Below are 45313 nucleotides of genomic sequence, written 5' to 3' on the forward strand. Positions count from 1 at the left end.
TGACGAACAGTGAGGACGCCGCCCGGCTGGTCCGGGAGGTTGTCGAGCAGTTCGGCGGACTGGACGTCGCCGTCAACAACGCCGGGGTCTTCGGCGCGGCCGGTCCGGTCGCCGACATCGACGAGGACCAGTTCCGCTGGGTCTTCGACGTCAACGTGACCGGCACCCTGCTGGCGATGAAGCACCAGATCGGCCACATGCGCGCCCACGGCGGCGGGGCCATCGTCAACGTCTCGTCCAACCTGGGCGTCCACAAGCGGATCGAGGGCGCGGGCGCCTACAACGCCAGCAAGGCCGCCGTCACCGCGCTGACCCGCTCCGCCGCCCGTGACCACATCGGCGAGGGCGTGCGGATCAACACCGTCAGCCCGGGCCCGGTGGACACCCCGATGTCGACCCGGCCCGGCGAGAGCGACGCCGACAAGAGCGACCGGATGAGGGTCGAGGTGCCGGTCGGCCGGGCCGGCGCGGTCGCGGAGATCGCCGCCGCCGTGCTGTACCTGGCCTCGGACGAAGCGGGCTACACCGTCGGTGCCGACCTGGTGCTGGACGGCGGCGTCACCGCCTGAGCCTGCCCGTCGAACGGCTCCGACGCCCCCTTCACCAAGGGGGCGTCGGAGCCGTTCGAAAGTTCTAGAGCGCGTCCAGCGCCGCCTCGGTACGAGCTCGGGCGACCATGAAGTCCTCCTCGATCCGCAGCAGCAGCACGTCCGGCCCCGCGTACCACCGGTAGTGGCAGCCGAGCGCGGGCAACTCCTCCAGTCCGTCGGGCAGTTCGTCGCCGGGCGCGAAGAAGACGCTCAACTCCGCGTCCTCCAGCAGCTTCTCGCTCATCGCCATCACCGCCGCCGCCGTCGAGAAGCGCTCCTCCCAGGGCTCCCAGCGCTCCTGCGACTTGTCCGCGAGGTCCGGCCGGCCCACCGTCGGCGGGTCCTCCAGTGCCAGATCGGCCAGCAGCACGCCCCAGTGCGCGCAGCCCTGGTTCTCGGCCCGGTACACCAGCGCGCCGTCCAGCACATGGAGCTCGTCGGGCGTCAGCAGCACGTCCTGGGAGCTGGTGAGGTCGGCCCGGCGCCCGAACAGCCGGTACGCCTCGCGCAGGGCAACCGGCAGCCGCAGCCCCAGCCGCTGCTCGGCCGCGTCCAGTTCGGCCTCGGTGAAACCGTCCCGCAGCCCCAGCGGCTCGCCCCAGTACGCGGCGAAGCCCCGGACCAGCGCCCAGGCGCCCGCCCGGCCGTCCGGAGCCCCGGCCATCGCGGCCCGCATGTCGAAATCCGTCTCGTTCACCCGCGCACCGTACGGCACCCCGCTGACAGCCCGGTGCCGGCCGCCGACAGCCGCCCACGCCCAGGTGCCGGCCGAGGACGCCCGGTCGGCCGCCGTGCCGGGGACGGCTGTTGCGCGCACGACCGGCCGAAATCTGACGCGAACGCGTAATCCCGGGGACACCGGTTGATCACCGTGGGGTTCCCGCGCCGTCGTTCGGGCAGGACACGGTTTCGGCCGGAACCAACACACGAAAGGCGGACGTGCCACCGATGCCGACCGCACCCCACCCCGTGCCCCTCGCGGGCCGTCGAAGCCGCTGGGGCGAGCACGGGCTCGCCTGGGCCTTCCTGCTGCCCTCCCTGGTGGTCTTCGTCCTGTTCATCGGCTATCCGCTGGGACGGACGATCTACCTCAGCGGGCACGCCAACGACCTCTTCGGCGCGCCCTCCCGCTACGTCGGGTTCAAGCACTACACCGAGCTGCTGGCCTCCGCCGACTTCGGCCGGACGCTGGTCACCACCGCGCTGTTCACCCTGCTCACCGTGGTGCCCGGGGTGCTCGGCGCGCTGGTGCTGGTGCTGCTGCTGGAGAACCGGATCCGCGGCGTACGGCTGCTGCGCTCCGCCTTCGCGCTGCCCTTCGCCTTCTCGGTGGCCAGCGCCTCGGTGGTCTTCGCGGTGTTCTACAACCCGGCCAGCGGGGTGCTGAACGGCCTGCTGTCGCACCTCGGCCTGGGCCCGGTCGGCTGGCTGACCGACTCCCGGTACGCGCTGTTCTCGGTGGCCCTGACCACGGTCTGGATGAACCTCGGCTACAACGTGCTGGTGCTCTCGGCGGGCATCGGGTCGATCCCCGGCGAGGTCGTCGAGGCGGCCCGGATCGACGGCGCCGCCGGCCTGCGGCTGGCCCGCTCGATCACCGTCCCGATGCTCGGCCCGAACCTGTTCTTCCTGACGGTGGTCTCCACCGTCCACGCACTGCAGAGTTTCGGCCAGATCCACATCCTCACCAAGGGCGGGCCCGACGGCTCCACCCGGACCCTGGTCTACTCCGTCTACGAGAAGGCCTTCGCCTACGGCTCCAGCGACTTCGGCACGGCGAGCGCCCAGGCCGTGGTGCTGCTGCTGGTCGTCCTCGCCTGCACGGCCGTCCAGTTCGGCGTCCTGGAGCGGAAGGTGCACTACGCATGAGCACGGTCGTCACCGAGGCGGAGGCCCAGGCCGCCCCGCCCCGCCCGAGGGTCCGTCCGCTGGCCGGCCGCTCCCCGCGCGACCTGCTCGGCCGCGCCGCCGTCTACCTGCTGCTCGCCGTCGCCGTGGTCACGGTGGCCTTCCCGGTGTACTACGCGGTCGTCGGCGCCTTCATGGAGCCGTCCGAACTCGCCTCCTACCCGCCCGCGTTGGTGCCCCACTCGGTCACCGGGCGGAACTTCTCCGGCGCCGTCGACACCATCCCGCTGTTCCGGCAGTACGCCAACTCGGCGATCACCGCCACTGCCATCACCCTCGCCCAGCTGGTCACCTCGATCCTGGCCGCGTACGCCTTCGTCTTCCTGCCGATGAAGGCGCGGGCCGTGGTGTTCGGGCTCTTCCTGGCGACGCTGATGGTCCCCTGGGAGGCCATCATCATCCCCAACTACCTGACGCTGTCGGGCTGGGGCCTCGGCAACACCTACTTCGGCCTGGTGCTGCCGTTCCTCGCCTCCGGCTTCGGCACCTTCATGCTGCGCCAGGCCTTCCGCCAGCTGCCCGGCGAACTGCGCGACGCGGCCCGGATCGACGGCGCCGGGCACTGGCGGTTCCTGTGGCGGATCGTCGTGCCGCTCAACAAGCCGGCCCTGGCCGCGCTGTCGATCTACGTCTTCCTGTCGGCCTGGAACCAGTACTTCTGGCCGCTCATCATCACCCGCACCGCCGAGATGCAGACCCTGCAGATCGGCCTCACCTCGCTGCGCGACGCGGAGATGGCCGACCCCGGCCTGATCCTGGCCGGCGTGGTGCTCTCGCTGCTGCCCACCCTCGCCCTGGTGGTCTTCGGCCAGCGCTTCATCGTCCGCGGCCTCACCGCGGGCGCCGTCCGCTGAGCCGCGCCGTACCGGATCGTCCGTCCCGCGCGTCCGTCCCGCCCGTACAGCCCGCCCGTACATCCCGCCCGTACATCCCGCTCGTCAACCGGAAGAAGAAGGATCCCCTCGTGAAGAAGAGTGCACGCGCGCTCGCCGCCCTGCTGGTGGCCGGCCTGTCCCTGACCGCCTGCAGCTCCAGCGGCTCGGGCTCCGGCTCGGGCGGTTCCGCCGACGCCGGGGCGCCCGGTGCCCAGGCGCTCGACCAGGCCTCCGGCGTTACCACCGTCGAGTTCTGGCACTCGATGACCGGCAAGAACGCCGAGGTGCTGAACGGCCTGGTGAAGGACTTCAACGCGGCCCACCAGGGCAAGATCGAGGTCAAGGCGCAGTTCCAGGGCAAGTACGACGAGCTGGTCACCAAGTACAAGGCCGCGGTGCAGCAGAAGGGCACCCCCGCCCTGGTGCAGGTCTACGACATCGGCACCCGCTTCATGATCGACTCCAGGCAGACCGTCCCCGCCCAGGCCTTCGCCGACAAGGACGGCTACTCGCTGGACGACCTCGACCCCAACATCCGCAACTACTACTCGGCCAACAGCAAGCTGGTCTCGATGCCGTTCAACTCCTCGATGCCGCTGCTCTACCTGAACACCGACGCCTTCAAGGAGGCCGGCCTCGACCCGGCGCAGCCGCCGAAGGACCTCAACGAGCTGGCCGACCTGGCCAAGAAGCTGACCAAGAAGGACGCCGACGGCAAGACCGTCCGCTACGGCTTCGGCGCCGCGATCTACGGCTGGTTCGTCGAGGAGCTGCTCGCCGAGTCCGGCACCATGTACTGCGACAACGACAACGGCCGCAGCAGCAAGGCGGGCAAGGTCGTGTTCGACTCCGCCCAGGGCGCGCAGATCGTCCAGTGGTGGGCCGACCTGGTCAAGGGCGGCTACGCGGCCAACACCGGCCGGGTCACCGACGACGCCCAGGCCGCGTTCAAGTCGGGCACGGTCGCCATGCACCTGGAGTCCACCGGCGTGTTGCGCGGCTACACCGAGGCCGCCAAGTTCGGCGTCGGCACGGCGCCCTTCCCCAAGGTGACGGCCGCCGACCAGGGCGGCCCGGTGATCGGCGGCGCCTCGCTGTGGATCAGCGGCCCGGGCCACTCGGACGCCGAGAAGCGGGCGGCCTGGGAGTTCGAGAAGTTCGTCACCGGCCCCGAGCAGCAGGCCGTCTGGCACACCGGAACCGGCTACTTCCCGGTCAACAAGAAGTCCCTGGACGACCCCAAGGACAAGGAGTGGGTCGGCAAGTACCCGCAGTTCCAGACGGCCATCGACCAGTTGAAGGCCACCAAGCCCACCCCGGCCACCGCCGGCTGCCTGCTCGGCGTGATGCCGCAGGCCCGCAAGGGCGTGGAGACGGCCATCGAGCAGACCGTCTCGGGCAGCAAGACCGCCCAGCAGGCGCTCGCCGACGCGGCCAAGGAGCTCCAGCCCGCGATCGAGAGCTACAACAGCTCGGTCGGCTGAGGCCGGTCACCCGCCCCGACCGACGGCCCGCCCGGCGCAGCACGCGCCCGGCGGGCCGCCCCCGTTCCGGGCCTGTCCTACGCGGACAGCGCGGCGTCGTCCTCGGGCAGCGCGCACGCGCCCGCCAGCTCGTCCAGCGACAGGTCCAGCGCGAACGCCAGCGCCGCGATGGTGAAGAAGGACGGCGTCGGCGCCCGCCCCGTCTCGATCTTCCGCAGCGTTTCCGCCGAGACACCGGCCACCGCCGCCACCTCGACCATGCTGCGCTCGCCACGCGCCTCGCGCAGCAGCGCCCCGAAGCGCTCACCGCGCTCGCGCTCCCACGGGGTCAGCGGAGTCCTCACCATGCCGTCGAGTCTAGGGCCTGTGGGGCAGGCCCCGCCCGGCACCACCTAGTGCGACCACGGCTGCTCGTAGTCCATGGGCCAGTTGGGCAGGGGGACCGGGCCGCCCGGACGTGCGGTGTTGAGGGCGAGGCAGAGGATGACGACGGAGGTCGACCGCTTCTGGGTCCAGGAGCCGAAGACCTCGGGCCCTTCCGCTTCGCACGAGCCGTCCCGGGCGCTGTCCCGGATGACCTTGGCGACCTTGTACTGCGCCTCGTGCTTGGAGCAGCCCACGATCTGCAGGTCCGGTCTGGAGGAGACGCCGCGATCGTGCATGCAGTCGCCGACCTGGGCGACGTCGGCCTCGGTCTGCTCCAGCTGACCGGCGACGATCACCCCGACGCTGGCCAGGGCGACCAGGATGAGCGGCGCCCGCACGGCCTTGCCGAACCGGCGGAGCCGCGAGGAGGGGGGCGTCTCGGAGGCCTGCAGGTGCGCATTGGCGGCGCGGAGCAGCGGGGAGGTCACGTCGGGTCCTTGTGATCGGTTCATCGGATTGCGGCGCCGAACAGTAGCGGATCTTGTGCCGGCCGGTCGTGGCAATTTCCGCGGCCGGCCGCGCACCGGCCGCCGGGCGGCGCCCGACACTCATCGACCGTGATACAAATACCGGTATAAGAATTGGATCCAGGGGAGAGGTTCACCATGGTCGAACTCAAGTCGGACGCCGCCCTCGACGCGATGCGCGAGGCCGGGCGAGTGGTCGCCAACGCGTTGGCGGCCGTGCAGCGGGAGGCCGTGGCGGGCGTGAGCCTTCTGGAGCTGGACGAGGTGGCGCGCGGGGTGCTCACGGCCGCCGGGGCGACCTCGCCGTTCCTCGGGTACCGGCCGGCCTCCGCGCCGGTGCCCTTCCCCGCCGTCATCTGCGCCTCCGTGAACGACGCGGTCGTGCACGGCGTCCCGGACGGCTACCGGCTGCGCGACGGCGACCTGGTGAGCATCGACTGCGGGGCCGTCCTGGACGGCTGGTGCGGCGACTCCGCCGTGAGCTTCACCGTCGGCCCCGCCCGCCCCGAGGACGCCGAGCTGATCGCCGCCACCCGGCGGGCCCTGGAGGCCGGGATCGCCGCCGCCGTGGTCGGCAACCGGATCGGCGACATCGCCCACGCCGTCGGCTCGGTGGCCCGCTCCGCGCGGTACGGGCTGCTCGACGGCCACGGCGGCCACGGCATCGGCCGCCGGATGCACGAGGACCCGCACGTCCCCAACGAGGGCCGCCCCGGCCGGGGTTACCCGCTGCGCCCGGGCCTGGTGCTGGCCATCGAACCGATGCTGACGGCCGGCGGCCGCGACGACTACGACACCGACCCGGACGGCTGGACCGTGCGCACCACGGACGGCAGCCGCGCCGCCCACATCGAGCACACCGTCGCCGTCACCGAGGACGGCCCGCGCATCCTCACCCTCCCGTAACCCCGGGGTGGTGACGGAGGTTACGCCGCCGCGCCCATCCCGCTGGAGTACCGTGCGGGGCATGACCGATCAGGACTTCACCACGCGGGTCACCGTGCGCGGCTACGAGACCGACACCCAGGGCCACCTGAACCAGGCCGTCTACCTGCAGTACGCCGAGCACGCCCGCTGGGAGTACCTGCAGGCGGCCGGGATCCGCCAGGCCGAGCTGGTCGCCAAGGGCGTCGGCCCGGTGGTGCTGGAGACCACGGTGAAGTACCTGCGGGAGCTGCGCGCCGGGGACACCGTGGAGATCAGCTGCGCGTTCGTCTGGCTGGGGGGCAAGACCTTCCAGGTGGTGCAGCGGCTGACCCGCGAGGACGGCGTGCTGGCCGCCGAGGTCACCGGGGTGGGCGGCATCCTCGACTTGGCGGCGCGCCGGCTGGTCGCCGACCCGCGCGAGCCGCTGCGCGCCCTGGCCTCGGACCCGGGGCTGCTCGGCCTCTGACCTCCCGTCCGCTCCCCCCGGGGGGCGTCAGGCGGGCCGGTGCCGCCCGGTGGGGACCGGCGCCGTCCGGGGGTGGTCGGCGGCGGCGATCAGGGCGGCCAGACCGGTGGTGACCGGCACCGCCGCGACCAGTCCGATGCTGCCGACCAGGGTGCGGGCGATCTCCTCGGCGACCAGTTCGCTGGTGGCCACCGACACCAGCGTCCGGTGCGCGACGGAGAACAGCAGCAGCAGCGGCAGCGCGGCACCCGCGTAGGCGAGCACCAGGGTGTTGACGGTCGAGGCGATGTGGTCGCGGCCGATCCGCATGCCGGTCCGGTAGAGCCGGCCGGCGCCCATCGTCGGGTCGGCCTCGTGCAGTTCCCAGATCGCCGAGGTCTGGGTGACCGTCACGTCGAACAGCACGCCGAGCGAGCCGATCACGAACCCGGCGAGCAGCAGGCCGCGGATCTCGATGCCGGGGTAGAGGCCGTGGACCAGCCCGGTCTCCTCCGAGGTGTCGCCGGTCAGCCGCGCCCAGGCGGCGAAGACCAGGCTGAGCACCCCGATCAGGACCAGCGACGCCAGCGTCCCCAGCACCGCCACCGAGGTGCGGGCGGAGAGCCCGTGGCACAGGTAGAGGGCGATCAGCATGATCGCGCTGGCGCCGACGATCGCCACCAGCAGCGGGTCCGAACCGCGCAGGATGGCGGGCAGGATGAACAGTGACAGCACGGCGAAGCTGATTGCCAGGGCGATCAGCGCGGCGACCCCGCGCCAGCGGCCGATCACCACCACGACCACGGCGAACAGCCCGGCGAGCACACCCATCGGTAGGTTCCGGTCCACGTCGACGACGCTGTAGCGGAGGTCCGCCGGGGCGTTCGGCGCGAACGTGAGGACGACCCGCTCGCCGAGGTCGTAGCGCCGGGACTCGGACGGGTGGACGACCACGGTGAAGGTGCGGCCCCGGTCCGGGCCGTCGGTGACCTCGACGGTGCCCTGCCGGCAGCTGCCCCGGTCGGCGCGGCCGAGGTCGCCGCAGGGCAGCTCCTGGATCCGGGTGACCCGCCCGTGCCGGATCTGCTGGTCGAAGCCGACCCCGGTGTGCTGGTGGGCCGGGACCCCGCCCGGCCAGAGCGCCGCCAGGCCGACGGCGACGGCGAGCGCGAACGGGATCAGCACGGCCGCGATCACCTTGCGCAGGCGGGCGGAGACCGGCGCGGCGGGCCCGTGGGCGTGGCTGTGCGCGTGGCCGTGCGCGGGGCCGTGCGCATGGTCGTGGCCGTGCCCCACGGGCGCGGCGGGCCCCTCGCCTCGGTGCTCGTGCCCCTGCTCGTGCCCCTGCTCGTGTTCGTGCACGAGCGCGCTTCCGTCCTGCGGCTTCCCTGCCGTCACCTCACGCCTCCTCAGATCTCCTCCCCGGCACCCGAAATCATCGGCGTACGGCCCGCCGTCACCCCGCAGGGCCCGAACGATCGGCGCGCCGCCGCCGGGTGCGGGGCGGCCCCCGCCCGCCGACGGGGGATTACCCCACCACCGATCGACCGGCTGGCGGCATGGGCCCGACTCCCCTGCCGCAGCAGACTCTTGGGCATGTCGAAACTCACCGGTACCACCCTCGCCACCCTGGCCGTCACCGTGCTGACCGTCCTCCCCGCTGCCGCCGCCGCCCCGGAGCACTCCGGGGCGGGCGGCCTCGACTGGACCACCTGTCAGGGCCGGGTCGACCCCCGCCAGCAGTGCGCCGACCTCACCGTCCCCCTGGACTACAACGACCCGGACGGCCAACAGATCACGCTCGCCGTCTCCCGGATCGCCACCGCCAAGCCGGGCCTGCGCCGCGGCGTGCTGCTGACCGTGCCCGGCGGGCCGGGCGGTTCCGGCATCGGCCTGCCCACGAGCGCCGTCGGCCGCCTCCCGCAGTCCGTCCTGGACCGCTACGACCTGGTCGGCTTCGACCCGCGCGGCGTCGGGGGCTCCACCCCGGTCAGCTGCGGCCTGGACCACTCCGACCTGGCGATGGTCAACCTGCGCCCCTGGCCGGCCGCCGACGGCTCGATCGACACCAACCTGGCCACCGCCCGCCGGGTCGCCGAGACCTGCGCGCGCAACGGGGGCCCGGTGCTGCGCAGCATCTCCACCGCCAACGAGGCCCGCGACATCGACCGGATCCGCCAGGCCCTCGGCGAGCGCAGGCTCTCCGTCTGGGGCACCTCGTACGGCACCTACGCGGGCGCCGTCTACGCCACCATGTTCCCCGGGCGCACCGACCGGGTCGTGCTGGACAGCAACGACGACCCGGACCCGTCGAAGGTCGGCCGCGGCTGGCTGGCCGCCTTCGGCCAGGGCGCCGAGGACCGCTTCCCCGACTTCGCCGCGTGGGCGTCGGCGCCGGACAATCCGGACCGGGTCGCGGACACTCCCGAGCAGGTGCGCCCGCTGTTCCTGGACCTCGCCGCCCGGCTGGACGCGGCCCCACTGCCCTGGCCCGGCTCCAACCCGGCCGAGCTGAACGGCAATGTGCTGCGTGAGTCCATGCTGACCAGCCTCTACGCGGACGCCAGGTTCCCCGACCTGGCCCGGCTGATGCTGGCGGCCCTCGGCCGCCGCCCGCTGCCCGCCCCGGTCGTGCCGCCCGACGCGGCGGTGCAGAACACCCTCGCGGTCTCCGTCGGCACGCTCTGCAACGACGTCCGCTGGCCCGCCGACGCGGCGGCCTACGCCAAGGACGCGGCCGCCGACCGGGCCGCCCGGCCGCTCACCGCGGGCATGCCGGTGAACGTGATGCCCTGCGCATTCTGGCCGTTCGCCCCGGCCGAGCCGCCGGTGCGGGTGACCGGCCGGGGCCCGGCGAACGTCCTGCTGGCGCAGAACCTGCGCGATCCGGCCACCCCGTACTCCGGCGCGCTCAGGCTCCGGGCGGCGTTCGGCGACCGGGCCCGGATGGTGACGGTCGACTCCGGCGGTCACGACGTCTACCTGGCGAACGGGAACGCCTGCGGCGACGCGGCGGTGACGGACTTCCTGGTGACGGGCCGTCGCCCGGCCGAGGACGTGTTCTGCCCGGCTGCCGGCTGACGCGACCCCAGCAGCGGGGGCAACGGGCCGTGGACGAACGGCCCTTGTCCCTGCGTGTACCCACGTTCGGCCCTCACACATGAGTCGGACCTGTCGCGATTTTGTGACAATAGTTCGCCAACAGGCCCCCCACGGTGGGGATTCACGGCCGTAGTGTTCGAACCATGCCACCGAAGAACCGCATATCTGCCCCGGACCCGGGCGACACCTGGGTCCCGCGCCCGAGGCGCCGTGAGACCCCGCTCGGACTCCTGCGCCATGCGGCCACCTTCCTCGGCTCCAGCGTGCTGGGCGGCGTCCTGCTGGCGGGGCTGATCCTCCCGGGCGCGGGCGCGGTCGGACTGGGCGCCAAGAGCGGCGCCGAGGGCTTCGAGAGCATCCCCGACGACTTCAAGACCCCGCCGCTCACCCAGGCGACCCAGATCTTCGACGCCAAGGGCGGCCTGATCGCCAAGGTCTACGAGCGCGACCGCACGGTCCTGACCGCCGAGCAGATGTCGCCGCTGATCCGCAAGGCCCAGGTGGACATCGAGGACGCGCGCTTCTACGAGCACGGCGCCGTCGACCTCAAGGGCGTGCTGCGGGCGATCACCAAGAACGCGGAGAGCGGCGCCGCCGTGCAGGGCGCCTCCACCCTCACCCAGCAGTACGTGAAGAACGTCAACGTCGAGATGGCCGGGGACGACCCGGTCGCGGTGCGCGAGGCGCAGCGCAAGACCCTGGGCCGCAAGATCCAGGAACTGCGGTACGCCATCAAGCTGGAGGAGGACCTCTCCAAGGAGCAGATCCTCACCAACTACCTGAACATCACCTTCTACGGCCACCAGGCGTACGGCATCCAGGCCGCCTCCCAGCGGTACTTCAGCAAGGACGCCAAGGACCTCACCCTCCCCGAGGCGGCGATGCTCGCCGGGCTGGTGCAGAACCCCTCCCAGTACGACCCGAAGCTGCACCCGGTGGCCGCCCAGAAGCGCCGGGACACCGTGATCGACAAGATGGTGGAGAACAGGCACATCACCGCCCAGCAGGCGGCCGAGGCCAAGGCCGCCCCGCTGGGCCTCAACTACAAGGACCCGCAGAACGGTTGCATCACCGCCCAGGCCGGCATGGGCTTCTTCTGCGACTACGTCCGCCACGTGGTCAAGCAGGACCCGGCCTACGGCAAGAGCGCCGCCGAGCGCAAGAAGCTGTGGGACACCGGCGGGTTGAACATCTACACCACCCTCGACCCGGACAAGCAGGCCGCCGCGCAGAACGCCGTCTCCACCAAGGTGTACGTCACCGACCCGGTCTCGGCGGCGATGACGATGGTCGAGCCCGGCACCGGAAAGATCCTGGCGATGGCCCAGACCCGCCCGTACGGTCTGGCGAAGGAGAAGAACCAGACCGTCGTCAACCTCAACGTGGACGCGGCGATGGGCGGGGGCATCGGCTTCCAGCCCGGCTCCAACTTCAAGCCGATCGTGGCCGCCGCCGCCCTGGAGGCCGGCCTGTCGCCGACCCAGCAGTACGACTCGCCGAACCGGATGGACTGGCCGACGATGAAGACCTGCGACGGCACCTGGAAGAACCTCAGCAAGGGCAAGAAGGAGGGGACGATCCCCAACGAGAGCCCGAGCGAGAAGGGGCCGTACCAGCTCAAGCAGGCGATGGCGCTCTCGGTCAACACCTACTTCGTGCAGATGGAGCAGGAGATCGGGCTCTGCGCCGTCAAGCAGATGGCCAACAAGCTGGGGGTGACCGGCAAGGCGAGCGGCGACCCCTTGCAGGAGGTGCCCGCCCTCGGCCTGGGCACCCAGGAGGTCAGCCCGCTGACCATGGCCAACGTCTACGCGACCTTCGCCGCCCGGGGCTCCTACTGCGCGCCGGTGGCGATCAACCGGATCACCACGGTGGACGGCAAGGACGTGCCGGTGGCCCCGGCCCACTGCGACCAGGTGATGTCCCCGGACACCGCCGACGTGATCAACAGCGTGCTGCTCGGGGTGACCGAGAAGGGCGGCACCGCGCGGGACCTCCGGCTGGACGACGACCGCCAGATCGCGGGCAAGACCGGCACCACGGACGAGAAGAAGTCGGCCTGGTTCACCGGCTACACCGGCAACCTGGCCGGCTCGGTCTGGTTGGGCAGCCCGGGCGTCAAGGTGCCGATGCGCAACATCCGGATCGGCGGCCAGTACCAGCCCGAGGTGTTCGGGGCGACCGGCCCGGGGCCGATCTGGCAGCAGGCCATGAGCGACGCCGTGCGGACCATGCCGGACAAGGAGTTCAGCACCGTCCACATCCCGGACCCGGTCCGGCCGACCCCCGGGTGCGGCACCTCCACCGGCTCGCCGTCCTCGGCGACCTGCACGGGGGCGCCCAGCCCGGGCTCGACCGGCCGCCCGCGCGGCAACTCCCCGTCGGACGGCGGCACGGTCGGCCGCTCGGCCCCCGGCACCCCGCCGGGCGCTCCCGACCCGTCGGACCAGTGACGCCCGCGGCCCCGCCCGAGTCCCGTACTCGTGCGGGGCCGCACCTGCGGGGGAGCCGGCCCTACCGCCCCGGCCCTACCGCGCCTCGACCGGATCGCCGGTGTCCTGGTCGAGGTTGAACACCCGCCGGTAGGAGTCGGTGACCACGGTGATCTGGCTGCGCCCCGTCCAACTCGCCGTCACCAGCCGGGCGTCGTCCGGGCCGCCGCCGACGTCCGCCAGCAGCCAGCGCCGGGCCGACCAGCCCTGCCCGCTCTCCAGCAGCACCTGCCAGTGCTCACCGGCCTGCGGCCCGGAGGCGTACGAGCGGTGCACCACCACCAGCGCGCGCTCCGCACCGGCCGGCGCGTCCTCCCGGCTGCGGGTCTCGGCCGCCGACACCTTGTGCGCGGCCAGCACGCCGAGCAGGAACACCACCCCGGCGGTCACCGTGACCGCCCGGGTGGCGGCCCGTACGGCGGTGCGGCGGTCGCTCAGCCAGGCGGCCGCGATCAGCGCGCCGAGCGCGCCGCCGAGCATCAGCTCCGGCCGGTTCAGCAGGTCGGCGACCAGCATCAGGCCGCCCGAGCGGCTCTCCCACTGGCCCTCGGTGTACAGCAGGACGGCCGCCGCCCCCGCGGCGAGCAGCAGCCGGGCCAGCAGCCGCCTGGCCCGCGGCGTCCGGTGGCGCCGGCGCAGCTCCGTCCACTCGTCCATGGTCCCCCCGATCATGTGCTCACAGCTCCGCGAGGAGTTTCCGGCCCTCCGGCCAGTCGCCCAGCCCGGAGTCCGCGTTGAGGTGTCCGTACGCGCCCGGCTCGACGTAGCGGGAGCCCCAGGCCCAGGCGAACTCCCGGGCCCGCTCCGGGGTGATCCACGGGTCGTCGGTGGAGGAGACCACGACGGTCGGGAACGGGAAGCGCTCCAGGGTGACCGGCCGGAAGCCCAGCAGCTCCGGTATGTCGGCGTGGTCCACGTCGGCGGGGGCGACCAGCAGCGCGCCCCGCACGGCGGCGGTCCGCCCGGCGGACGCACCGGCCGCCCAGTCGGCGGCGGTGACGCAGCCCAGGCTGTGCGCCACCAGCACCACCGGCCCGTCGGCGGCGGCCGCGGCCACTGCCGCGTCCACCCGCGCCACCCAGTCCGTCCGGTCCGGGTGGTCCCAGTCGGCCTGCTCGACCCGGCGGAAGGTCTCCGGGTCGGCGGCCTCCCAGCGGGTCTGCCAGTGCTCCGGGCCCGAGTTCTGGTACCCGGGGAGGACGAGGTAGGTCGTGCGGTCGGTCATGGGCTCCTCCGGGGCGGTTCCGGCCGCGGCCGGTGGACGGCCGGTGGACGGGTCGTGGACGGTCGGTGGGCGGGCAGCACGAGAGTCTAGGCCTCGCCCGCGACGCCCCCACAGCCGGGCGCCGCACCCGCCGCCGCACCCGCTCCCGCCTCCGGCCGTACCCGCTCCCGCCCCGGCGCGCACGGCTCGCGACCGGCGCGCGCGCCGCGCAGTGCACCGCCCTACGCCCGGTGCGCCCCGTTGCCAACGGCGCGCCGGGTACGGGAGGTTGGACCGGGCCCGGGCGCGGCGGCCACCGCGCCCGGGCCCGTACCAGGACCGAGGTTCGATCACGTGGAGGGATGTCGGCGATGACATCGAAGATCCTGCTCGTCACCGGGGACGCCGCCGAGTCGCTGGAGGTGTTCTACCCGTACCAGCGCCTGCGCGAGGAGGGCTACCAGGTCGACATCGCCGCCCCGACCAAGAAGCGCCTGCAGTTCGTGGTGCACGACTTCGTGGACGGCTACGACACGTACACGGAGAAGCCCGGCTATACCTGGCCCGCTGACCTCGCCTTCGCCGACGTCGACCCGGCCGACTACGTCGCTCTGGTGATCCCCGGTGGCCGCGCGCCCGAGTACCTGCGCAACGACCCGGAGGTGCAGCGGATCGCCCGGCACTTCTTCGCCGGCGACAAGCCCGTCGCGCAGATCTGCCACGGCCCGCTGATCACCGCCGCCGCCGGGGTGCTCGACGGCCGCCGCACCTCCGCGTACCCCGCGCTCGCCCCGGACATCAAGGCGGCGGGCGCCGAGTTCGTGGAGGGCGAGGCGGTGGTGGACGGCGTGGTCGTCTCGGCCCGCGCCTGGCCCGACCACCCGGCCTGGCTGCGCGCCTTCATCGAGGTCCTGCGCACCAAGGCCCCGGTGGCCTGACCCGCCGCCGGCTGTCCGGGCCCCGGCCGTACCCCGAGACGTCTCCGGGTACGGCCCCGGGCCGGGGTCGGGGTAGCGGGCCCTCCCGGAGGCTGACGACCGCCGCGGCGCGCCCTGCCATGGTGTCAACACCGATGGAAACAGCCGGAGTTGATGATCCGGCGCCTTGACCCAGGGAGAACGGCATGACCGCCGATCCGACCGCCCCCGCCAGCCGGCTCCGCCGCCCGCTGCTGCGCGCCGCCGTCACGGCCGCCGCGACTGCGGGCCTGCTCGCGGCCCTCGCCCCGGCCGCCCTCGCCGCGCCCTCCGATTCGAGCCCGGCCGCCGGCTGCCACGGTGCCCTCCACCTCACCGCCGCCGGCCTCGGAGTCGGCGACAGCACCGACGAGAACACCGGCGGCCTCGCCGGTGACGGCGGCACCGGCGCCGGGGCGGACGGGGCCACCGGCCGCCCCGGCGACTGGTCGGCCGCCGACGCCGCCCTCGCCGGGATCACCGACCCCGGCTACGGGACCTCCGCGCTCGCCGCCGTCCGCGCCGACGGCCGCCTGGTCTGGCGCAACGCCACCGGTGTGGCCGACCTCGCGGGCAACGCCCCGGCCGACCCCAGGGGCAGCTTCCGGATCGGCAGCGCCACCAAGACCTTCGTCGCCACCACCCTGCTCCAACTGGTCGGCGAACACCGGCTGGACCTCGACGACCGGCTGGAGTGCCTGCTGCCCGGCATCGTCCCCAACAGCACCGAGATCACGGTCCGCCAACTGCTCGACCACACCGGCGGCGTCGCCGACTACACCAAGGACCCGGCCTTCCGCTTCGACGACCAGGACTGGCTGGACGGCCGCCGCTACCACTCCTACCGCCTCCAGGACCTGGTGGACATCGCGAACAAGTACCCGCCCAGCTTCGCCCCGGGGCAGGACTGGAAGTACTCCAACACCGACTACGTGCTGATCGGGATGATCATCGAGAAGCTCACCGGCCACAGCTGGAGCGACGAGGTCGCCCGCCGGATCATCCGCCCGCTGCGCCTCACCGGCACCTGGTACCCCGGTGACTTCCCGTTGATCCCCGGCCCGCACGCCCACGGCTACTTCAAGCTCCCCGGCGGCCCGGTGGACGTCACCCTGCTCAACCCCTCGATGGCCGGCCCCTCCGGCGGCCTGGTCTCCACCACCGCCGACCTGACCGCCTTCCTGCGCGCCCTGCTCGGCGGCCGGCTGCTGCGGCCGGCCGAACTCGCCGCGATGGAGCGGACCACCGCGCACGGCGGGGGACAGGCCTACGGCCTCGGGCTGCAGCGCGTGGACACGCCCTGCGGAACGTTCTGGGGCCACTCCGGCGGCATCCCCGGCTACACCACGATGATGCTCGGCTCCCCGGACGGCACGCGCCAGTTCGCGGCCGACACCACGATCTACGACGTCCCCGACGAGGCCGCCGGCCGCGCCGCCTGGAACAAGGTGATCGTCACCGCCCTGTGCGGCCCGCAGGCGTCCGCCGCCGCCCCCGACCTTGCGCCTGACCTCGCCCCCGACCTCGCCCCTGACCTTGCCCTCCCGGCGCCCTGACCGGCCCCCTACGCTGACCGGCGACAGTGCAGCCGATCACCACCAGGAGGATCCAGCCATGGCAGAGCCGCTGATCGCCACCGTCGGGGGCAAGGTGCCCGCCGTCGACCCGGGCGCCTTCCTCGCGCCGAACGCTGTCGTGGTCGGGGACGTCACCGTCGCCGCCGGGGCGAGCGTCTGGTACGGGGCGGTGCTGCGCGGCGACGCCGAGTCGATCGCCGTCGGCGCGGGCAGCAACATCCAGGACAACTGCACCCTGCACGCCGACCCCGGCTTCCCGCTGGTGGTCGGCGAGCGGGTCTCGGTCGGCCACAACGCGGTGCTGCACGGCTGCACCGTCGAGGACGACGTCCTGGTCGGGATGAACGCCACCGTCCTCAACGGCGCCCGGATCGGCGCCGGTTCGCTGGTCGCGGCGGGTGCGGTGGTGACCCAGGGGACGGACGTCCCGCCCGGTTCGCTGGTCGCGGGCGTCCCGGCCAAGGTCCGCCGGGAGCTGACCGAGGAGGAGCGGGCCGGGATCAAGGCCAACGGCGAGGGCTACCTGCTCCTCGCCGAGGCGCACCGGGAGGTCTGAGACCTGGTCCCGGGGCCGCGCCGGCCCGTCCGCCGCTACAGCCGCTACAGCCGGTCGTAGACGGCGGACAGCCGGCGCAGCACCTCGGCGGCCCGGTCCAGGGCCTCCTCGTCGTAGTCGTCGAGGTCGGCGTGCAGGGCCTCGGCCAGGGCGGCCTGCCGCTGCTCGTGCCGGGCCCGGCCCTCCTCGGTGAGGGCGACCAGGACGGACCGCTTGTCCTCGGGCGGGCGGGTGCGGGTGACGTAGCCGGCGTTGACCAGGCCGTTCACCAGCTGGGTGGTGGCCGGGCCGGTGGTCTCGGTGCCGGCGGCGAGCTGGGTGATGCTGAGCGGCCCCTGCTCGGCCAGGGTGCGCAGGGCCCGGGCGTGGGTGAGGGACAGGGCGCCCGGGGTGCGGGTGGCGCGCCCGCGCAGCCTGGAGTCCGCGGCGCTGAGGCGGTAGGCGGCGCGGGCCAGGCGGTCGAGTGCCTGGGCGCGTTCGGGGGCGGGCGGCGGTGCGGTCGTCATGGTGGGGGTTCCTCCTCGGCCTCGGCGGGTTGACAGCAGCCTAGCCTCAGTACTTAATGAATAAGTACTTAGCCAGTAAGTACTTAGCTATCCCGCTCCAGAAGGAGACCCCATGACCATCCGTTCGACCGGCCAGAACTGGGCCCTGGACATCGCCCTCGCCCAGGGCGGCTTCGACGCGCTGCACCCCGAGGCCGTCGGGACGATGGAGCAGCTCGGCCACGACCACACCGACTTCGCCAAGGTCTTCGCCCTGGTCAGGAGCGGTGCCATGCTGCCCAAGGCGTGGGCGACGGTGGCCGGCCAGGCCGAGGAGCGCGCCGCCCACCACGAGCGCGCGGGCTTCGCGCAGACCGCCGCCGACCTCTACCTGCGGGCCGCCGTCATGTGGGGCCGGGCCCAGTACTCGATCTTCGACGCCGCCGACCCGCGCAAGGCGGTGCTGCGCGCCCACACCGACCACTGCGTGGACCGCCTGGGCGCCCTGCGCGACGGCCGGGTCCGGCGGGTGGTGCTGGACTTCGAGGGCTCGACGATCCACGCGCTGCTGCACCTGCCCGCCGGGCGGGTCGAGAACGCGCCCGCCGTCATCCTCGGCCCCGGGATGGACATGATCAAGGAGGACTACATCTGGGCGGCCGAGCGCTACTACACCTCCCGCGGCATCGTCGCGCTCTCCATCGAGGGCCCGGGGCAGGGCCGGACCCGGGCCGGCGGGCTGACCGTCGACCTCGGCAACTACGAGCGGGCGATCGGCCGCTACCTCGACCACCTGGCCGGGCTCCCGGAGGTCGACGCCGACCGGATCGGCATGTTCGGCATCTCGATGAGCGGCTACTGGGGCTCCCGGGCCGCCGCCACCGACCGCCGGATCGCCGCGCTCGCCGCTTTCGAGGCCGTCACCGGGGACTTCGCCACGATCTTCGAGCGGGCCCAGCCGACCTTCAAGAACAACTACATGTACATGGCCGGGTACACCGACGAGGAGGCCTTCGACCGCGACCTCGCCCACCGCATGCCGCTCGGTGACCTGGTGGCCGAGATCACCTGCCCGGTGCTCTACGGGATCGGCGAGTTCGACGAGCTCACCGACCTCGGCCAGGCCCTGGCGAGCTTCGAGCGGGTCCGGGCCCCGAAGGAGCTGCGGGTCTACGAGGACGAGTTCCACCCGCTCGGCGGGGTGGCCGCCGAGGCCTTCCGCTTCGGCGCGGAGTGGCTGGAGCGCGCCCTGGCCGGCGAGTTCGCCGAGCCGGGCCGCGACGTCCGGCACTACGTCCACCGCGACGGGCGCACCACCGACGGCTCGGCCGACCCCACCTGGTGGCGCGGCGCGGCCCCGACGGAGCTCACCGCGCTGCGCCGCGGCTGACTGCTACGGGGCCGGTGCCAGCGGCACGCCCGTCGGCTCCGCCGCTGGCAGGCCGGTGCCCGCCCGCTCTGCGGCCGACAGGCCAGCGCCCGTCCGCTCCGCGGCCGGTTCCAACGGCACCGGGGCGGGCGGGCGCCGGTCGGCCGCCCAGGCCAGCACCGCGACCACGGCGCCGGCCGCGGCCAGGCCGGCGCCCACCAGGGGCGGCGAGGTCCAGCCGAGCCCGGCGGCCAGGGCCAGCCCGCCGAAGTAGGCCCCCTGGGCGTTGGCCAGGTTGAACGCGCCCTGCACCGTCGCCGAGGCCAGGGTGGGCGCGCTGCGCGCCTTCTGCAGCACCAGGGTCTGCACCGCCGGGACGATCGCGAAGCCGAACAGCCCGATCAGCACCACCGTGACGGCCGCCGACCAGCGTGCGTGCGCGGTCACCGCGAACAGCGCGAGCGTGGCCGAGAGCAGCAGGAAGGAGACGCAGACGGTCGGCCGCAGCGCCCGGTCGGCGGCGAACCCGCCGATCACGTTGCCGAGCGTCATCCCCACCCCGAACAGTGCCAGCACCCCGGTCACCGAGCCGGTCGCGTACCCGGAGACCTCGGTGAGCAGCGGCGCGATGTAGCTGTAGCAGGCGAACATCCCGCCGCAGCCGACCATCACGGTGGCCAGCGCCAGCCACAGCTGCCCGCTGCGGAAGGCCCGCAGCTCGTGCCGGAGCCCGGACTGGCCGGGGGAGGGGAGGGCGGGCACCAGCCGGGCGATGGCGAGCGTCCCGGCGGCGGCGATCAGCACCACTACCAGCATGGTCGCCCGCCAGCCCAGCTGCTGGCCGAGCAGGGTCGCGGCCGGGACGCCGACGATGTTGGCGACGGTCAGCCCGGAGAACATCACCGCGACCGCCCGGGCCCGCCGGTCCGGCGCCACCAGCTCGGCGGCGGCCACCGCCCCGGCGCCGAAGAAGGCGCCGTGCGGCAGCCCGGTGATCAGCCGCGCGGCGGCCAGCGTCCAGAAGTCGGGGGCCAGCGCGCACAGCAGGTTGCCGGTCGCGAACAGCCCGGCCAGCGCCACCAGCACCGCCTTGCGGGGCTTCCCGGCGGCCAGGGCGGTGAGCAGCGGCGCGCCGACCACCACCCCCAGCGCGTACGCGGAGATCAGCCAGCCCGCCTGCGGGATGGAGACGTGCAGACTGTCGGCGACCTGGGGGAGCAGCCCCATGGCGGCGAATTCGGTGGTCCCGATGGCGAAAGCGGTGACGGCCAGCGCGAACAGCGCGAGAGGCAAGGGGTGACTCCGGGGTGATGCCCGCGCCCGGCCAGGTGCGTGGCGAGGTGCGTGGGCGAGGTGCATGGCGGGGTGCGTGGGCGAGGGAATTCGTTCGTCGGAAATCCTAATCCGCCCGGATGACGTCCCCGTGAGGCCCGTGTGACGAATCGGGGGCGTGCGGCGCAGGCCGCTCGCCTCGGCGGCCCCCGCGCGCAAGACTGGGTTCATGTGCCGCAACATCAAGACGCTGCGTCCACCCGTCACGCCCGACGCCGACGAGGAGGACTTCCACGCCGCCGCGCTGCAGTACGTCCGCAAGGTGTCCGGTTTCCGTGCACCGGCGGCCCACAACCGGGAGGCCTTCGACCGGGCCGTGGACGCGGTCGCCGAGGCCACCGCGCGGCTGCTCGACGAGCTGGAGGTGCGGGGCTCGCACGCCCGGGCCGCCGGGGCGAGCGTCTGAGACGTGAGGAGCAGGATCCGCTGATGAAACCCGTCGACCGTTACGCCCTCACCTTCCCCGGCACGCCCGGCACCCAGGCCCCGCAGGACGTGGTCGTGGTCGTCCGGACCAGCGCCAAGGGCCCGGGCGGGCACCCCGTCTACGAGGACGCCAGCGGGATCGTCCGGGCCGAGATCAGCGAGGCCGGGGAGGTCCGGATGCTCGCCAGCGGCGGCCACCAGACCCCGCACCTGCCGGTGCACGCCCACCCGCTGCCCTGAGCTGCCCTGAGCTGCCCCGAGCCGCGCAATCCTCCCGAAGCCCGGGTCACGGGCGTGTCCGTGCGGCAGAATCGGTCCATGACCACAGCGAGTTGGCAGGGCACCGTCGTCGCCGAGAGCGAGGACACCGTCCTCGTCGAGGGCAACCACTACTTCCCGTTGGAGGCGGTCCGGGCCGAGTTCCTGCGGCCCTCCGACACCACCACGGTGTGCAGCTGGAAGGGTACGGCCAACTACTACACGGTGGAGGTGGCCGGGCAGGCCAACCCGGACGCCGCCTGGTACTACGCCGACCCGAAGCCGGAGGCGGAGCACGTCCGGGGCCGGGTGGCCTTCTGGCGCGGGGTGGAGATCACCGAGTAGCGGCCGCCGCGCGGCCCCCGCGCCCGGTCCGCCGGACACGAGGGCCGCGCCGTTCCGCGCCGAGGGCCGCGCGGCTGCCGCACAGAGGGCCGCGCCGGGGGCCGTCCCGTTCCGTACATAGGGTGCGGTCAGCCGCCGAGGGCCGGGGGCGGGGCGACCGCTCCGTGCCCCGCCTTGACGCCGTTCACCATCGCCTGGTGGATGGCCCGCGCGGTGCTCTCGTCCGCCGCGGCGACCGGGCTGCCGGACACCGTGTACCAGTCCAGCGCGCCGGTGTACTGGACGGTCAGCCGCGCCTCGCCGTCCACCCACGTGGTGTGCACGGTGAGGTCGCCGGAGATGGGGCCGACCTCGGTGGTGACGACCCCGCCGGGGCCGCTGATGATCGACTGGGTGGTCCAGGTCGCCCACGAGGTGCGCGGGTCCGTGGGCGGCCGGGTCTGCCGGTCGGTTTGATCGTGTTCGGTCATGCGCCTATCCTCCCCCGCCGGTGCGCCGCCGCCCGGGCAACGACACCTGCGGTCACAAGGACCGCCCGGTCCCGCCGGGCGGTCGGATCGGTGTGGCGGACGGTCAGGCCCGCTCCGGGCCCCTCGCGCCGGGTTCGTCCAGGATGGGGTCGCCCTCCGCCTGGGAGGTGTCCTGCGCGTGCAGGTTCTGCATCGAGGTGACACCCTCCTCCGGATCGGCGGCGCGGACGTCCTCCTCGCGGTCGGTGCTCACTCCGGAGCGTTCGCTCATGTCGGTCATCGCGGGCTCCGTCTCCTCGGCCGGCTCCGGCACGCCCGGACGCAGGCGCGGCTGGGCCGGGTCTGTCCCTCGCCCCTCCAGCCTGCCTCCGCCCCGGCGCCGGGGCCAGCCGGGTGACCCGCGCACCCGGCACCCGGCGCCCGGTCTGCGGCGGGACCTCAGGGCCAACGGACCGCCGGGCCGCCGGACCACCAGGTCAGTCGGACCACCAGGTCGGTCGGCTCACCAGGTCACGGGCAGTGACCGCATCCCGTAGATGAACGACTCGGTGCGGAACCGGCGCTCACCGGTCGGCCGCAGCCCCGGCAGCCGCCGGAACAGCGTCTCCAGGGCGATCTGCAGCTCGGCGCGGGCCAGCGGCTGCCCGAGGCACTGGTGCACGCCGAAGCCGAACGCCAGATGCCGCCGGGCGTCCCGGTCCAGGTCCAGCTCGTCCGGCGAGCGGTGGTCGCCGCCGCCGAACACCGCCTCGTCCCGGTTGGCCGTGGAGAGCATCGCGATCACGCCCTCCCCGGCCCGGACGGTGACCCCGCCCAGCTCCACGTCCTCCAACGCGACCCGGGGCAGCCCGGTGTGCACGATGGTGAGCAGCCGCAACAGCTCCTCCACCGCGCCGGGCAGCGCGGCCGGGTCGGCGAGCCTGGCGATCTGCTCCGGCTGCTCCAGCAGCAGCGCGGTGGACAGCGAGATCATGTTCGCGGTCGTCTCGTGCCCGGCGATCAGCAGCAGCACGCCCGTGCCGGCCACGTCGTCCGGGCTCAGGTCGTCCCGCGCCGCGAGCCGGCTCAGGACGTCGTCCTCCGGCTGGGCGCGCTTGCGGGCCGTGAGGTCGCGCAGGTAGTCCAGGACCTCGTCCTGGGCCGCCCGGAGCTCCTCCACGGTGCTGTCCCGGCTGAGCAGCGTGCGGCTCAGGCCCTGGAAGCGGTCGCGGTCCTCGTACGGCACGCCGAGCAGCGAGCAGATCACCAGCGAGGGCACCGGCAGCGCGAACTCGGTGACCAGGTCGGCCGTGGTCCGGCCCGCGGTCATCCGGTCCAGTGCCTCGTCCACGATCCGCTGGATCTCCGGGCGTAGCGCCTCGACCCGCTTGACCAGGAAGTCCCCGGTGACCATGCGGCGCTGGCGGGCGTGCTCGGGGTCGTCGAGCCGCAGGAAGGACGGGTTGTCGGTGACCAGCTCCTCGCGGGCGCCGGCGACCAGCAGCGGGAAGGCCGGGTGGCGCACGTCGGCGCTGAACCGGCGGTCGGACAGCACGGCGCGGACCTCGGCGTAGCCGGTGGCCAGCCAGCAGGAGTCGCCGTCGGGCAGCTCGGCCCTGGTCATCGGCGCGGTGGCGGCGGCCTCGGTGTACGCGGGCGGCGGGCCGAACGGGCAGCCGCTGGAGTGCGGGGCGGGCAGCAGCGGGACGGCGGGGGCGGTGGGTACGGAGGTCAAGGCGGGGGTCTCCTCAGGGCGGGGGTGTCCTCGTGGGGTGTCGGGAGTCCGGGGCGGGTCCGGGGCGGCGTGCGGGGCCGGCGGCGGGGGCCGTCAGGCCTCGGTCCGGGCGGGCTCGCCCTCGGTGACGGTGATCGCCCGGCCCGGGCAGAGATCGGCGGCGAGTCTGACGTCGTCGAACTGCTCGGGCAGCACGACGGTCTGACGGAGCCTCACCAGACTGTCACGCTCGTCCTGGTCGAAGACCGCGGGGGCGTTCATCACGCACATCCCGGAGCTGCAGCAACGGTCCCGGTCGACGCTCACCTGCATGTCGGGCACCTCTCGCCAGGGCGCCGCCGGCTGCCCGGCGGCCGCCTCTCGTTGTCACGGTCAACCTAGCCGCCGCTGGTCCGTCCACGGAGGGGTGCGGCGGGCGGATCGTCAAGAATGGCCGATTCGGCTCCTGTGTGAACGCCCTTGCCGCGCAATGCGTTTCAACCGTCGGAACGCCGTCGGACGGGTCGGCAGGCGGGTCGGCGGACGGGCGGCGCGGGCGGTCTCACAAGCGCGGGCGGCCTCACAGGCCTTCGGCGGCGGCCAACTCCCTTACGGAGGCCACGGTGTCGGCCTCGGCGGCACTCTTGTCCGGCCGGTACCGCACCACCCGGGCGAACCGCAGGGCCAGTCCGGCGGGGTAACGGGGGCTGCGCTGGAGGCCGTCGAAGGCGATCTCGACGACCAGTTCCGGCCGCACCCGCACCGTCCGGGCGTCCCGGTCGACCTCCCGGGCGAGCAGCTCGGCGGTCTGCCAGGCGAGCGTGGCGTCGGTCAGCCCCTTGAAGGTCTTCCCGAGCATCACCCACGGGCCGAGGCCCGGCTCGCCCGCCGCCCGCGCCCCCAGGTGCAGATTGCTCAGGAACCCCTGCCGCCGGCCGCTGCCCCACTCCGCCGCCAGCACCACCAGGTCCAGGGTGTGCCGGGGCTTCACCTTGATCCAGCCCGCCCCGCGCCGCCCGGCCGCGTACCCGGCCGCCGGGTCCTTCACCAGCACCCCCTCGTGGCCGAGCGCCAGCGCCCCGCGGAAGAACGCCAGCGCCTCCGCCCGGTCCCCGGTCTCGATCCTGGCCACCCGCAGACCCTCCGGCACGGCCCCGGCCAGTGCCGCCCAACGCTCCCGGCCCGGCCGGTCCACCAGGTCCTCGCCGTCCCGGTGCAGCAGGTCGAAGAACCGTACGCTGAGCGGGACTTCGGCCCGCAGCCGGTCCGGATCCCGCCGGGTGGCGGTGCGCGCCGCGGTCTCCTGGAACGGACGCGGCCGCCCGTCCGCACCCAGCGCGATCGCCTCGCCGTCCAGCACCGCCGAGCGCAACGGCAAGGCCAGCGCCGCCTCCGCCACCTCGGGGACGCGCGCCGTGATGTCCTCCAGGCTGCGGGTGAACACCGCGACCTCCCCGCCGTCCCGGTGCACCTGCACGCGGATCCCGTCCAGCTTCCACTCCAGTGCCGCCGCACCCGTCCGCTCCAGCGCCGACGCCACGTCCGGTGCGGCCGCCGCCAGCATCGGCCGCACCGGCCGCCCCACCTCCAGGCGGAACTCCGCCAGGGCCTCCGCGCCACCGCCCAGCGCGGCCCGCGCCACCGCCCGCGCCGACCCCCGGAACATCAGCGCCCGCCGCACCGCCGCCACCGGCACCCCGGCCGCCTGTGCCACCGCGTCCCCGACCAGCGCGTCCAGGGCCCCCTGCCGCAGGTCCCCGACCAGCACCGCCCGCAGGAACCCCTGCTCCACCTCGGTCGCCCGCCCGAACAGACCCGCGAGCAGCCGCCGCCGCTCGGCCTGCGACCCCGCCCCGTGCACCCCGGCGATCCGCTCCAGCTCCCGTTCCACCTCCCGCACCCCCAGCGAGGCCGCCACCGCCGGCGCCGGCAACTCCCGCAGGGCCGCCCACCCCACCCCCGTCCGCAACCGTTGCGCCTCACCCGACAGCAGCACCACCGCCGCCGCCCCCTCCTCGGCCCCCAGCTCCCGCAGACACCCCGCCAACAGGCCCACCTTCGCCCGCCGCCCGGGCTCCGCCGCCACCTCCCGCGACACCTCCGCCAACCGCCGCAACCCCATCCGCCGCCACCTCCACCCCCAGCATCCGCGCGGCCCCCCGACCCCGCACCCCGGCAACCCGGGCGCGTAGCCTTTCCCGTCCAGCAGTTGACCGGTGAGGGGGAGCGGCCGTGTCGATCGAGTTCGTGCGCCGGGCGGACGGCCTGGTCTACCGCTACCGCAGGGACGGCGAGTTCAACGGCCGGCCGTCCTTCCGGCGCCTGGACCTCGACGTGTGGTGCCGGTGGCTGCCCGAGCGGGGCTGGTGCACCGTGGGCGCCGACGGCACCGCCAACGGCTGGCCGCTGTCCGGCCGTACCGGAGAAGGCCCGTTCCCGCCGCTCGGCCCCTGGCGCAGCTGGCAGGCCGGCAGGTCCTACCTCTACGACCTGCGCCGCACCGACGAGTTCGAGGAGCGCCTGACCACCGGACCGTTCGAGGACGGAAAACCCGAGGCGGGACACCGCGCCCCGCGACCATAATGGCCGCGCCCGCCGCTGTCCCGTTCCGAGGGGCGGCCCGGAGGCCGGGCAGGGGACGGGAGACAACCTTGACATGGCGCGCCGCACGCACGGTACCGGTGGCTCTGGGGCTGCTCGCCCTCGTGGTGGGCTGCACGGCCGACCCGGGCGTACGGCCCACCGAGTCCGCCTCCGCGGCCCGGGCGCCGCATTCCGTACCGCCGGAGGCCGCGACCGCCTGGCGCCCGCTCGCGCCGCTGTCCCGTGAGCAGCTGAGGGCGACGCTGGTGCCCGTCTCCGAGTTGCCGGCGGGCACCACCACCGAGGAGGAGGCGCCGGTGTCCGACACCACGGCGGAGACGATCGCCAGGGCGGCCAAGCGGAGTCCGGGCTGTGCACCGGTCCTCGACGCCATGATCGAGCAGTCGGCCGACGCCGCCCGGCTCACGTACGTCACCGGCGACAACACCCGCAGCAACCGGACGCTGGTCGAGGTGGCCGCCGTCCCCGGCGGTCGGGCCCGGGAACGCTTCGAGGCGCTGCGGGACGCCGTCCACGGGGGCAGCTGCACGAGCCTCCGGCTGAGCGACCGGTTCGGCGCCGAGCCGCTGGAGGTCGAGCCGGTGGCCTCGCAGGCCTCGGAGGTGCCGGTCGTCGGCTTCCGGCTCCTGTCGTCCACCGGGGCGGCGACCAGCCGGGGCGGATCCACCTGGCTCTACCTGTACGCGGCGGTCGGTGACAACCGCGCGGTGTTCTGCAAGATCGACGACACCGCACTCGCCCCCAGCCTGCCCACCGACCTGGTGACCGCACAGATCCATCGGCTGGTCACTGCCGGGGCGTCGCCGGAGCCGACGCCCACCGCCGTTACTCCTTGACAGGGTGCGTAATACTGTAACGCGCGCGGTCCGAGGCGCCGTCGGAGCGGGCCGCGCGGCGTCCCTTCCCCGCAGCTCGGAGCACCGCATGCACCCCTTCCTCGACCACCCGGGGCCGCTGGCCTTCGCGCACCGGGGCGGTGAGCTCGGGCACCCGGAGAACTCGCTCGCCGCGTTCGAGGCCGCCGTGGCGCTGGGCTACCGCTACCTGGAGACGGACGTGCACGCCACCGCGGACGGCGTGCTGGTGGCCTTCCACGACTCCCGGCTCGACCGGGTGACCGACCGCGCCGGGGCGGTCGCCGAGCTGCTCTGGGAGACCGTCCGGCGGGCCCGGATCGGGGGCACCGAGCCGGTACCGCTGCTGGAGGACCTGCTCGGGGCGTTCCCCGGCGCCCGGTTCAACGTGGACGTGAAGGCGGCGCCCGCCGTGCGGCCGCTGGTCGAGGCGGTCCGCCGGACGAACGCCTGGGACCGGGTCTGCGTCGGCGGCTTCTCCGACCGCCGGATCGCCGCCGTGCGCGCCGCCGCCGGCCCCCGGCTGGCGACCTCGCTCGGCCCGCGCGAGGTGGCCCGGCTGCGGCTGCGCTCGCTGGCGGGCCCGCTGGCGCGGGGCGGGGCGCCGTTCGCCGGGGTGTGCGCCCAGGTGCCGGAGCGGCACCGGGGGATCAGGGTGGTCGACCGGGCCTTCGTCCGGGCCGCCCACCGCCTCGGCCTGCAGGTCCACGTGTGGACTGTGGACGATGCCACACGGATCCGGTCTCTCCTCGACCTGGGTGTGGATGGCATCATGGCGGATCGCATCGACGTCCTGAAGGGCGTCCTCGGCGAGCGCGGCTGCTGGACGGACGGCAGCACCGGCTCCAGCACAGTGAAATAGGAGCCCATGAGCACCACGGACCACCTGCCGGACGACGTCTCGTCGCCTCCGGCGGCCGCCGACGACGGCCGCGCCCTGCGCCGGATGCAGTTCGGCTGGTACATCAACGACTGGGCCAACGCCGCCTTCTCGGCCACCGTCCTGACGGTCTTCCTGGGGCCGTACCTGACCGAGGTGGCGAAGAACGCCGCCGACGCGTCCGGCGACGTGCACCCGCTCGGCCTGGCGATCCGTGCAGGATCGTTCTTCCCGTACACGGTCTCCTTCTCCGTGCTGATCTCGGTCGCGGCGATGCTGCTGACCGGCACGGTCGCCGACCGCACCGGGCGGCACAAGGAGCTGATGTGCGGCTTCGCCTACGTGGGCGCGCTGGCCACCATGGGGATGTTCTTCCTCGGCGGCGACCGCTACCTGCTGGGCGGCGCGCTGCTGGTGGTCGCCAACATCTCGTACGCGGTGTCCGTGGCGCTCTCCTACGCCTACCTCCCGGGCCTGGCTACCCCCGACGAGCGCGACGCCGTCTCCTCCAAGGGCTGGGCGTACGGCTACGCGGGCGGCGGACTGCTACTGATCGCCAACCTCGCGCTGTTCCAGGGCCACGACGTGCTCGGCCTCTCCTCCGGCACCGCCGTGCGGATCTGCCTGGCCTCGGCCGGCCTGTGGTGGGCGCTGTTCACCCTCGTCCCGATGCTGCGGCTGCCCTCCCGGGCCGGCGTCGTCCGGGCGCGCGCCGAGGCCGCGCCGGACCAGCCGGCCGCCGGCAGCCTGCGCGAACTCGGCCGCACCCTCAAGAGCATGCGCAAGCACCCGCTGACGCTGCTCTACCTGGCGGCCTTCCTCTGCTACAACGACGGCATCCAGACCGTCGTCTCGCAGGCCTCGCTGTACGGCAGCGAGGAACTCGGCATGGAGCAGGGCACCCTGGTCATCGCGGTGCTGATCGTGCAGATCGTGGCGATCGGCGGGGCCCTGCTGCTCGGCCGGATCGCCCAGCGCCACGGCGCCAAGAAGACCATCCTGGGCTCGCTGGTCGGCTGGGTGGTCACGCTGGCCCTCGGCTACTTCATGCCGGCCCATCAGCCGGCCTGGTTCTACGTCCTGGCCTGCATGATCGGCCTGGTGCTCGGCGGCAGCCAGGCGCTCTCCCGCTCGCTGTTCTCGCACCTGATCCCGGCGGGCCGGGAGGCCGAGTACTTCAGCCTCTACAAGGTCAGCGACCGTGGCACCAGCTGGATGGGCCCGCTGGTCTTCGGCCTCGCCTACCAGGTCACCGGCAGCTACCGCTCGGCGATCATCTCGCTGCTGATCTTCTTCGTGATCGGGTTCGCCGTCCTGGTGAAGGTCCCGGTCCGCCGCGCCATCGAAGCGGTCGGCAACCCCGTCCCCGAGCGTCTCTGACCCTCACTCCGACGGCTCACCCCGACGGCTCACCCCGACGGCTCACCCCGAACGGCTCGCTCCCGGCGGCCGGGCTCCGGCCCGGCCGCCGTCGCGTTCCCCGGTGGAGCCGGAGAACGGCCGGCTGGGAAGCGCCGGAGTGGAGTGCGGGAGAGGGTGGTGTTGGCCGGGGTGGAGATCGGCGGGCGGGTCGCGAAGCGGCATGCTGGTCCGAGCCGTTCGACCAGCGAGGAGACCGAGTTGAGCACCGCCGCCGCGAACCGTTGGAGCATCAGTGCACCGGAGCAGGGGGACTACCCGCGCTGGCGCGAACTCTTCCGCGGGTACTGCGAGTTCTACCGGGTGCCGATGCCGGAGGAGAAGGCCGAGCTGGTGTGGTCCTGGCTCAACGACCCGGAGCACGAGGTGGAGGGGCTGCTGGTCCGGGACGGCGCGGGGACGCCCGTCGGCTTCGCGCACTTCCGGCCGTTCGCCCGGCCGCTGCACGGCACGGTGGCCGGGTTCCTGGACGACCTGTTCGTCGCTCCCGAGGTGCGCGGCGGCGGGGCGGTGGACGAACTGCTGGCCCGGCTGCGGGAGATCGCCGCCGAGCGCGGCTGGAGCACCGTGCGCTGGATCACCGCGGACGACAACCACCGGGCGCGCAGCAAGTACGACCAGGTCGCCACCCGGACGATGTTCGTCACCTACGACATGGCCCCGGAGGCCCCGGCCGGCTGAGCCCGCAGGTGGGGCCGACCGGTGGGGCCGACCGGAGCGGTCGACCGGATCACCTGACCAAGTCGCCGGAACATTCGTACGGAGTTTCTGTTATCGGCGTTCCGCCGGGGGGTCTCCCAGGTGTCGGTATCCGACCAGCCGACCTGGACAGAAAGCAGTGGCCACGTGAACAGCGACGACAGGACGACCATCATCCCGGCGAGCGGCGGCGGCAACGACGGCGCCGGCGGGAGCGGCGGCCACGGCCGCCCGGGTGGCCGGGCCGCGCGGCGGGCCGCCCAGCGGCACACCGGGCACGGGCGCCGGGGGCGCCGGCGTGGCGGGTTCGCGCCGGTGAGCGCGGTCGTCGCCGCCGTGGCCGGGACCGGACTGATAGCCGCGCTGGCCGGGGCGGGCTATGCGGCGTACGGCGGCAAGCAGAGCGACCGGGACCTCGCCGGGCAGGCCGCCGCGGCGGACTCGCTGGTCGCCGCCGAGCTGGGGACGCACGAGGGCATCCAGGTGCCGGGCGCCGGGGGAGCGGGCCTCGCGGGCGCGGTGCCGCCGTCGGGCAGTCCGACGGCGACGGGCCCGTCGGCCACCCCGAGCCCGACGGCCACCGCGACGGGCTCCGCCTCCCCGACGGGCCGGCCCACCGCGACGCCGAGCCCGACGGCCACCGCCACCACCACCGCCAAGCCGAGCCCGGCGCCCACCCGCCCGAGCGCCAACCCCGCCGCGGGCACCGCCCAGCGGGCCGCCGCGGCTCCGGCAGGCGGTGGATCGTCCCCCGCGTTCGCCCAGCAGGTCGTCGACCTGGTCAACACCGAGCGGGCCAAGGCCGGGTGCGGCCCGGTCACCGCCGAGCCCCGGCTGGCCAGCGCGGCCCAGTCGCACAGCGACGACATGGCCAACCGCAACTACTTCGACCACGCCAGCCCGGAGGGCTACCACGCCGACCACCGGATCGAGGCGGTCGGCTACCGCTGGAGCACCTGGGGCGAGAACATCGCCCGGGGGCAGAGCGACCCAGCGGCCGTGATGGAGTCCTGGATGAACAGCCCCGGCCACCGCGCCAACATCCTGAACTGCGACTTCAAGCAGCTCGGGGTCGGGGTGCGGACCGGCGCCAACGGCCCGTGGTGGACCCAGGTGTTCGCCGCTCCGGCCTGACCGGGCCCGCCCCGGCTCCGCCCCCCCCGCCATCGCCGTCCGCCCCTGACCCCGCCTCCGCTCACTCCCGGTGGCCGGTACCGCCGGCCACCGGGCAGTCCGATTTTCCGATTCCGTGCACATTGTTGTTATCTGATCACTCCCCACAGGTCTCCGAGGAGGCAGCGGCGGACGGAAACACGGCAAGACGGAGTGCGGACCATGAACGCTGATGTGCAGAACAGGACCGGGACGACCCTGGTACGCGCGGCGCAGGCGGGTGACCGGCAGGCCCAGGAGGCCCTGGTCGCCACCTGGCTGCCGCTCGTCTACAACGTGGCCGGCCGCGCCCTGCGCGGCCACGCCGACGTGGACGACGTGGCCCAGGAGACCATGATCCGGGCCCTGGACGGCCTGGACGGGCTCCGCGACCCGGAGTCCTTCCGCTCCTGGCTGGTCGCCATCACCATGAACCAGGTCCGCCGCCGCCACGCCGCCGGGCAGCAGCAGCCCACCGTCGGCGGCCTGGACGAGACCTGGGAAGTCCCGGACCCCCGGGCCGACTTCACCGACCTCACCATCCTGCGCCTGGGCCTGTCCGGCCAGCGCCGCGAGGTGGCGGAGGCCACCCGCTGGCTGGATCCGGACGACCGTGAACTGCTCGCCCTGTGGTGGCTGGAGGCCGCCGGCGACCTCACCCGCGCCGAACTCGCGGCGGCCCTCGACCTGACCGTGCCGCACGCCGCCGTGCGGGTCCAGCGGATGAAGAAGCAGCTGGAGGCGGGGCGGGTCGTGGTCCGCGCCCTCGGTGCCTACCCGCGCTGCCCCGAACTCGCCGAGGTCACCGCCGGGTTCGACGGCACCCCGAACTCGGTCTGGCGCAAGCGGATCGCCCGGCACATCCGCGGCTGCGCCGGCTGCGACGGCCTGGGCCGCGACCTCTTCCCTGCCGAGGGCCTGCTGGCCGGTCTCGCGCTGGTCCCGATCCCGTCCGCCTCGCCCACGCTGCTGCACTTCCAGCACACGGCCGCGACCGCCGCGGCGGGCGCCCACACGGCGGCGGCCGGTGCGGGATCGGGCGCGGGCGGTACGGCTGCCGGTGCGGCCACCGGCGGTGGCGCGCACGGCGGTTGGGCCGGCATCGCCGCCCGCAAGGCCGCGCTGGCGGGCGGTACGGCCGCGGCGGTGGCCGTCACCACCCTGGCCCTGGTCTGGTCGAACCCCACCGAGCCGCCGCGGGCGGCGGTGCCCGAACCCACCACCCCGGCCGCCGCGATGGACACCCCGGCGGCCCTGCCGGCGACCGTCCCGGACACCCCGACCGCCACCCCCACGCCGACACCGACCCCCACCGGGACCCCGGCCGCGACGCCCTCGCCGACCGCCACCCGGTCGACCCCGGCCGCGCCCCAGCCCAACCCGGAACGGCAGCTGGTGGACCTGGTCAACGCCGAACGCGCCAAGGCGGGTTGCGCCCCGCTGCGGATCGATCCCCGACTGCACGCCTCGGCCCAGAAACACTCCGACGACATGGCCGCCCGCGGCTTCTTCGACCACGTGAACCCGGACGGCGTCCGCGCGGACGCCCGGATCACCGCGGCCGGCTACCGCTGGTCCCAGTGGGGCGAGAACCTCGACCGGGGCCCGACCACGGCGGCGAGCGTCTTCGCCCGCTGGATGGACGGCGGGATCCACCAGTCCAACATGCTCGACTGCGGCTTCAAGGACATCGGCGTCGGCATCGCCACCAGCCCCGCCGGCACCCTGTGGACCCAGGACCTGGGCGCCCCGATGTCCTGACCGGCCCTCGCCTGGCCCGGCCCGGAGCGGCTCCGGGCCGGGCCAGGCGAGCGTTTCCGGCCATCCTTTGACGTGCGCATGCTGGCCGCCAGGAACCCCTCTTGGAGCGTTCCAATTCTTGCTACTGTCGCACCGTTCCGCCACCCCGGGCGCCCGCACATCCGCCGTGCGGGGCCCTACGGACCTGCCGACAGGACTGGTGTGAAGTGACAGAACCGCGTGACCGACAGCTGGACCGACCGTCGACCGCCGCCCTCCGGAGCCGACTGGCCGCGCTGGCCGGGGCGCTCGCGCTGCTGGTGGCCTTCCTGGTCGGAGCGGGTGCCGCACCCGCCTCCGCCGCACCCACCGGGGCCTCCGCCTCCGCCGCGCCCGCCGCCGCCAACGCCGCTGCGGCCGGGCCCGGTTGGATCTGCCGGGGCGCGCCCGTGACCCCTGGCTACGTCCTCACCATGCACTCCAACAACGGCTGCAACGGTGCCGGCATGTGGTACCAGCAGCCCGTCCGGGACGGCATCTGGACCTGTGCCACCTCGCCGATCCCGGCCGGCTACGTGCTCTCCGGGCACAACCCCACCGGCTGCGACGGCTACGACTCCTGGTACATGCGCCTGCCCGTGGACGGCCTGTGGACCTGCGGCACCTCGCCCGTCCCGCCCGGCTACGTACTGACCGCCCACGCCCCCAACGGCAACGGCTGCACCAACATCGACGCCTGGTTCATGCAGCTCGCCAGGGACGGCATCTGGACCTGCGCGGGCTCGCCGATCCCGCCCGGCTACGTCAACATCGGCCACCAGGTGCCCGGTTGCGGCGGCATCGGCTCCTGGCTGCAGGTGGTGGCCCGAGCCGGACAGGTGGTCTGCCCGTACCAGCCCGTTCCGGCCGGCTTCCGCCTCGGCGCCTACGTCAACACCGGCTGCAGCGGCATGGGCGGCTGGTACCTTCTCCGCGCCTGACCCGACCCGGGCCCGGGGAGGGGAGCCGCTGGACGGCCGCACCCACCCCTCCCCGGGTCCGCCCCGAGAGTCCCGAGAGGGCCCGGGAAGGAGGCGCGAGCCTAGGCGGGCGTGACCGGCACCAGGCCGTCCGCCGAGCCGGTCACGTAGCCGGTGGCCTGGCCGACCACGCCGCCCGCGTCCCCGACCTGCCCCGGCACCGCGCCCGGGGCACTGGTCAGCGGACCGGGCAGGCCCTCCTGGCCGCCGATCTCGCTGGCGTGCGCACTCGGAGCGGTCAGGGAGGCCACCACGCCGACGGCGAGCGAGGCGACGGCGAGCATGCTGCGCTTCTTCATGGCCGGTCCAACGAAACCGCGGCGCAAGGGTTACGGGCGGCCCCGGAGCATCGCGGCCCGGGACGGTGCGAGGGGGCGCGAGGGGTGCGAGGTCGGTGCGGCCGGGATGCCGCGCACGGTGACCGAACGGATACTGACCGCAGCGTTCCGTGTTCCGTCACGGCGCCGTATCGACGAAGGAGGACGTCATGGCCGGTAAGGCCAGCATCGTATTCGCCCACGGGCTCTGGGCCGACGGCTCGTGCTTCAACAAGCTGATCCCCACGCTCCAGGCCGAGGGCCACGAGGTCTACAGCTCGCAGCACGGGCTCGACTCGCTGGAGGGCGACGTCGCGTGCGTCACCCGGGCCATCGAGCACGTGCCGGGCCCGGTGGTGCTGGTCGGCCACTCCTACGGCGGGACGCTGATCACCAAGGCCGGTGTCCACGACCGGGTGGGCGCCCTGGTCTACATCGCCGCGCTCGCCCCGGACGAGGACGAGACCTCGGTGGGCCAGCAGGAGAAGTTCCCCCCGACACCGGTCTTCGAGCACGTCGGCGTCGTCGACGGCCGCCTCTGGCTGCAGGAGGCCGGTGTGGCCGACTTCTGCGGCGACCTGCCGGTCGCCGAGCAGAAGCTCGTCCTGGCGACGGGCGCCGTGCCGGTCGCCGACCTGTTCGCCCAGCAGGTCCCCGGCACCGCCTGGCGCACCAAGCCGAGCTGGTACATCGTCGCGAACAACGACCGCACCGTGAACCCGGACCTGCAACGGGCCGCCGCCGAGCGGATGGGCGCGAAGACCTTCGACATCGACAGCAGCCACGTCCCCATGCTGTCGCACCCCGACTTCGTCCTCGACGTCATCCGGGACGCCGCCAAGACCCTGGAGTCCTAAGGCCCGGGCCCACCGCCGAAAGTCCCTGCGGGAACGGTCAGTCCGCCCGCACGAGGTCCGCGGCGAGGTCCGCGGCGAGGGCGGCCTCGCCGGCGGGCACCAGGTGGGAGTAGCGGCGGGTGGTCCTGCTCCACTCCAGGTAGCCGCTCATGGCCGTGCGCATGCAGTCCGTGATCAGGGCGGCGGTTCCGGCGTCCCGCGCCCCGACGGCGTCCGTCAGCCGCTGCTCCAGGACGAGGAACTCCTCGCACCACGCGGTGACCATGCCCTGGATCTCCCGGACGGTGTCCGCGCGTTCCCGCGCCCGGCCCCGCTCCCCGGCGTGGGCGCGCGCCCGGTCCGGGGCGTTCTCGATGACGAGGACGAGGTTGCGGAGATCGCCGCGCGACTCCTCCTTCTCGACGGAGTGGACGTCGTTGAGCGTGTCGACGACGTCCGCGGTGATGTCGAGCATCCGGCGCACCACGGGCTGGCTGTACAGCCGGTCGGGGAGTTCGAAGCCGTAGGCCTTCTGGCTGAGGTCCAGCATGGCGTGAACGAAGCCGGAGCGGCGGCGCAGTTCGGCGTACTCGGCGAGGGTCGGGACGTGTCGGTGGGCGCGGTTCCGGGTCTCCTGGGTGTACGCGCCGAGGAACCACTGCCAGTGCTGTCCGGTGCGCTCCAGCCAGGCGGGGGAGGCGCCGTCGGCGTCCGGGCTGGTCGCGGCGTCGAAGGGGAGGGTGAACGCGGTGTCCTGAGGCATGGGACGCCCTTTCGAACGCGAGGGTGGGCCGGCCGCCGTTCGCCCCAAGGGTCCCCGCGACGGCCCTCCGGCCGCAAGGGCGCACGGTGGGGCGTGTCGCCGTCGACGGCCGGGGCCGGCGGTTACCTTGCCCCGTAGCCGCCGATCGTGGTCCGGTGGTGTCCGGCCACCTCCTCCTGACGGGAGCGACCAATGAGCGCGAACGAGCCCGAAGCCCGATTCGACGAACGGTTCAGCGACCCCGGAGCGGGCGCGACGCCGTGGGAGACCGTCCGTGAGGTGCTGGAGTCGGCACAGCTGTTCTGGATCACCACGGTGCGGTCCGACGGACGCCCCCACGTCACGCCCCTGGTGGCCGTGTGGCTCGACGGGCAACTGCACTTCACCACCGGCACCGAGGAGCAGAAGGCCGTGAACCTGGTCGGGAACCGGCAGGTGGCGTTGGCCACCGGCTGCAACCAATGGGACCGGGGGCTCGACGTGGTCGTGGAGGGCCTGGCCGAGCGGATCACCGCGCGCCCCGCGCTCGAACGCCTCGCCGCCGCCTGGACGACCAAGTGGAACGGCGAGTGGCGGTTCCGGGTGACGGCGGAGGGCTTCGCCCACCAGGACGGGGGCGAGGCCCTGGTCTTCGCGGTGCGGCCCGCCAAGGTCCTCGCCTTCGCCAAGGGCGGCTTCGGCCAGACCGCTTACCGCTTCGACGGTGACCGGACCGCCGAGCCGCGGACCTGACCGGAGGAGGAAGGGTTTGGACGGCCCGCGTGCCGGCCGGGGCTAGGCCGGGCGGCAGGCGGGCCGTGGGGACCACCATGGCCCGTCCGCCCCCGGACGGCCAGGGGCGCACGGGGGCGCCCGGGCGTGCACGGTGGCGCGCCCGGGCGGGCGAACGGCGACGGAGCGTCCGAAAGCTCCGCAAGCCGGTCGGACCCCGCGAAGCGGGTCAGACCGTTCCCGAGTGCTCCGGCGTCCGGGGGCCGGCGGGGCGTGCGCCGGCGGCGTCCGGAGTGGTGGACACGGGCGCCACCGTCCAGTCCGGGTGGCCGGGCACCGGCGGGGTGCGCCGCCCGTACAGCCAGTCGTCCAGGAAGCCGCTGAGGTCCTGCCCGGAGACCTCGGAGGCGGTGCGGACGTAGTCCCGGGTGGTGGCGGTGCCGTGGCGGTGCTCGCGCAGGAAGGTCCGCTCGATCCGGTCGAAGGTGGCCGCCCCGACCTTCTCCCGGAGGGCGAACAGCACCAGGGCGCCGCCGGTGTAGCGCTGGTCGTCGAAGAGCGTGTCGGCGGTGGGCGAGGCGACCGGGCCGGAGTCGTGCCGCCACTGGTCGCCGAGGCGGTGGACCCGGCGCATCCGCGCGGTCAGGGTGGTGTCGCCCCAGGCGTCGGGCCAGCCGCGTTCGTAGCGGTAGGCGAGGCCGTAGTAGTCGGCATGGCCCTCGTTGAGCCACAGGTCGGCCCAGGTGGCGGGGGTGACGCTGTCGCCGAACCAGGAGTGCACCAGCTCGTGCATCATGTGCGAGCCGATCGCCGGTTCGGCCTGGCGCAGGAAGCCCGGCTTGTAGAGGGTGAGGGTCTGGGTCTCCAGCCCGGTGAAGCGGAAGGCCGCCGGGTCGTCGGTGTCGACCGGCAGGATGCCGTAGGACTCGAACGGGAACGGCCCCAAGTGCTGTTCGGCCCAGCGGAGTTGGTCGGCGGTGAGGTCCAGGGCCGGGGCCAGCTCGGCGACCCGGGCGGTCGGTACGACATCGCGCAGCGGCAGCCCGTGCGGGCCGGTGCGCCGGCGGACGGTGTAGTCGCCGACGGACACCTGGACGAGTTCGGTGGCCATCGGCTCGCGGGAGACGTACCGCCGGGTGGTGCGGCCGTCGCCGAGCGGCACGGTCCGGGTCAGCTCCCCGTTGGCGACGCCCAGCAGTGGATCCGGCGCGGTCACCGTGATGGTGAAGCGGGCCTTCTCGCTCGGGTGGTCGTTGCACGGGAAGACGGTGTGGGCGCTGGCGGGCTGCCCGGCCACCGCGAAGCCGTTCGCGGTCGGCACCCAGCCGGTGTGCGGCAGGGCGGCGCGCGGGTCGGCGGTGTACTCGACGGTCAGCCGCGCGGTGCTGCCGCGGCGCAGCGGTTTCCCGGGGGTGACGGTCAGTTTCTCGTCGTGGACGGCGAACCGGGCCGCCCGCCCGTCGACCCGGACGGCGTGCACGTCGAGCCCGAGCGCGTCCAGTGACAGGGCGGCCGTGGTCCGGGTGGTCCGGGTGGTGATCACCGCGGTGGCGTCCACGGTCCGGGTGTCGGCCCGGTACTCGAAGGACAGGTCGTAGGCGAGCGCCCGGTACCCGGGGTTGCCGAGCGAGGGGAAGACCCGATCGCCGAGCCCGTCCGCGGCGGTGGCCGGCGGGGCGCTCGCGGCCAGCAGCACCGCACCGAGGGCGAGCGCCGGAGCGAGCCCGGCACGGAGCCTGCGCAGCGGGACCAAGGGGGATCACCACACTTCGGAGGGTCGGGGCCGGAGGGTCGTGGCCGGTGCGTCCGCGACGCACCGGCCACGGATGACGGATGCTAGTGGACCGTCAGCTCCGCCCGGCCGAACCGTGCCGACACGCGGGCGTCCCCCGGACGGACCACGGTGCTGGCGGCGCCCCCGGGCCGGGGCTAGCGTTCGTAGTGCTCCGTCCCCTGACGGACGGGGCCACGGCCGTCGGAGAACCTGGCCAGGTCCGGCGGCCGTACTCCTGTGCCCGGGCGCCCTCCCGGAGGCACCGCGTAGGCTGGCCCCCGGACGACGCCCGCGTACCGGATGCCAGGAGCCGCCGTGACCAGCCCCGCTTCGCACCTTCTGGTGATCGGTGAGTGCGTCGCCGACATCGTCCGTACGGACGGCGCCCCCGACCGGGTCCACCCCGGGGGCAGCCCGGCGAACGTCGCGTACGGCCTGGCCCGGCTGGGCCACCCGGCGGTGCTGCTCACCGAGTTGGGGCCGGACGCCGACGGGCGGCTGATCCGCCGCCACCTGGAGTCGGCCGGGGTGGTGGTCCGGGCGGCCGAGGTGGCCCGGACGCCCTCGGCGGTGGTGCGGCTGGACGGACAGGGGCGGGCCGAGTACACCTTCGACATCGGCTGGACGCTGCCGCCGACCGAACTCCCCGCCGCCCCCGCCGCGATCCACCTCGGCTCGATCGGCGCGGTCACCGAGCCGGGCGCCGCCGCGGTGCTCGCCCTGGTGGAGCGATGGCGCGACCGGGTGCCGGTCAGTTACGACCCGAACGTGCGCCCCGCGCTGATGGGCGAGCGGGCGGCGGCGGTGCGCCGGGTCGAGCGCTGCGTGGCGCTGAGCGAGCTGGTGAAGGCCAGCGACGAGGACCTCGCCTGGCTCTACCCGGGCGAGCCCGTCGAGGCGGTCGCAGAGCGCTGGCTCGCCCTGGGGCCCGCCGTGGTCGCGGTGACCCTCGGGGCGGAGGGCGCCCTGGCGCTCACCGCGGAGGGCCGCCGGGAGCGGGTGGCGGCCGTCCCGGTCGCGGTGGCGGACACCGTCGGCGCCGGTGACTCCTTCATGGCGGCCCTGCTGCACGCCCGCGCGGCCGGCGAGGAGCTGGCGGACTGCCTCGCCGAGGCCGTCACTGCCGCCGCGCTGACCGTCTCCCGCCCCGGTGCCAACCCGCCCTCGGCCGCCGAGCTGGCCGCGGCCCTGGAGCGCCGCCGGGCGGCCGGGGCGCGGTAGCCGGGGCCGCCCGGCGACTCTCAACTCCCCTGGCAGTCCGGCCCGGTGAGGTCCTTGCCGTACCAGACCTCGGAGTACGGGCCGGTGTCGCCGTACGCCGGGATCTCCTGGTAGCCGTTGCGCAGGTAGAGGGTGCGGGCCTCGATCAGGTCGAGGCGGGTGTCCAGGACGATCCGCTCGGCGCCCATGGTGCGGGCGGCCCGGTCGACGGCGGCGAGCAGCTGGGCGCCGCCGCCGGTGCCGCGCAGGCCGGGGCGGACGAAGACCCGGGTGAGTTCGACGGTGGTGGCGTCGTAGCGGCGCAGGCCGGCGCAGGACTGGGGCGCGCCGTCGTAGCGGCCGAGCAGGAAGAGGCCGGTGGGGGCGGCCAGGTCGTCGCTGGGGGAGTCGGCGAGGCCGGACTCCAGTTCCTCCGGGGTGCCCTCGCGGCCCAGGTGGAGGCGGTAGTAGCGGTTGGCCACGTCGTAGTAGTACTCGCGCAGCAGGTCCGTGGCCTCGGGGGTGGTCACGTCGGTGGTGGTGATGGTCCAGCGGTCGGTCATGCGCGCATGATCCGTTTCCGGGCGCCGTGGTCGCAAAGGGTTTTCCTGCCGGTGGCGGAGGATTCGGCAAAGGATCGGCAAGGCGGGCGGCGTGCCGTTGCCCCGGGCGGGTGACGGAGGGTTGGCGGGAGCGCCCGGCGGGGGAGCAGTAGCAGCTATGAACGGACCATCAGTTTGTCGCATTAACGGGGATCTGAGGAAAGGTCAGCAGCGGCGCGGCGCACGTACCGGCCTGCTGGCCGCCGTCTGCCTCACCGCCGTGGTCACCGGCTGCGCCGGTCCCGCCACCCCGTCGAAGCCCGCCCCGGCCGCCGCGGCACCCGCCACCGGGGCGCCCCAACCCGCTCCGCCGCTGCTCCCCGGCCTGGCCCGGGAACAGGAGGAGACCAGCAGCGAGGCGGCCGCCCGCCAGGCCGACCTGGCCCGCGCCGCCCTGGAGACCGCCCAGCGCTGGGGCCTGGACCGCCCGCCGCTCAAGGCCCCGGCCCGCCCGGCGGCCAAGGCCGTCCTCACCCCGGTGCAGGGCGTCAAGCTCAAGGACGGCCGCCCGCCCGTGGTGTTCCGGGTGCCGACCCAGGACAAGGTGGTCTTCCTCACCATCGACGACGGCTTCGAGAAGGACCCGGAGTTCTCCCGGATGGCGGCGGAGCTGGGGATCCCGCTCAGCGCCTTCCTCTCCGACTACCTCGTCCGCGACAACTACGGCTACTTCCGGGACCTGCACAAGCAGGGCGTGGAGATCAACAACCACACGATCAACCACCGCAACCTCAAGGTCCTCGACTACGAGACCCAGCGCCGGGAGATCTGCGACCAGCAGGACCAGCTGGAGCAGCAGATCGGCGTGCGCCCCCGGCTGTTCCGCCCCCCGTACGGCGAGTACAACGACGACACCCTGCGCGCCGCCGCCTCCTGCGGGGTGCAGGCCGTCCCGCTGTGGAACGAGGAGGCCTTCCCGGACCACATGGAGTGGCGCTACGACGACCGGACGCTCCACCCGGGCGACATCATCCTCACCCACTTCCGCGGCATCTCCGACTGGAAGGCCACCATGCCGGACCTGCTGCGCAAGGTGCTCAACGAGGTCACCGCGGCCGGCTACTCGCTGGGCCGCCTGGACGACTACCTGTAGGGCGGGCCGGGCCGGCCGGGCCTCAGCCGAGCGAGAGGGCGTCGAGGTACACCCAGGCGCCCTCGTGCCGGACGAAGCGGCTGTGCTCGCTGAGCACGCCCTGCTCGCCGTCCTCGGTCCAGTGCGCGCGGAAGGCGACCGTGCCCTCGGCGTGGAAGGCACCGCCCTCGCTGGTGGAGAGCACCTCCAGCCCGGTCCAGCGCAGGGCCGGGTCGAAGTCGACCTCGTCGGGCCGGGTGTCCGGGTGCCAGGTGCGCAGCAGGTAGGCCTCGTCCTGGGCGGCGAAGGCGCTGAACCGGGAGCGCATCAGCGACTCGGCGGTGGTGGCCTTCGCCTGGCCGCGGTGCAGCCGGCCGCAGCAGTCGCCGTAGGCGGCGGGCAGGCCGCACGGGCACGGGGAGGACGGCAGCAGCCGGGGAGCGGCGGGGCGGGGCGCGGAACGACGTCGGGACATGCCGACCATTGTCCCCCACGGCCGGTCGGCGCCCGCCGGGCCCGCCCCACCACCGGGAGGGCGGGCCCAGGGGGTTACGCGGGCCGCCGGAAGGAGTAGTTGAACGCGGCGTCGCCGAAGTGGCCCATCATCCGGAGCCAGAACGGCATCAGCATCTCGGTCGCCCGGGCGCCGGTGATGTCCCCGAGGTCGACGATCCAGTCGGCCGGCCAGCCGAACTCGCCCAGCAGGGCGACCGCCTCGGCCTTGGCGGCGTCGTCGTTCCCGGCGATGAAGAGGTTGTGCTCACCGGCCAGCTTGTCCGGTGCGACCATCAGCTCGCAGTTCAGCGTGTTGAGCGCCTTCACCACCTGGGCCTCGGGGAACTCGCGCTGGATCTGCTCGCCGATGCTGTCGGTGTTGCACGGGGCGAGGGTGACGCCCTCGGGGCCGAACACCAGCGGGTTGGACACGTCGATCAGCAGCTTCCCGGCGAGGTGCTCCGCCCCGGCCGCGCGCAGCGCCGCCAGCGAGACCGTTCCGCTGGTGGCGTTCAGCACCACCTCGCCGAAGGCCGCCGCCTCGGCGAAGGTCCCGCAGCTGGCGGCGGGGCCGGCCTGCCGGGCCCAGGCCAGCCCCTTCTCGTTGTCCTTGCTCCGGGAGCCCAGTGCCACCTGGTGGCCGAGCGAGACCAGCTTGTCCGCGAGGGTCTGCCCGACCATGCCCGTGCCGATGATTCCGATGCGCATGGTTCCCCGTTCGTCCGGTTCCCTCCGCCCGTCGAAGGGCGGCCGCGACGACCTTAGGGGGTGCCCGGTGGGATTCCGGGGGTCACACGCCGGGGGCCGATGCTCAGGATGGCGAAGAACTCGACCGTGAGCGCGGCCGGCGCCACCAGGGAGAGGGCCACCCGGGCCCGTCGGAACAGCCGGGCCGCGGGCCACTGGAGTCCGTCCGGGGGCGGGTACTCAGATCCGCGGTTCGCCGAACCAGCCGCGCAGCGCCCGGTCCAGCCCCTCCCGGTCGGCCTCGCCGGGGGCGCAGGCCCAGGCGACGTAGCCGTCCGGGCGCAGCAGCAGCGCTCCGGCGGGCGGCGGTGCCTGGGGGCAGTGGGCGGCGTGGACGTCGACCCGGTCCTTCCAGCCGGCCGCCCGGTCCGCGAGGCCGAGCGTGCCGCCGGTCAGGTCGAGCAGCAACGGCCTTCCGCTGTGGGTGAGTTCGGCCAGGCGGGTGCTCCCGGTCGGGGTGTCGAGGGCGAGCTCCGGGGCGAAGCCCCCGGCGAGCGGGTGCGGGCAGTCGGTGTCGTAGCGGACGTCGCTGCCCGCCATCAGGGCGGCTATCCGGGCGAGGTTGTCCTGGTGGGCTATCAGCTCGCCGACCAGGGCGCGCAGCGCGGTGATCCCGGGGCCGGGGGCCATCAGGGCCAGCTGGGCCTGGGAGTGCATGAAGACCCGCTCGCCGACCGGCCGGCGCTCGTGCTGGTAGCTGTCCAGCAGGCCGGGCGGGGCCCAGCCCCGGAGTTCGGCGGCGAGTTTCCAGCCCAGGTTGGCGGCGTCCTGGAGGCCGAGGTTGAGGCCGGGGCCGCCGGTCGCGGCGTGCACGTGCGCGGCGTCGCCGACCAGCAGGACGCGGCCCTCGCGGTACCGCTCGGCGAGCCGGGTGTTGTAACCGACGGTGCGGCGCGGGGTGAACGGTCCCGCCGTACGGGCCGGGGCGAGCGGCAGGTCGGCGCCGGTGACCCGGCGGATGCTGGCGCGCAGCTCGTCCAGGGTGAGCGGGCCGGCCTCGTCGACCGGCGGGCCGCCCCACTCCATGGTGGCGATCATGGTGGCGTCCGGGCCGAACGGGGAGATGACGAACACGCCGTGCTCGGTGCGGGTGTGGGTCCACGGCCCGAACGGGGTCGGGCAGCCGGGCAGCAGGATCCTGCCGTCGTCGGTGGTGCGCAGGCCCTCGGGCGGCAGCACGTGGGCGATCCGGGAGACCGGCTCGGGTGAGGTGACGCCGGGGAAGCCGATGCCGGCGTGCTTGCGGACGGTGCTGCGGCCGCCGTCCGCGCCGACCAGGTAGCGGGTGCGCAACTGCCGTGCGCCGTCCGGGCCGTGGAGGTCCACGGTGACCCCGTCCTGGTCCTGGGTGAAACCGGTGACCTCGCACCGGCGCAGGATGGTGACGCCCAGCGCGAGGGCGTGTTCCTCCAGGACGGCCTCGATCCGGTGCTGCGGGATCGGCAGGGCGTGCAGCGGATTGTCGTCGAGCCGGTGCAGTTCCAGCGGGAAGGCGCCGAACACGAACCGGGGTATCGGCCGCGGCGCACCCGCGGCGCCGCTGAGCGGCTGGTGGAGGCCGCGGTGGTCGAGCAGCCGGAGCACCTGTCCGACCAGGCCGTTGGCCTTCTGCTCGCCGGAGCGCTCGGCCAGCCGGTCCAGCACCACCGGCCGGACGCCGGCCAGGGTCAGTTCGCAGGCCAGGAACAGCCCGACCGGGCCTGCGCCGACGATGACGACCTCGTTGGTCATGTCAATTCCCCCAGAGGTGTGATGGGTTCACCGGATGGACGGATCGGGCAGCCCGGCCGCGAGCTGGCGCAGCGCCTCGGCGAACAGCGACTTGAAGGGCACCACCGGGTCGGCGACCAGGTAGTGCTCGTTGGCGACCTGCAGCGCGGAGAGCGCGGCGGCGGCCACCAGCTTCGGGTAGAGGTCCCGGTCGGGATCGGTTCCGGTGCGGGCGGCCACCGCGGCGGTGAGCCCGGCCCTGGTCTGCGCGCCGCCGCGGAACAGCTCGGCCTGGAGCGAGGGTTCGCGCAGCAGCCGTCGTAGGGCGGCGACCCAGCCGGGGGCGGGTTCCTCCTCGGCGCCTTCGAAGGGTTCGACCAGGGCCTGGGACAGCGCCTCCCACAGCGGTTCCTCCGCCGGGCGGGTGGCCAGGGCCTCGGCGGCCCGCAGGATCCGGTTGCGGTGCCGGAAGACGATCGCCTCGGCCTTGCTGGAGAAGTAGTTGTTGTAGGTGCGCGGGGACACCCCGGCCGCGGCCGCGATGTCCTCGACCCGGACGTTCTCCAGCCCCCGCTCCACCGCCAGGCTCAGCGCCGCCCAGCTGAGCGCCTCCCGCGTCGCGGCCTTCTTCCGTTCCCGCAGCCCGGGCTCTCCGTCCGTCATGGCACCACTGTCCCGCCAAACATGCGTGTTGCGCAATAGTGCGTGGCACGCAAGTTTTTTCGGGCCGGCCGGGGCCGTGGCGAGCCGCCCGCCACCTGCAGTTCGTCGCTGGTAGTAGTTGCGTGGTCGCGGAGCGGCTCCGCGCAGGAGCCCGTCCGCGCAGGAATTCCGGCGGGACGACCCGACAGGACGTGAGGAGCGGGCATGAGTGGCAGACGGCGTCCACCGCGGGCGCGGACCCCGCGCCAGGGTGGCACGGCCGGTGGCGGCCGGATGAACTCCCGGGTGGAGATCGCCCGGATCGAGGGCTTCCTGGCCTGGGAGGCGGAGGTCGCGGCGGCCGAACGCGACGCCCGCGCCTTCGCCGCCCAGTTCTCCTGGCTGCCGGAGGCCGAGCGGGAGGATCTGGAGCGGGCCTACGCCGCCGACCGGCTGCGCTACGCCGAGGAGGTCGTCGACCGCGCCGTCGACCGCTGCCGCCGGCTGGCCGCCCGCTACCGCGCCGAGTGCCGCCGGGTCTGCACCCGCTGGGCGGCGCTCTGCCTCTCCGTCACCCTGGCGGTGGCGCTGTTCGCCGTCGTCCCGGCGGCCCTGCGGGGCTGAACCGCCGATCCGCGCTCCCGGCACGACCAGGGCCCGCCGCGCCGTCTCCGGTGCAGCGGGCCCTGG

Annotated in this window: 49 protein-coding genes (1 of these 49 running past the window's edge); 28 read left to right on the forward strand and 21 right to left on the reverse strand. The window is 74.1% G+C overall.

Annotated elements, in window-relative coordinates; genetic code table 11:
* On the forward strand, window positions 1-569 hold the 3' portion of the coding sequence (locus AB0F71_RS10585) for a glucose 1-dehydrogenase (protein ID WP_360230729.1). Its footprint begins 193 nt before the window's first position; the window shows 569 of its 762 coding nt (coding positions 194-762); the start codon falls outside the window, past its left edge; the stop codon is at window positions 567-569.
* Between the two features lie 64 nt (window positions 570-633).
* Here AB0F71_RS10585 and AB0F71_RS10590 read toward each other — a convergent pair whose 3' ends face one another.
* On the reverse strand, window positions 634-1287 hold the full coding sequence (locus AB0F71_RS10590; RefSeq protein ID WP_360230731.1) for an SMI1/KNR4 family protein: 654 nt from the start codon (window positions 1285-1287) through the stop codon (window positions 634-636).
* A gap of 251 nt (window positions 1288-1538) precedes the next feature.
* Between AB0F71_RS10590 and AB0F71_RS10595 the strand changes: the two genes are divergently transcribed.
* From AB0F71_RS10595 to AB0F71_RS10605, 3 genes are all read left to right on the forward strand, one after another.
* Window positions 1539-2459, forward strand: a complete 921-nt coding sequence (locus AB0F71_RS10595; RefSeq protein ID WP_360230733.1) for a sugar ABC transporter permease — start codon at window positions 1539-1541, stop codon at window positions 2457-2459.
* Complete coding sequence (locus AB0F71_RS10600; RefSeq protein WP_360230734.1) at window positions 2456-3352, forward strand: carbohydrate ABC transporter permease; 897 nt, start codon at window positions 2456-2458, stop codon at window positions 3350-3352. Before AB0F71_RS10595 ends, AB0F71_RS10600 begins: the two co-directional genes overlap by 4 nt.
* Before the next feature lie 110 nt (window positions 3353-3462).
* Window positions 3463-4857, forward strand: a complete 1395-nt coding sequence (locus AB0F71_RS10605) for an ABC transporter substrate-binding protein (protein ID WP_360230736.1) — start codon at window positions 3463-3465, stop codon at window positions 4855-4857.
* Between the two features lie 77 nt (window positions 4858-4934).
* Here AB0F71_RS10605 and AB0F71_RS10610 read toward each other — a convergent pair whose 3' ends face one another.
* Both AB0F71_RS10610 and AB0F71_RS10615 read right to left on the reverse strand, forming a co-directional pair.
* Window positions 4935-5204, reverse strand: coding sequence for a helix-turn-helix transcriptional regulator (locus AB0F71_RS10610; RefSeq protein ID WP_360230738.1), 270 nt, complete (start codon window positions 5202-5204; stop codon window positions 4935-4937).
* Window positions 5205-5249: 45 nt separating this feature from the next.
* The gene (locus tag AB0F71_RS10615) at window positions 5250-5711 is read right to left on the reverse strand and encodes a hypothetical protein (protein WP_360230740.1); all 462 of its coding nucleotides are present in this window, start codon (window positions 5709-5711) and stop codon (window positions 5250-5252) included.
* 177 nt (window positions 5712-5888) lie between these two features.
* On the opposite strand from AB0F71_RS10615, the gene map reads away from it, so the two are divergent.
* Window positions 5889-6656, forward strand: coding sequence for a type I methionyl aminopeptidase (gene map / locus AB0F71_RS10620; RefSeq protein WP_360230742.1), 768 nt, complete (start codon window positions 5889-5891; stop codon window positions 6654-6656).
* Window positions 6657-6717: 61 nt separating this feature from the next.
* Window positions 6718-7143 (forward strand): acyl-CoA thioesterase, encoded by a 426-nt coding sequence (locus AB0F71_RS10625; protein ID WP_360230744.1) that lies wholly within the window; start codon window positions 6718-6720, stop codon window positions 7141-7143.
* A 27-nt stretch (window positions 7144-7170) separates the two neighbouring features.
* On the opposite strand, the gene AB0F71_RS10630 is transcribed toward AB0F71_RS10625, so the two are convergent.
* Window positions 7171-8418, reverse strand: coding sequence for a YibE/F family protein (locus AB0F71_RS10630; RefSeq protein ID WP_360230833.1), 1248 nt, complete (start codon window positions 8416-8418; stop codon window positions 7171-7173).
* Between the two features lie 300 nt (window positions 8419-8718).
* Here AB0F71_RS10630 and AB0F71_RS10635 point away from each other — a divergent pair, with 300 nt between their 5' ends.
* Together AB0F71_RS10635 and AB0F71_RS10640 are read left to right on the forward strand one after the other, a co-directional pair.
* Window positions 8719-10203 carry an alpha/beta hydrolase gene (locus AB0F71_RS10635; RefSeq protein WP_360230746.1) on the forward strand — a complete coding sequence of 495 codons (1485 nt, stop codon included), beginning with the start codon at window positions 8719-8721 and terminating at the stop codon, window positions 10201-10203.
* A 164-nt stretch (window positions 10204-10367) separates the two neighbouring features.
* A complete protein-coding gene (locus tag AB0F71_RS10640; protein ID WP_360230748.1) occupies window positions 10368-12677 on the forward strand; it encodes a transglycosylase domain-containing protein in 2310 nt (769 codons plus the stop codon).
* A gap of 75 nt (window positions 12678-12752) precedes the next feature.
* Here the strand turns inward: AB0F71_RS10640 and AB0F71_RS10645 are convergent, their stop codons facing one another.
* Both AB0F71_RS10645 and AB0F71_RS10650 read right to left on the reverse strand, forming a co-directional pair.
* Complete coding sequence (locus tag AB0F71_RS10645) at window positions 12753-13373, reverse strand: hypothetical protein (RefSeq protein WP_360230750.1); 621 nt, start codon at window positions 13371-13373, stop codon at window positions 12753-12755.
* Window positions 13374-13392: 19 nt separating this feature from the next.
* Complete coding sequence (locus tag AB0F71_RS10650) at window positions 13393-13941, reverse strand: alpha/beta hydrolase (protein ID WP_360230752.1); 549 nt, start codon at window positions 13939-13941, stop codon at window positions 13393-13395.
* Window positions 13942-14291: 350 nt separating this feature from the next.
* Between AB0F71_RS10650 and AB0F71_RS10655 the strand changes: the two genes are divergently transcribed.
* From AB0F71_RS10655 to AB0F71_RS10665, 3 genes are all read left to right on the forward strand, one after another.
* Window positions 14292-14858 carry a DJ-1/PfpI family protein gene (locus tag AB0F71_RS10655; protein ID WP_360230754.1) on the forward strand — a complete coding sequence of 189 codons (567 nt, stop codon included), beginning with the start codon at window positions 14292-14294 and terminating at the stop codon, window positions 14856-14858.
* 185 nt (window positions 14859-15043) lie between these two features.
* Window positions 15044-16432, forward strand: a complete 1389-nt coding sequence (locus tag AB0F71_RS10660; RefSeq protein ID WP_360230756.1) for a serine hydrolase domain-containing protein — start codon at window positions 15044-15046, stop codon at window positions 16430-16432.
* Window positions 16433-16490: 58 nt separating this feature from the next.
* The gene (locus tag AB0F71_RS10665) at window positions 16491-17009 is read left to right on the forward strand and encodes a gamma carbonic anhydrase family protein (protein WP_360230758.1); all 519 of its coding nucleotides are present in this window, start codon (window positions 16491-16493) and stop codon (window positions 17007-17009) included.
* Between the two features lie 44 nt (window positions 17010-17053).
* On the opposite strand, the gene AB0F71_RS10670 is transcribed toward AB0F71_RS10665, so the two are convergent.
* A complete protein-coding gene (locus tag AB0F71_RS10670; protein WP_360230760.1) occupies window positions 17054-17515 on the reverse strand; it encodes a MarR family transcriptional regulator in 462 nt (153 codons plus the stop codon).
* Window positions 17516-17627: 112 nt separating this feature from the next.
* On the opposite strand from AB0F71_RS10670, the gene AB0F71_RS10675 reads away from it, so the two are divergent.
* Complete coding sequence (locus tag AB0F71_RS10675; protein WP_360230762.1) at window positions 17628-18884, forward strand: alpha/beta hydrolase; 1257 nt, start codon at window positions 17628-17630, stop codon at window positions 18882-18884.
* 3 nt (window positions 18885-18887) lie between these two features.
* On the opposite strand, the gene AB0F71_RS10680 is transcribed toward AB0F71_RS10675, so the two are convergent.
* Window positions 18888-20156 carry an MFS transporter gene (locus tag AB0F71_RS10680; RefSeq protein ID WP_360230764.1) on the reverse strand — a complete coding sequence of 423 codons (1269 nt, stop codon included), beginning with the start codon at window positions 20154-20156 and terminating at the stop codon, window positions 18888-18890.
* A gap of 208 nt (window positions 20157-20364) precedes the next feature.
* Here AB0F71_RS10680 and AB0F71_RS10685 point away from each other — a divergent pair, with 208 nt between their 5' ends.
* The 3 genes from AB0F71_RS10685 (at window position 20365) to AB0F71_RS10695 (ending at window position 21224) form a co-directional block, all read left to right on the forward strand.
* Window positions 20365-20601: a DUF2277 domain-containing protein gene (locus tag AB0F71_RS10685; RefSeq protein WP_360230766.1), complete on the forward strand. Its 237-nt coding sequence runs from the start codon at window positions 20365-20367 to the stop codon at window positions 20599-20601.
* Between the two features lie 23 nt (window positions 20602-20624).
* Window positions 20625-20861: a DUF6296 family protein gene (locus AB0F71_RS10690; protein ID WP_360230768.1), complete on the forward strand. Its 237-nt coding sequence runs from the start codon at window positions 20625-20627 to the stop codon at window positions 20859-20861.
* A 78-nt stretch (window positions 20862-20939) separates the two neighbouring features.
* Window positions 20940-21224 carry a DUF427 domain-containing protein gene (locus AB0F71_RS10695; protein ID WP_360230769.1) on the forward strand — a complete coding sequence of 95 codons (285 nt, stop codon included), beginning with the start codon at window positions 20940-20942 and terminating at the stop codon, window positions 21222-21224.
* A gap of 128 nt (window positions 21225-21352) precedes the next feature.
* Here AB0F71_RS10695 and AB0F71_RS10700 read toward each other — a convergent pair whose 3' ends face one another.
* The 5 genes from AB0F71_RS10700 to AB0F71_RS10720 all read right to left on the reverse strand — a co-directional run bounded on the left by AB0F71_RS10700 (window position 21353) and on the right by AB0F71_RS10720 (window position 25509).
* Window positions 21353-21694: a hypothetical protein gene (locus AB0F71_RS10700; RefSeq protein ID WP_360230771.1), complete on the reverse strand. Its 342-nt coding sequence runs from the start codon at window positions 21692-21694 to the stop codon at window positions 21353-21355.
* A gap of 103 nt (window positions 21695-21797) precedes the next feature.
* On the reverse strand, window positions 21798-21974 hold the full coding sequence (locus AB0F71_RS10705) for a hypothetical protein (protein ID WP_360230773.1): 177 nt from the start codon (window positions 21972-21974) through the stop codon (window positions 21798-21800).
* 222 nt (window positions 21975-22196) lie between these two features.
* Window positions 22197-23408, reverse strand: coding sequence for a cytochrome P450 (locus AB0F71_RS10710; protein ID WP_360230775.1), 1212 nt, complete (start codon window positions 23406-23408; stop codon window positions 22197-22199).
* A gap of 93 nt (window positions 23409-23501) precedes the next feature.
* Window positions 23502-23720 carry a ferredoxin gene (locus AB0F71_RS10715; RefSeq protein WP_360230777.1) on the reverse strand — a complete coding sequence of 73 codons (219 nt, stop codon included), beginning with the start codon at window positions 23718-23720 and terminating at the stop codon, window positions 23502-23504.
* Between the two features lie 247 nt (window positions 23721-23967).
* Window positions 23968-25509 carry an ATP-dependent DNA ligase gene (locus AB0F71_RS10720; protein WP_360230779.1) on the reverse strand — a complete coding sequence of 514 codons (1542 nt, stop codon included), beginning with the start codon at window positions 25507-25509 and terminating at the stop codon, window positions 23968-23970.
* 110 nt (window positions 25510-25619) lie between these two features.
* Here AB0F71_RS10720 and AB0F71_RS10725 point away from each other — a divergent pair, with 110 nt between their 5' ends.
* The 8 genes from AB0F71_RS10725 (at window position 25620) to AB0F71_RS10760 (ending at window position 33715) form a co-directional block, all read left to right on the forward strand.
* Window positions 25620-25970, forward strand: a complete 351-nt coding sequence (locus tag AB0F71_RS10725; RefSeq protein ID WP_360230781.1) for a hypothetical protein — start codon at window positions 25620-25622, stop codon at window positions 25968-25970.
* 98 nt (window positions 25971-26068) lie between these two features.
* Window positions 26069-26827 (forward strand): hypothetical protein, encoded by a 759-nt coding sequence (locus AB0F71_RS10730; RefSeq protein ID WP_360230783.1) that lies wholly within the window; start codon window positions 26069-26071, stop codon window positions 26825-26827.
* Window positions 26828-26915: 88 nt separating this feature from the next.
* Window positions 26916-27707, forward strand: coding sequence for a glycerophosphodiester phosphodiesterase (locus tag AB0F71_RS10735; RefSeq protein WP_360230785.1), 792 nt, complete (start codon window positions 26916-26918; stop codon window positions 27705-27707).
* A gap of 84 nt (window positions 27708-27791) precedes the next feature.
* Entirely contained in the window at window positions 27792-29105 is a 1314-nt protein-coding gene (locus AB0F71_RS10740; protein WP_360230835.1) for an MFS transporter, read from the forward strand.
* Between the two features lie 240 nt (window positions 29106-29345).
* Entirely contained in the window at window positions 29346-29825 is a 480-nt protein-coding gene (locus tag AB0F71_RS10745; protein WP_360230786.1) for a GNAT family N-acetyltransferase, read from the forward strand.
* A 165-nt stretch (window positions 29826-29990) separates the two neighbouring features.
* The gene (locus tag AB0F71_RS10750) at window positions 29991-30977 is read left to right on the forward strand and encodes a CAP domain-containing protein (protein WP_360230788.1); all 987 of its coding nucleotides are present in this window, start codon (window positions 29991-29993) and stop codon (window positions 30975-30977) included.
* Window positions 30978-31178: 201 nt separating this feature from the next.
* Complete coding sequence (locus tag AB0F71_RS10755) at window positions 31179-32756, forward strand: sigma-70 family RNA polymerase sigma factor (RefSeq protein WP_360230790.1); 1578 nt, start codon at window positions 31179-31181, stop codon at window positions 32754-32756.
* Window positions 32757-32962: 206 nt separating this feature from the next.
* The gene (locus AB0F71_RS10760; protein WP_360230792.1) at window positions 32963-33715 is read left to right on the forward strand and encodes a hypothetical protein; all 753 of its coding nucleotides are present in this window, start codon (window positions 32963-32965) and stop codon (window positions 33713-33715) included.
* A gap of 101 nt (window positions 33716-33816) precedes the next feature.
* Here the strand turns inward: AB0F71_RS10760 and AB0F71_RS10765 are convergent, their stop codons facing one another.
* Complete coding sequence (locus AB0F71_RS10765) at window positions 33817-34053, reverse strand: hypothetical protein (protein ID WP_360230794.1); 237 nt, start codon at window positions 34051-34053, stop codon at window positions 33817-33819.
* Window positions 34054-34241: 188 nt separating this feature from the next.
* On the opposite strand from AB0F71_RS10765, the gene AB0F71_RS10770 reads away from it, so the two are divergent.
* Entirely contained in the window at window positions 34242-34928 is a 687-nt protein-coding gene (locus AB0F71_RS10770) for an alpha/beta hydrolase (RefSeq protein WP_360230796.1), read from the forward strand.
* A gap of 37 nt (window positions 34929-34965) precedes the next feature.
* Here the strand turns inward: AB0F71_RS10770 and AB0F71_RS10775 are convergent, their stop codons facing one another.
* Window positions 34966-35670, reverse strand: coding sequence for a terpene synthase family protein (locus AB0F71_RS10775; RefSeq protein ID WP_360230798.1), 705 nt, complete (start codon window positions 35668-35670; stop codon window positions 34966-34968).
* 192 nt (window positions 35671-35862) lie between these two features.
* Here AB0F71_RS10775 and AB0F71_RS10780 point away from each other — a divergent pair, with 192 nt between their 5' ends.
* Entirely contained in the window at window positions 35863-36402 is a 540-nt protein-coding gene (locus tag AB0F71_RS10780) for a pyridoxamine 5'-phosphate oxidase family protein (protein WP_360230800.1), read from the forward strand.
* Between the two features lie 208 nt (window positions 36403-36610).
* Here AB0F71_RS10780 and AB0F71_RS10785 read toward each other — a convergent pair whose 3' ends face one another.
* Window positions 36611-38134, reverse strand: coding sequence for a M1 family metallopeptidase (locus AB0F71_RS10785; RefSeq protein WP_360230802.1), 1524 nt, complete (start codon window positions 38132-38134; stop codon window positions 36611-36613).
* A gap of 336 nt (window positions 38135-38470) precedes the next feature.
* Here AB0F71_RS10785 and AB0F71_RS10790 point away from each other — a divergent pair, with 336 nt between their 5' ends.
* Entirely contained in the window at window positions 38471-39376 is a 906-nt protein-coding gene (locus tag AB0F71_RS10790) for a carbohydrate kinase (RefSeq protein WP_360230804.1), read from the forward strand.
* Between the two features lie 20 nt (window positions 39377-39396).
* On the opposite strand, the gene AB0F71_RS10795 is transcribed toward AB0F71_RS10790, so the two are convergent.
* Window positions 39397-39918, reverse strand: a complete 522-nt coding sequence (locus AB0F71_RS10795) for a GNAT family N-acetyltransferase (RefSeq protein ID WP_360230806.1) — start codon at window positions 39916-39918, stop codon at window positions 39397-39399.
* 157 nt (window positions 39919-40075) lie between these two features.
* On the opposite strand from AB0F71_RS10795, the gene AB0F71_RS10800 reads away from it, so the two are divergent.
* Complete coding sequence (locus AB0F71_RS10800; protein ID WP_360230807.1) at window positions 40076-41050, forward strand: polysaccharide deacetylase family protein; 975 nt, start codon at window positions 40076-40078, stop codon at window positions 41048-41050.
* Between the two features lie 22 nt (window positions 41051-41072).
* Here the strand turns inward: AB0F71_RS10800 and AB0F71_RS10805 are convergent, their stop codons facing one another.
* From AB0F71_RS10805 to AB0F71_RS10820, 4 genes are all read right to left on the reverse strand, one after another.
* On the reverse strand, window positions 41073-41504 hold the full coding sequence (locus tag AB0F71_RS10805; protein WP_360230809.1) for a YchJ family metal-binding protein: 432 nt from the start codon (window positions 41502-41504) through the stop codon (window positions 41073-41075).
* 74 nt (window positions 41505-41578) lie between these two features.
* Complete coding sequence (locus tag AB0F71_RS10810) at window positions 41579-42232, reverse strand: NAD(P)-binding domain-containing protein (RefSeq protein ID WP_360230811.1); 654 nt, start codon at window positions 42230-42232, stop codon at window positions 41579-41581.
* Window positions 42233-42451: 219 nt separating this feature from the next.
* Window positions 42452-44002, reverse strand: coding sequence for an FAD-dependent monooxygenase (locus AB0F71_RS10815; RefSeq protein ID WP_360230813.1), 1551 nt, complete (start codon window positions 44000-44002; stop codon window positions 42452-42454).
* A gap of 27 nt (window positions 44003-44029) precedes the next feature.
* Entirely contained in the window at window positions 44030-44644 is a 615-nt protein-coding gene (locus AB0F71_RS10820; RefSeq protein ID WP_360230815.1) for a TetR family transcriptional regulator, read from the reverse strand.
* A gap of 204 nt (window positions 44645-44848) precedes the next feature.
* On the opposite strand from AB0F71_RS10820, the gene AB0F71_RS10825 reads away from it, so the two are divergent.
* Window positions 44849-45247: a hypothetical protein gene (locus AB0F71_RS10825; RefSeq protein ID WP_360230817.1), complete on the forward strand. Its 399-nt coding sequence runs from the start codon at window positions 44849-44851 to the stop codon at window positions 45245-45247.
* The last annotated feature ends 66 nt before the right edge of the window (window positions 45248-45313 follow it).

It is taken from the genome of Kitasatospora sp. NPDC028055 (genome assembly GCF_040637885.1).
In the GTDB taxonomy this organism is placed as follows: Bacteria; Actinomycetota; Actinomycetes; order Streptomycetales; family Streptomycetaceae; genus Kitasatospora.

Bases quoted from the DNA above. Each gene is read 5' to 3' on its own strand.
- AB0F71_RS10825 (WP_360230817.1), top strand. From the start codon at position 44,849: ATGAGTGGCAGACGGCGTCCACCGCGGGCGCGGACCCCGCGCCAGGGT.
- AB0F71_RS10610 (WP_360230738.1), bottom strand. From the start codon at position 5,204: ATGGTGAGGACTCCGCTGACCCCGTGGGAGCGCGAGCGCGGTGAGCGC.
- AB0F71_RS10685 (WP_360230766.1), top strand. From the start codon at position 20,365: ATGTGCCGCAACATCAAGACGCTGCGTCCACCCGTCACGCCCGACGCC.
- AB0F71_RS10600 (WP_360230734.1), top strand. From the start codon at position 2,456: ATGAGCACGGTCGTCACCGAGGCGGAGGCCCAGGCCGCCCCGCCCCGC.
- AB0F71_RS10635 (WP_360230746.1), top strand. From the start codon at position 8,719: ATGTCGAAACTCACCGGTACCACCCTCGCCACCCTGGCCGTCACCGTG.
- AB0F71_RS10765 (WP_360230794.1), bottom strand. From the start codon at position 34,053: ATGAAGAAGCGCAGCATGCTCGCCGTCGCCTCGCTCGCCGTCGGCGTG.
- AB0F71_RS10655 (WP_360230754.1), top strand. From the start codon at position 14,292: ATGACATCGAAGATCCTGCTCGTCACCGGGGACGCCGCCGAGTCGCTG.
- AB0F71_RS10810 (WP_360230811.1), bottom strand. From the start codon at position 42,232: ATGCGCATCGGAATCATCGGCACGGGCATGGTCGGGCAGACCCTCGCG.
- AB0F71_RS10640 (WP_360230748.1), top strand. From the start codon at position 10,368: ATGCCACCGAAGAACCGCATATCTGCCCCGGACCCGGGCGACACCTGG.
- AB0F71_RS10820 (WP_360230815.1), bottom strand. From the start codon at position 44,644: ATGACGGACGGAGAGCCCGGGCTGCGGGAACGGAAGAAGGCCGCGACG.
- AB0F71_RS10755 (WP_360230790.1), top strand. From the start codon at position 31,179: ATGAACGCTGATGTGCAGAACAGGACCGGGACGACCCTGGTACGCGCG.
- AB0F71_RS10665 (WP_360230758.1), top strand. From the start codon at position 16,491: ATGGCAGAGCCGCTGATCGCCACCGTCGGGGGCAAGGTGCCCGCCGTC.
- AB0F71_RS10720 (WP_360230779.1), bottom strand. From the start codon at position 25,509: ATGGGGTTGCGGCGGTTGGCGGAGGTGTCGCGGGAGGTGGCGGCGGAG.
- AB0F71_RS10690 (WP_360230768.1), top strand. From the start codon at position 20,625: ATGAAACCCGTCGACCGTTACGCCCTCACCTTCCCCGGCACGCCCGGC.
- AB0F71_RS10700 (WP_360230771.1), bottom strand. From the start codon at position 21,694: ATGACCGAACACGATCAAACCGACCGGCAGACCCGGCCGCCCACGGAC.
- AB0F71_RS10715 (WP_360230777.1), bottom strand. From the start codon at position 23,720: ATGCAGGTGAGCGTCGACCGGGACCGTTGCTGCAGCTCCGGGATGTGC.
- AB0F71_RS10625 (WP_360230744.1), top strand. From the start codon at position 6,718: ATGACCGATCAGGACTTCACCACGCGGGTCACCGTGCGCGGCTACGAG.
- AB0F71_RS10780 (WP_360230800.1), top strand. From the start codon at position 35,863: ATGAGCGCGAACGAGCCCGAAGCCCGATTCGACGAACGGTTCAGCGAC.
- AB0F71_RS10800 (WP_360230807.1), top strand. From the start codon at position 40,076: ATGAACGGACCATCAGTTTGTCGCATTAACGGGGATCTGAGGAAAGGT.
- AB0F71_RS10775 (WP_360230798.1), bottom strand. From the start codon at position 35,670: ATGCCTCAGGACACCGCGTTCACCCTCCCCTTCGACGCCGCGACCAGC.
- AB0F71_RS10595 (WP_360230733.1), top strand. From the start codon at position 1,539: ATGCCGACCGCACCCCACCCCGTGCCCCTCGCGGGCCGTCGAAGCCGC.
- AB0F71_RS10645 (WP_360230750.1), bottom strand. From the start codon at position 13,373: ATGGACGAGTGGACGGAGCTGCGCCGGCGCCACCGGACGCCGCGGGCC.
- AB0F71_RS10695 (WP_360230769.1), top strand. From the start codon at position 20,940: ATGACCACAGCGAGTTGGCAGGGCACCGTCGTCGCCGAGAGCGAGGAC.
- AB0F71_RS10670 (WP_360230760.1), bottom strand. From the start codon at position 17,515: ATGACGACCGCACCGCCGCCCGCCCCCGAACGCGCCCAGGCACTCGAC.
- AB0F71_RS10770 (WP_360230796.1), top strand. From the start codon at position 34,242: ATGGCCGGTAAGGCCAGCATCGTATTCGCCCACGGGCTCTGGGCCGAC.
- AB0F71_RS10705 (WP_360230773.1), bottom strand. From the start codon at position 21,974: ATGACCGACATGAGCGAACGCTCCGGAGTGAGCACCGACCGCGAGGAG.
- AB0F71_RS10815 (WP_360230813.1), bottom strand. From the start codon at position 44,002: ATGACCAACGAGGTCGTCATCGTCGGCGCAGGCCCGGTCGGGCTGTTC.
- AB0F71_RS10650 (WP_360230752.1), bottom strand. From the start codon at position 13,941: ATGACCGACCGCACGACCTACCTCGTCCTCCCCGGGTACCAGAACTCG.
- AB0F71_RS10735 (WP_360230785.1), top strand. From the start codon at position 26,916: ATGCACCCCTTCCTCGACCACCCGGGGCCGCTGGCCTTCGCGCACCGG.
- map (WP_360230742.1), top strand. From the start codon at position 5,889: ATGGTCGAACTCAAGTCGGACGCCGCCCTCGACGCGATGCGCGAGGCC.
- AB0F71_RS10660 (WP_360230756.1), top strand. From the start codon at position 15,044: ATGACCGCCGATCCGACCGCCCCCGCCAGCCGGCTCCGCCGCCCGCTG.
- AB0F71_RS10805 (WP_360230809.1), bottom strand. From the start codon at position 41,504: ATGTCCCGACGTCGTTCCGCGCCCCGCCCCGCCGCTCCCCGGCTGCTG.
- AB0F71_RS10675 (WP_360230762.1), top strand. From the start codon at position 17,628: ATGACCATCCGTTCGACCGGCCAGAACTGGGCCCTGGACATCGCCCTC.
- AB0F71_RS10795 (WP_360230806.1), bottom strand. From the start codon at position 39,918: ATGACCGACCGCTGGACCATCACCACCACCGACGTGACCACCCCCGAG.
- AB0F71_RS10740 (WP_360230835.1), top strand. From the start codon at position 27,792: ATGCAGTTCGGCTGGTACATCAACGACTGGGCCAACGCCGCCTTCTCG.